The 56,538-nt window shown below is 69.6% G+C and carries 53 protein-coding genes (1 of these 53 only partly in view); 34 read left to right on the top strand and 19 right to left on the bottom strand.

Annotated features, from left to right (window positions below; translation table 11 throughout):
• Both Aco03nite_RS34190 and Aco03nite_RS34185 read left to right on the top strand, forming a co-directional pair.
• Positions 1–1,232, top strand: the 3' portion of a protein-coding gene (locus tag Aco03nite_RS34190) for a sensor histidine kinase (protein ID WP_203802811.1). The gene continues 115 nt to the left of window position 1, outside the view; the window shows 1,232 of its 1,347 coding nt (coding positions 116–1,347); the start codon falls outside the window, past its left edge; its stop codon occupies positions 1,230–1,232.
• Complete coding sequence (locus Aco03nite_RS34185; RefSeq protein WP_203802797.1) at positions 1,229–2,788, top strand: fused response regulator/phosphatase; 1,560 nt, start codon at positions 1,229–1,231, stop codon at positions 2,786–2,788. Before Aco03nite_RS34190 ends, Aco03nite_RS34185 begins: the two co-directional genes overlap by 4 nt.
• Here the strand turns inward: Aco03nite_RS34185 and Aco03nite_RS34180 are convergent, their stop codons facing one another.
• Positions 2,789–4,660: a putative glycosyltransferase family protein gene (locus Aco03nite_RS34180; RefSeq protein ID WP_203802795.1), complete on the bottom strand. Its 1,872-nt coding sequence runs from the start codon at positions 4,658–4,660 to the stop codon at positions 2,789–2,791.
• A 265-nt stretch (positions 4,661–4,925) separates the two neighbouring features.
• Between Aco03nite_RS34180 and Aco03nite_RS34175 the strand changes: the two genes are divergently transcribed.
• On the top strand, positions 4,926–5,171 hold the full coding sequence (locus Aco03nite_RS34175) for a hypothetical protein (protein ID WP_203802793.1): 246 nt from the start codon (positions 4,926–4,928) through the stop codon (positions 5,169–5,171).
• A gap of 629 nt (positions 5,172–5,800) precedes the next feature.
• Positions 5,801–6,565, top strand: coding sequence for a hypothetical protein (locus Aco03nite_RS34170; protein WP_239145682.1), 765 nt, complete (start codon positions 5,801–5,803; stop codon positions 6,563–6,565).
• Positions 6,566–6,599: 34 nt separating this feature from the next.
• On the opposite strand, the gene Aco03nite_RS34165 is transcribed toward Aco03nite_RS34170, so the two are convergent.
• Positions 6,600–7,937 carry a serine hydrolase domain-containing protein gene (locus Aco03nite_RS34165; protein ID WP_203802791.1) on the bottom strand — a complete coding sequence of 446 codons (1,338 nt, stop codon included), beginning with the start codon at positions 7,935–7,937 and terminating at the stop codon, positions 6,600–6,602.
• Positions 7,938–8,071: 134 nt separating this feature from the next.
• Positions 8,072–10,135 carry a S9 family peptidase gene (locus Aco03nite_RS34160; RefSeq protein ID WP_203802784.1) on the bottom strand — a complete coding sequence of 688 codons (2,064 nt, stop codon included), beginning with the start codon at positions 10,133–10,135 and terminating at the stop codon, positions 8,072–8,074.
• A 117-nt stretch (positions 10,136–10,252) separates the two neighbouring features.
• On the opposite strand from Aco03nite_RS34160, the gene Aco03nite_RS34155 reads away from it, so the two are divergent.
• Positions 10,253–11,341, top strand: a complete 1,089-nt coding sequence (locus Aco03nite_RS34155) for an FAD-binding oxidoreductase (protein ID WP_203802783.1) — start codon at positions 10,253–10,255, stop codon at positions 11,339–11,341.
• A gap of 69 nt (positions 11,342–11,410) precedes the next feature.
• Here the strand turns inward: Aco03nite_RS34155 and Aco03nite_RS34150 are convergent, their stop codons facing one another.
• The 3 genes from Aco03nite_RS34150 to Aco03nite_RS34140 form a co-directional block, all read right to left on the bottom strand.
• On the bottom strand, positions 11,411–12,025 hold the full coding sequence (locus Aco03nite_RS34150; RefSeq protein ID WP_203802782.1) for a dihydrofolate reductase family protein: 615 nt from the start codon (positions 12,023–12,025) through the stop codon (positions 11,411–11,413).
• A 207-nt stretch (positions 12,026–12,232) separates the two neighbouring features.
• Entirely contained in the window at positions 12,233–12,790 is a 558-nt protein-coding gene (locus Aco03nite_RS34145) for a dihydrofolate reductase family protein (protein WP_203802781.1), read from the bottom strand.
• Positions 12,791–12,822: 32 nt separating this feature from the next.
• Positions 12,823–14,856, bottom strand: coding sequence for a SpoIIE family protein phosphatase (locus tag Aco03nite_RS34140; RefSeq protein WP_239145681.1), 2,034 nt, complete (start codon positions 14,854–14,856; stop codon positions 12,823–12,825).
• A gap of 112 nt (positions 14,857–14,968) precedes the next feature.
• Between Aco03nite_RS34140 and Aco03nite_RS34135 the strand changes: the two genes are divergently transcribed.
• The 3 genes from Aco03nite_RS34135 (at position 14,969) to Aco03nite_RS34125 (ending at position 20,868) form a co-directional block, all read left to right on the top strand.
• Entirely contained in the window at positions 14,969–19,357 is a 4,389-nt protein-coding gene (locus tag Aco03nite_RS34135; protein ID WP_203802774.1) for a HAMP domain-containing protein, read from the top strand.
• Positions 19,358–19,417: 60 nt separating this feature from the next.
• Positions 19,418–19,966, top strand: a complete 549-nt coding sequence (locus Aco03nite_RS34130) for a response regulator (protein WP_203802771.1) — start codon at positions 19,418–19,420, stop codon at positions 19,964–19,966.
• Positions 19,967–20,082: 116 nt separating this feature from the next.
• Positions 20,083–20,868 carry a hypothetical protein gene (locus Aco03nite_RS34125; protein ID WP_203802768.1) on the top strand — a complete coding sequence of 262 codons (786 nt, stop codon included), beginning with the start codon at positions 20,083–20,085 and terminating at the stop codon, positions 20,866–20,868.
• Positions 20,869–20,949: 81 nt separating this feature from the next.
• On the opposite strand, the gene Aco03nite_RS34120 is transcribed toward Aco03nite_RS34125, so the two are convergent.
• Positions 20,950–21,279, bottom strand: a complete 330-nt coding sequence (locus Aco03nite_RS34120) for an STAS domain-containing protein (RefSeq protein ID WP_203802765.1) — start codon at positions 21,277–21,279, stop codon at positions 20,950–20,952.
• A gap of 126 nt (positions 21,280–21,405) precedes the next feature.
• Here Aco03nite_RS34120 and hemL point away from each other — a divergent pair, with 126 nt between their 5' ends.
• The 6 genes from hemL to ccsB are packed head-to-tail and all read left to right on the top strand — an operon-like array spanning position 21,406 to position 27,307.
• Positions 21,406–22,743, top strand: coding sequence for a glutamate-1-semialdehyde 2,1-aminomutase (gene hemL, locus Aco03nite_RS34115; protein WP_203802762.1), 1,338 nt, complete (start codon positions 21,406–21,408; stop codon positions 22,741–22,743).
• On the top strand, positions 22,740–23,402 hold the full coding sequence (locus tag Aco03nite_RS34110; protein ID WP_203802759.1) for a histidine phosphatase family protein: 663 nt from the start codon (positions 22,740–22,742) through the stop codon (positions 23,400–23,402). The genes hemL and Aco03nite_RS34110 overlap by 4 nt, the downstream gene beginning before the upstream one ends.
• A complete protein-coding gene (locus Aco03nite_RS34105) occupies positions 23,402–23,962 on the top strand; it encodes a TlpA disulfide reductase family protein (RefSeq protein WP_203802756.1) in 561 nt (186 codons plus the stop codon). The genes Aco03nite_RS34110 and Aco03nite_RS34105 overlap by 1 nt, the downstream gene beginning before the upstream one ends.
• Positions 23,962–24,756 (top strand): cytochrome c biogenesis CcdA family protein, encoded by a 795-nt coding sequence (locus Aco03nite_RS34100; protein WP_203802753.1) that lies wholly within the window; start codon positions 23,962–23,964, stop codon positions 24,754–24,756. The genes Aco03nite_RS34105 and Aco03nite_RS34100 overlap by 1 nt, the downstream gene beginning before the upstream one ends.
• Complete coding sequence (gene resB / locus Aco03nite_RS34095; RefSeq protein WP_203802750.1) at positions 24,753–26,363, top strand: cytochrome c biogenesis protein ResB; 1,611 nt, start codon at positions 24,753–24,755, stop codon at positions 26,361–26,363. Before Aco03nite_RS34100 ends, resB begins: the two co-directional genes overlap by 4 nt.
• Positions 26,363–27,307 (top strand): c-type cytochrome biogenesis protein CcsB, encoded by a 945-nt coding sequence (ccsB, locus tag Aco03nite_RS34090; protein ID WP_203802747.1) that lies wholly within the window; start codon positions 26,363–26,365, stop codon positions 27,305–27,307. Before resB ends, ccsB begins: the two co-directional genes overlap by 1 nt.
• On the opposite strand, the gene Aco03nite_RS34085 is transcribed toward ccsB, so the two are convergent.
• Positions 27,308–28,150 carry a hypothetical protein gene (locus Aco03nite_RS34085; protein ID WP_239145680.1) on the bottom strand — a complete coding sequence of 281 codons (843 nt, stop codon included), beginning with the start codon at positions 28,148–28,150 and terminating at the stop codon, positions 27,308–27,310.
• Between the two features lie 49 nt (positions 28,151–28,199).
• On the opposite strand from Aco03nite_RS34085, the gene Aco03nite_RS34080 reads away from it, so the two are divergent.
• From Aco03nite_RS34080 to Aco03nite_RS34065, 5 genes are read left to right on the top strand one after another with little or no spacing between them, the layout of a single operon-like run.
• The gene (locus Aco03nite_RS34080; protein WP_203802742.1) at positions 28,200–29,660 is read left to right on the top strand and encodes a menaquinone biosynthesis decarboxylase; all 1,461 of its coding nucleotides are present in this window, start codon (positions 28,200–28,202) and stop codon (positions 29,658–29,660) included.
• On the top strand, positions 29,648–30,550 hold the full coding sequence (mqnP, locus tag Aco03nite_RS34075; protein ID WP_203802845.1) for a menaquinone biosynthesis prenyltransferase MqnP: 903 nt from the start codon (positions 29,648–29,650) through the stop codon (positions 30,548–30,550). Before Aco03nite_RS34080 ends, mqnP begins: the two co-directional genes overlap by 13 nt.
• Before the next feature lie 41 nt (positions 30,551–30,591).
• Positions 30,592–30,789 (top strand): hypothetical protein, encoded by a 198-nt coding sequence (locus Aco03nite_RS34070; protein ID WP_239145679.1) that lies wholly within the window; start codon positions 30,592–30,594, stop codon positions 30,787–30,789.
• Positions 30,765–31,367: a hypothetical protein gene (locus Aco03nite_RS53360; RefSeq protein WP_239145678.1), complete on the top strand. Its 603-nt coding sequence runs from the start codon at positions 30,765–30,767 to the stop codon at positions 31,365–31,367. The genes Aco03nite_RS34070 and Aco03nite_RS53360 overlap by 25 nt, the downstream gene beginning before the upstream one ends.
• A complete protein-coding gene (locus tag Aco03nite_RS34065; RefSeq protein WP_203802726.1) occupies positions 31,301–31,924 on the top strand; it encodes a UbiX family flavin prenyltransferase in 624 nt (207 codons plus the stop codon). The genes Aco03nite_RS53360 and Aco03nite_RS34065 overlap by 67 nt, the downstream gene beginning before the upstream one ends.
• Here the strand turns inward: Aco03nite_RS34065 and Aco03nite_RS34060 are convergent.
• Positions 31,921–32,196, bottom strand: a complete 276-nt coding sequence (locus Aco03nite_RS34060; protein WP_203802697.1) for a BldC family transcriptional regulator — start codon at positions 32,194–32,196, stop codon at positions 31,921–31,923. The two genes, Aco03nite_RS34065 and Aco03nite_RS34060, sit on opposite strands and share 4 nt — an antisense overlap.
• Positions 32,197–32,409: 213 nt before the next feature.
• Here Aco03nite_RS34060 and Aco03nite_RS34055 point away from each other — a divergent pair, with 213 nt between their 5' ends.
• From Aco03nite_RS34055 to Aco03nite_RS34040, 4 genes are read left to right on the top strand one after another with little or no spacing between them, the layout of a single operon-like run.
• The gene (locus Aco03nite_RS34055; protein WP_203802694.1) at positions 32,410–32,859 is read left to right on the top strand and encodes an Lrp/AsnC family transcriptional regulator; all 450 of its coding nucleotides are present in this window, start codon (positions 32,410–32,412) and stop codon (positions 32,857–32,859) included.
• Positions 32,856–33,950, top strand: coding sequence for an L-cysteine desulfhydrase Cds1 (gene cds1 / locus Aco03nite_RS34050; protein ID WP_203802691.1), 1,095 nt, complete (start codon positions 32,856–32,858; stop codon positions 33,948–33,950). The genes Aco03nite_RS34055 and cds1 overlap by 4 nt, the downstream gene beginning before the upstream one ends.
• Positions 33,951–33,974: 24 nt before the next feature.
• Positions 33,975–35,219 (top strand): gluzincin family metallopeptidase, encoded by a 1,245-nt coding sequence (locus Aco03nite_RS34045; protein ID WP_203802688.1) that lies wholly within the window; start codon positions 33,975–33,977, stop codon positions 35,217–35,219.
• 35 nt (positions 35,220–35,254) lie between these two features.
• Positions 35,255–36,550: a hypothetical protein gene (locus tag Aco03nite_RS34040; protein ID WP_203802685.1), complete on the top strand. Its 1,296-nt coding sequence runs from the start codon at positions 35,255–35,257 to the stop codon at positions 36,548–36,550.
• Here Aco03nite_RS34040 and Aco03nite_RS34035 read toward each other — a convergent pair.
• From Aco03nite_RS34035 to Aco03nite_RS34020, 4 genes are all read right to left on the bottom strand, one after another.
• Complete coding sequence (locus Aco03nite_RS34035; RefSeq protein ID WP_203802682.1) at positions 36,534–37,154, bottom strand: putative glycolipid-binding domain-containing protein; 621 nt, start codon at positions 37,152–37,154, stop codon at positions 36,534–36,536. The two genes, Aco03nite_RS34040 and Aco03nite_RS34035, sit on opposite strands and share 17 nt — an antisense overlap.
• Before the next feature lie 511 nt (positions 37,155–37,665).
• Entirely contained in the window at positions 37,666–39,546 is a 1,881-nt protein-coding gene (locus tag Aco03nite_RS34030; RefSeq protein WP_239145677.1) for a DEAD/DEAH box helicase, read from the bottom strand.
• Between the two features lie 277 nt (positions 39,547–39,823).
• Entirely contained in the window at positions 39,824–40,090 is a 267-nt protein-coding gene (locus Aco03nite_RS34025) for a hypothetical protein (protein ID WP_203802655.1), read from the bottom strand.
• 2,623 nt (positions 40,091–42,713) lie between these two features.
• Positions 42,714–44,336, bottom strand: a complete 1,623-nt coding sequence (locus Aco03nite_RS34020) for a C40 family peptidase (protein ID WP_239145676.1) — start codon at positions 44,334–44,336, stop codon at positions 42,714–42,716.
• Positions 44,337–44,536: 200 nt separating this feature from the next.
• On the opposite strand from Aco03nite_RS34020, the gene Aco03nite_RS34015 reads away from it, so the two are divergent.
• From Aco03nite_RS34015 to fliQ, 7 genes are read left to right on the top strand one after another with little or no spacing between them, the layout of a single operon-like run.
• Positions 44,537–45,088, top strand: coding sequence for a hypothetical protein (locus Aco03nite_RS34015; protein WP_203802642.1), 552 nt, complete (start codon positions 44,537–44,539; stop codon positions 45,086–45,088).
• Between the two features lie 22 nt (positions 45,089–45,110).
• Entirely contained in the window at positions 45,111–45,521 is a 411-nt protein-coding gene (locus Aco03nite_RS34010) for a hypothetical protein (RefSeq protein WP_203802638.1), read from the top strand.
• An 11-nt stretch (positions 45,522–45,532) separates the two neighbouring features.
• On the top strand, positions 45,533–45,847 hold the full coding sequence (locus tag Aco03nite_RS34005) for a DUF4229 domain-containing protein (RefSeq protein WP_203802633.1): 315 nt from the start codon (positions 45,533–45,535) through the stop codon (positions 45,845–45,847).
• 58 nt (positions 45,848–45,905) lie between these two features.
• Entirely contained in the window at positions 45,906–46,826 is a 921-nt protein-coding gene (locus Aco03nite_RS34000; RefSeq protein WP_203802629.1) for an ABC transporter substrate-binding protein, read from the top strand.
• Positions 46,760–47,872, top strand: a complete 1,113-nt coding sequence (locus Aco03nite_RS33995; RefSeq protein WP_373872652.1) for a FecCD family ABC transporter permease — start codon at positions 46,760–46,762, stop codon at positions 47,870–47,872. The genes Aco03nite_RS34000 and Aco03nite_RS33995 overlap by 67 nt, the downstream gene beginning before the upstream one ends.
• Complete coding sequence (locus tag Aco03nite_RS33990) at positions 47,869–48,639, top strand: ABC transporter ATP-binding protein (protein WP_203802623.1); 771 nt, start codon at positions 47,869–47,871, stop codon at positions 48,637–48,639. The genes Aco03nite_RS33995 and Aco03nite_RS33990 overlap by 4 nt, the downstream gene beginning before the upstream one ends.
• A gap of 31 nt (positions 48,640–48,670) precedes the next feature.
• Entirely contained in the window at positions 48,671–48,946 is a 276-nt protein-coding gene (gene fliQ, locus Aco03nite_RS33985; RefSeq protein WP_239145675.1) for a flagellar biosynthesis protein FliQ, read from the top strand.
• A gap of 35 nt (positions 48,947–48,981) precedes the next feature.
• On the opposite strand, the gene Aco03nite_RS33980 is transcribed toward fliQ, so the two are convergent.
• The 5 genes from Aco03nite_RS33980 to Aco03nite_RS33960 all read right to left on the bottom strand — a co-directional run bounded on the left by Aco03nite_RS33980 (position 48,982) and on the right by Aco03nite_RS33960 (position 52,670).
• The gene (locus tag Aco03nite_RS33980; protein WP_203802618.1) at positions 48,982–50,148 is read right to left on the bottom strand and encodes a S8 family peptidase; all 1,167 of its coding nucleotides are present in this window, start codon (positions 50,146–50,148) and stop codon (positions 48,982–48,984) included.
• Positions 50,149–50,256: 108 nt separating this feature from the next.
• A complete protein-coding gene (locus Aco03nite_RS33975) occupies positions 50,257–51,018 on the bottom strand; it encodes a VOC family protein (RefSeq protein WP_203802613.1) in 762 nt (253 codons plus the stop codon).
• Between the two features lie 43 nt (positions 51,019–51,061).
• Complete coding sequence (locus tag Aco03nite_RS33970) at positions 51,062–51,649, bottom strand: ATP-binding cassette domain-containing protein (protein ID WP_239145674.1); 588 nt, start codon at positions 51,647–51,649, stop codon at positions 51,062–51,064.
• 3 nt (positions 51,650–51,652) lie between these two features.
• On the bottom strand, positions 51,653–51,973 hold the full coding sequence (locus Aco03nite_RS33965) for a transcriptional regulator (RefSeq protein WP_203802839.1): 321 nt from the start codon (positions 51,971–51,973) through the stop codon (positions 51,653–51,655).
• Between the two features lie 64 nt (positions 51,974–52,037).
• The gene (locus Aco03nite_RS33960; protein WP_203802608.1) at positions 52,038–52,670 is read right to left on the bottom strand and encodes a transporter; all 633 of its coding nucleotides are present in this window, start codon (positions 52,668–52,670) and stop codon (positions 52,038–52,040) included.
• 118 nt (positions 52,671–52,788) lie between these two features.
• Here Aco03nite_RS33960 and Aco03nite_RS33955 point away from each other — a divergent pair, with 118 nt between their 5' ends.
• The 3 genes from Aco03nite_RS33955 to Aco03nite_RS33945 all read left to right on the top strand — a co-directional run bounded on the left by Aco03nite_RS33955 (position 52,789) and on the right by Aco03nite_RS33945 (position 55,160).
• A complete protein-coding gene (locus Aco03nite_RS33955) occupies positions 52,789–53,397 on the top strand; it encodes a hypothetical protein (protein WP_203802605.1) in 609 nt (202 codons plus the stop codon).
• Between the two features lie 142 nt (positions 53,398–53,539).
• On the top strand, positions 53,540–54,256 hold the full coding sequence (locus tag Aco03nite_RS33950) for an SDR family NAD(P)-dependent oxidoreductase (protein ID WP_239145673.1): 717 nt from the start codon (positions 53,540–53,542) through the stop codon (positions 54,254–54,256).
• 505 nt (positions 54,257–54,761) lie between these two features.
• On the top strand, positions 54,762–55,160 hold the full coding sequence (locus Aco03nite_RS33945; RefSeq protein ID WP_239145672.1) for a GNAT family N-acetyltransferase: 399 nt from the start codon (positions 54,762–54,764) through the stop codon (positions 55,158–55,160).
• Position 55,161: 1 nt separating this feature from the next.
• Here Aco03nite_RS33945 and Aco03nite_RS33940 read toward each other — a convergent pair whose 3' ends face one another.
• Positions 55,162–55,479 (bottom strand): hypothetical protein, encoded by a 318-nt coding sequence (locus Aco03nite_RS33940; RefSeq protein ID WP_203802580.1) that lies wholly within the window; start codon positions 55,477–55,479, stop codon positions 55,162–55,164.
• A gap of 368 nt (positions 55,480–55,847) precedes the next feature.
• On the opposite strand from Aco03nite_RS33940, the gene Aco03nite_RS33935 reads away from it, so the two are divergent.
• Positions 55,848–56,538: hypothetical protein (locus Aco03nite_RS33935; protein WP_203802577.1), on the top strand; the 691-nt coding region annotated here is incomplete at its 3' end.

Below are 56,538 nucleotides of genomic sequence, written 5' to 3'. Positions count from 1 at the left end.
CCCGGATGGCGACCGCGCTCAGTGAAGTGGGCCGGGTTCTGCTCGCCGAGAGCGGGGATGCCGACGTCACGTTCGCGGTCGAGCCGAACGGGGTACCTTCGCTGCGGGTAACGATGGCGTACCCGGGGACCGGGCAGGCAAACCGGCTCACGGAGCAGCTGCGGCAGGTCGGCCGGCTGGTCGACACGATGGAGGTCGACGACGATGGTGGGACGGGCACAGTGGTCCGGCTGGCACGGCGGTTGCCGTCCGGTGCACCTCGGCTGACCCCGGATCGCATGGACGAGATCCGCTCCGGGCTGGCCCAGCACGTGCCGGGCACCCCCCTGGACGAGCTGGCGATCCAGAACCAGCAGCTCATCGGCGCACTCGATGAGGTGCGGGCGCAGCGTGACGAACTGGCCCGGCTCAACGCCGAGCTGGAGGAGACCAACCGCGGCGTGATGGCCCTCTACAACCAGCTCTCCGAGGAGCTGGAGGAGACCAACCGAGGTGTGGTCGCGCTCTACGCCGAGCTCGACGAGAAATCGGCGCAGCTGCGGGCGGCCAGCGAGGCCAAGAGCCGGTTCCTGGCCAACGTCAGCCACGAGCTGCGCGCTCCGGTCACCGCCATCATCGGTCTCGGCCGGCTGCTGACCGACTCCGGTTCCGATGACCTCACCTCCGAGCAGAGTCGGCAGGTGGAACTCATCCGTACGTCCGCAAGCGATCTTCTGACCCTGGTCAACGGGTTGCTGGACCTGGCCAAGGCGGAGGCCGGCCGGATCGAGCCGACCTGGGCCGAGGTGGATCTCAAGGCGATGTTCGGGCAGCTGCGCGGCACGCTGCGGCCGCTGGCGACCCGCCCCGAGGTGGACTTCGTGGTGGAGGAGCCGGGCCTGCTCACGTTCCGGTCCGACGAGGTGCTGCTCGCCCAGATCCTGCGCAACCTGCTGACCAACGCGATCAAGTTCACCGAGACCGGTTCGGTACGTCTCAGCGTGCGCCCGGTCGGTGGCGACGCCGAGTTCGTGGTCGCCGACACCGGCTTCGGCATCCCGCCCGAGCTGCATGAACGTGTCTTCGAGGAGTTCTATCAGGTGCCCGGCAGCAGACCGGTCAGCGGCAAGGGCACCGGCCTGGGCCTGCCCTATGCCCGGCGGCTGGCCGGCATCCTCGGCGGCGCCCTGCGGGTCGACTCCACGCCCGGTGAGGGCAGCACCTTCACCCTGCGACTGCCGATCACGTCATGACCGATCCGAGGATTCCGGCGTCGCTGCTCGTCGTCGACGACAGCGCGACGAAACGGTACCTGCTGGTCAGCTGGCTCAGCCGGGCCGGATTCACGGTGTACGAGGCGGAGACCGGCGGCGAGGCCCTGGAGCGCCTGGTCGATCTCGAGGTCGACCTGGTCGTCCTGGACGTGAAGCTGCCGGACATGAACGGGTTCGAGGTCTGCGAGAAGATCAAGACCGATGCGCGGTACGGGGTACTCCCGGTGATCCACGTGTCGGCGCACGCGGTGGACGTCGTCGATCGCGCGCAGGGACTCAACCGCGGCGCCGACGCCTACCTGGTCGAACCGATCGAACCGGATGAGCTGATCGCCACCGTCCAGGCGGTGCTCCGCTACTACCGGGCCCGGCAGCGGGCCGAGCTGCTCGCCCAGCGGATGGTCAAACTGGCCGAGGCCACCCTGGCGATCAACTCGGCGCCGACCCTGCCGGCCCTGCTGGTGGCGGCGGCCGAGGGCGCCTGGGAGATCTTCGGCGGGCCGGTGGCGGTGGTCGCGGAGACCTCCGAGGGCGAGAGCCTGGCCGCCACGGTCGTCGAGGGCAGCACCCCGGCGACGGTCCGCCGCTGGGCCGTTCCCGGACCGCCGGTCACCGTCGGCTCCCTGGTGCGAAGCGACGAACCGTCCGACTGGGACGTCCTCGACTGGCCGGACGGCGAGACGGTCGTGGCGGTCGCGACGGCCCGGCTGCGCGTCGACCGCCCGCCGGTCTACGTGGCCGTGCCGGGCCGCTCCCAGACCCCCGGATTCCCGGTGCTGCGGCAGCTGTCGCAGGCGGTCGGCGCGGCCGTGGAGGCGCAGCGGTCCTACGACGACGAGCACCGGGTCGCGGTCACCCTGCAACGCAGCCTGCTGCAGTCCCGGCTGCCCGAGGTGCCCGGCCTGGACATGGGCGTGCTCTACGAGCCGGCCGGCGCGCAGACCGAGGTGGGCGGCGACTTCTACGAGCTGACCGTGGTCGGCGACCAGCTGCTGGTCGCGATCGGGGACGTGGCCGGCCACTCCCTGCACGCGGCGACGGTGATGGCCGAGATCCGGCACGCGGTCCGCGCCTACGCCATCGAGGGCCACTCGCCCGGCGCCGTCCTGGAACTGGTCAACCGTTTCATGCGGGCCGTGCTGCCGACCGAATCGGCGACGTTGTGCCTGCTCACCCTGGACCCGGCGACCGGCCGGATCCGGATGGCGTCGGCCGGCCACCTGCCCCCGCTGGTGCATGTGGACGGCGAGGTGCGCTTCCTGGAACCGAAGGGCGCCCTGCTCGGCATCGCGGCCCCGCGCCGGGCCGAGGTGGAGTACGTACTGCCCCCGGGCGGCACCCTGATCCTCTACACCGACGGCCTGATCGAACGCCGCGACGCCGACATCGACGAGGGCCTGGTCGCGCTGGCCACCAGTGCCGCCACGGTGGAACCGAACCTGAACGCCTTCTGCCGCCGCCTGCACACCCAGCTGACCGGCCCCGGCGACCAGGCGGACGACATCGCCGTGGTCGCCGTCCGCCGTACGCCCTGATCAGCCGATCAGGCGGGTGCTGCTGAGGGTCTGCGGGGCGTCCGAGACCACCCGCAGGAACGCCGGGTCGACCGGCGGGATCTTGAAGGTCTTCTCCTTCGGCAGCAGTACGTAGGTTTCGGTGGCGCCGGCCGGCAGCGTCTGCGGGCCGGTCCGGATCGTCCAGAACTCGGCGATGGTGACACCGGTGGCGACCGCGAAGTGCGGGGTGACCGGCTCGCCGGAACGGTTGGTCACCTCGACCGTCAGCTCCGTGATGCTCGCGCCCGCGACGATCGGGGTGCCGACCCGCAGGTTCAGCGGCTGCGGGCTGGCCACGGCGATCCCGAAACACACCGCGGCCGGCAGGAACAGCGCGGCGGTGACCGCGGCCCCCACCTTCCGCGAGCGCGGGATCCGGAACGCGTCGGCGAAGTCCGCCCGGGACGTGGTGACCAGGGCGACCAGCCACAACGGCATGGTCAGCAGCCAGTAGCCGTCCTGCGAACGGGTCGACACCATGAAGATCGTCCACGGGAGTACGGCGATCGCCGGGCCCAGCTTCGGCAGGTGCAGGGCGAAAGTGATCAGCAGGGCCACCAGCAGCGCGATCGTGGCCCGGCCGTAGAAGTCCAGAGCCCCACTGCCGCCGATGATGTAGTGGGTGATCCCGACCAGGCCCTGCCCGTGCGGGACGGCGTGCTGCAGCAGCGGCTCGAACACACCCGTCAGCCAGTCGTGCGGTGACTTGATCGCGAACGGGAGACTGCTCACGGCGAACACGGCTAGCGCTGTCCCCCCGTACCGCAGCAGCAGTAGGAAGGTCGCGGTCAGCGACAGCTCACGCAGTCGCAGCACGATCAAACCGATCACCAGGAACAACGCCAGGAACCAGCCCAGCTGATGGATCGAACAGGCCGCGCCGAGAGCCACCGCCCGTCCGATGCCGGGCCAGCCGAGTTTGCCGCCGCGGCCGATCGACGGCCAGTTCCACAGCGCGAAACAGAGGAAGGGCAGGGCGATCACCGAGGGGTACGCGTTGTCGGCGTACGCGGTGAACGTGCCGAGACCGAGAACGCCCAGTGTGGCGATCGGCCGTAGCGGGACCGGGGCCACGAAGAAGACGAACAGGGCCGTCGCCAAGATCGCCAGCCACGCCACCAGCACGATCCCGGTCAGCGACGGGAAGATCCGCTGCACCACCGCGCCGATCTCGACCCCGAGCGGCGGGTAGCCGAAGTCGAAGACGGTCCGGCCGTCCATCAGCTGCGTCGGCAGGCCGGGGTCGATCTGCGGCCACGTCGACGTGTACGGGTTACGTCCCTCCGCCAGCCCCCGCGAGGCGGCGTCCATCAGCATGCCCTCGTCGACGCTCAGCTTCCGGATGCCGCTGATCATCGGCCAGGAGGCGATCGCTTTGATCACGATCGCGGTGCCCAGGACCACAAGATCCAGCTTTGCGAGTACGCGGTGACCACGCGCCGTCAGCGCACCGATCGCCGCGCCCAGCATCGTCAGATAGGCGAACGTGATGATCAGGGCCAGCCAGGGGCGGGTCAGGACATGCGCCTGCCAGATCCCCCGGGTGCTGACGACCAGGCCCATGGTCGCGGCGATCGTGAGCGCCCGATGCAGCCAGAGCACCAGATCCGGGCCGGTCCCCTGATCTTCGTCCTTGTTCGGCCCGCTGTTCTTGTTCGGCCCGCTGTTCTTGTTCGGCCCGCTGTTCTTGTTCGGCCCGTCGTTCTTGTTCGGCCCGCTGTCCTTGTTCGGCCCGCTGTCCTTGTTCGGCCCGCTGTTCGGCCCGTCCTTTTCGCTTGCCTTTTGAGCGCCGAGGTCCAGTCGCTCGGTGACGGCCTGGCTCGCACCGGCCCGCTCAAGATCATGAATCACCGGCGCATCGTACAAGCCGGATCCCGCCTGGTCGTCCCCCGATTTACCATCAGGCGACAACGAGGAGGCATCAACCGGACGAGACGGCGAATCCGACACAGCCAGCACGATAACCCGCACACCGGGTAACCGTCGGCGCCGCAACCGTCATGTCACCGGAAGCACCGCGTCCCGGTCGTCCGCAGGCTTTCCTTTCCGGGCGTCTCTTCCCGGGCTCCTGAGCGGCACGCTCAGCCGAACCCCCGACGGTGCCGATCAGATTCTCATGCCGCGACGTCTGGCCCAGTGGTGCGCCGTGATGACAACGGCGACGCTGCTCGCCGCTTGCGACCCCAGGACGCCGAAGCCCTCGGTCGCCACCCCGACCCCACCCCCGTCGCCATCAGCAACGTCGCTTCCGCCGCTACCACCGGAGTACCTCGAAGCGTGCGGCCTGCCGCCGGGCAGCACGGTCGTGCCCAGTTCCTGCCCCGGAGTGCTGGGCCCGGACAACGTCAGCGTGCCCGGTTGAGCAGCCACACCGAGAGTCGCGGCTACCGGCACATCTCACCGAAGTGCAGGGAAACCCGCCCCTCACCACGTTCCACGCAGAGAGCCCCGACCGAACGATCGACCCAGTAGGCCTGCCCGGCCCCCACAAAGGTCGGCGTCTCAAGGTGAAACCACCGCCCAACCGTGTCCACAAGCAGAAGCTGATCAGCAATCACACGAGTAGCCACCCCACCTCCCGAAAATCACCACTCAGCCCGGGGTGCGTGGAAACGCGAAGCATCTACCAGCCCACGTGCGAAGTCGATCACCGCAGCCGGGTCCAGGGTTATCGACAATCCGACAGCACCGCGCCAAGCAGGCCGGGCTGATGCTGCGAGCAGCCGACTCCTACGGGTCGCCGACCGATATGACGGAAGTTGAGTCGGTCATTCTGGTGGCGGCCGGCTATGGCGCACAGCGGTACCTCACCTACGGTAACTAGACATTCACTTACGGCAATGTCTGGTCGAATGGTGGTGCCGCATGGCGGGAAACACACACAGAGCCAACTGCGCCAATGCCCAGAATCCTGGCTGCGTCTGCTCGGGTTGTGGCGGTGCGCTCCACGGCTGGCAGGGGTGGACTCAACTTGCTTCAGGCGTGCAATCGGTGCGTGACGACAGGCGGCACCAGATCGAAGCCAGAATCGAACGAAGTCGGCGTACCGGAGTGTTGAGTTTCAACACCCGGAACCGGCAGGCACTGGTCGACCTCGTTCGCCTGGACATCACTGATCACCTGTCGGCGACCGGCCCCGAAACTCCGCTCACCGACCAGCAGGTACACCTCGTAGATCTCGCCGATCCGAGATTTACCTCGTCCGACCTCGGACGGCTGTCAGCTCTGGGTAACACGCTCATGGCCGAGACGTGGGAGGAGATTTCCACAGACATCGACAACCACGTGAAGAGTCGGCAGACCGCCCGCGATGTCAAGAAGCACCTGGCTGATCACACGTGGTGCGGGCTGCTCGTGGGACTGATCCGCTGGATCGAGCAGATTGACGCCGCGGTTCAGCTTCTCTCCACGAGGGCCAAACAGTTCGTCAAAGGTCTCTTGATCGAAAACCTGGCAGGGTTGCCCGGAAAGCTGGCCGGGGCCGTTGTCGACATCGTGATCGACAGGGTCTGGTCGGCGTTGGCCAGACTGCTGGAAGCGCATTTCCCTCTGTTCGGAGAAGACACGCTCAGGGTGTTGCGGATGCTCGCTCTCTTCGCCTGCCCCTCGCTGGAGCAGCACCCCGAGGTGTACAGGTACACAGCGAGACCGTTGATGGGAGATGCGTTGGGTGTGGTCTCCGACGAGATCAAGAACCAATTCAGCACGCTGTTCACCGCTTGGTGGCGGCGGCGTGGTCCAGAGGCGCTCGCCTGATCCGGAGGCGGGGGCCGGCTTTCGCCGGCGCGGTTCACGGAGTGCCAGGCGCTCGGAGGTAGGCGCGGAGGCCGATGTGCAGGGCGTCTCGGCCGTCCGGTAGTTGGTGGAACGTTGCCGGGTGCCAGCGTTTGGTGCCGGGCTCTCGGTAGAGCAGCACGTTCTCGGTGGCGGCTGCGACCTCGTACTCGCCTCCGGCGGAGGGCATCACCTCACGTAGTGCGCCGGTGGCGGACCAGCTCAGAACCGGTGTGCCGTTCCGGTTGGCCAGCTCGTTCTGGTAATCGTGTCCGATATAGACACCTGCGTGCCTGGCCAGCTCGAAACGGGGCGGCTCGTCGGGTGGCTGCAACGGGGCGGGCAGGGTGAGGTCCGCTACCTCGGTGAGGATCTCCTGGTACAGCGCCCGGTAGAGATCCCGGGCCGGGCCGCCGTTGGTCAGCAGGACCACTGCCAGGCGGTGGGTCGGGAGCAACCTCAGGAAAGCTGTCTGGCCGATGGTGTCGCCGTCGTGGCCGATCGCGCCGGGGCTCTTGTGGAACCAGGCCAAACCCAGGCCCTCGGTCTCGCCGTCGTGGAACGGGACCTCCACCCGGGTGGTTCGCATCTCGCGGATCAGGTCGGCCGGGATCAGGCCGTCGCCGTCGTTCAGGTGGAAGCGGGCGAACGCCAGCACGTCCCGTGCGGTGGCGGCGATGTTGCCGGCCGGGCCGGTCGAGCGGGGCAGGCCCCACCTGGCGGCCGGCTGGAGGGTGCCGTCCGGCTGGCGTTCGTGGCCCATGGCGGCGCTGTGGAGCAGCGCCTCCTCGGGCAGGGTCACGGTGTGCCGCAGGCCCAGCGGGGTGAACACCAGGTCGCGCATCGCCTCGTCCCACATCTTGCCGGTGACCTGCTCGATGATCCGGCCCAGCAGGCTGAAACCGGCATTGCAGTAGGAGAAGGCCGCCCCGGCGGGCAGGAGCGGGGGCACGTCGGCCAGGCCGTCGGCGAATCGTTCCAGGCAGTCGTCGCCGCGGCCGGTGTCGGTGAACAGGTCGCCGGGGATGCCGCTGGTGTGGGTGAGCAGATGCCGCAGGGTGCCACCCATCGGCAGAGGTTTGTCCAGGTCGAGCCGGCCGTCGGCGACCAGGCGCAGCGCGGCGGTGGTGGTGTAGACCTTGGTGATCGAGCCGATCTGGAAGACCGTGCCGGTGCGGACCGGGTCGCCCGAGCGCACATTCGTCACCCCGGTCGCGGCGTCGATCACGTGCATGTCGTGCGGGCCGCCCGAGGAAGAGCCGTGCAGGATGCCCAGGGAGGCGCCGACCACGCCGAACTCGGCGGCCAGGGTGGACAGTCGGTGTTGCCAGTGTGCGGAATCCAGCTGCGGCATGCCGGAATCCTAGCGATCGTCGATGGATCGAACCTTGCGCCCGCATCCGCCCGGATGCGGGCGCAACGGCCCGGTGTTCCGCCTGCGTCGCTGTCAGATCGCAGAGCCATTCATTGGCGTACGAGATGAAAGGGTTAAGCCGCGCCCATCACGTCCAACGCCCAGGCCAGGTTGAAGGCCTCCTCTTTCCAGGCGTCGTAGCGACCGCTCGGACCGGCGTGACCGGCGCCCATCTCGGTCTTGAGCAGGTAGTTGCCGTCCGGTGCGGTGGCCCGCAGCCGGGCGATCCACTTGGCCGGCTCGTGGTAGAGCACCCGGGTGTCGTTGAGGCTGGTCACCGCGAGGATCTTGGGATAGGCCAGCTTGGCGACGTTCTCGTACGGGCTGTATGACTTCATGTACTCGTAGACCTCGGCCGATTCGAGCGGGTTGCCCCACTCCTCCCACTCGGTGACCGTCAGCGGCAGTGACGGGTCGAGGATCGAGGTCAGCGGGTCGACGAACGGGACCTCGGCCAGGATGCCGGCGAACGCCTCCGGGGCTAGGTTGGCGATCGCGCCCATCAGCAGGCCACCGGCCGAGCCGCCCCGGGCCACCAGGCGGGACGCCGACGTCCAGCGGTTGCGGACCAGCGCCTCGGCGACCGACACGAAGTCGGTGAAGGTGTTCTTCTTGGTGAGCATCTTGCCCTGCTCGTACCACTGCCGGCCCATCTCGCCGCCGCCGCGCACGTGCGCGATCGCGAAGACGACACCACGGTCCAGCAGGGACAGGCGGGCGATCGAGAAGTACGGGTCGATCGAGTGCTCGTAGGAGCCGTAGCCGTAGAGCAGCGCCGGCGCCGACCCGTCCCGCTGGACACCCTTGCGGGCCACGATCGAGATCGGGATCCGGGTGCCGTCCTCGGCGGTGGCCCACTCGCGGAACTGCTCGTAGTCCTCCGCCCGGTAGCCGCCCAGCACCGGCTTCTGCTTGCGCAGCGTCATCACCCGGGTGTTCAGGTCCATGTCGTAGACCGAGTCGGGGGAGACCAGCGAGGTGTACGAAAGCCGGACCGACGCCGTGTCGTACTCCGGGTTGCCGCCCAGGCCGACGCTGTAGATCGGCTCCGGGAACTCGACGTCGTGCGCGGCGGTGCTGCCGTCGATGAGCACCCGCAGACCGGTCAGCCCGTCCTTGCGCAGCGAGACCACCAGGTGGCGGGCGAACGCGTCCACCGACTCCAGGCGGATGCCGGGCTGGTGCGGGATCATCTCGACCCACTCGCCCGGATTGTCCACCGAGGTCCAGGAGAGCGCGAAGTCCTCGGCCTCGTGGTTGTGCAGGATCAGGAACCGGTGGCCGTGGTGCTCCACCGAGTACTCCACACCCTGACGGCGCTCGGCGATCAGCGTCGGCTCGGCGGTCGGCTGATCCGCCGGAATCACCAGAACCTCTGACGTGATCTTGCTCTGCACGTCGATGACCAGGAACTTCTCACTGCGGGTCAACTCGATGCCGACCCAGAAGCGCTCGTCCGGCTCCTCCAGGATCATCGTGTTCTCGTTGGTGCCGACGGTGTGCCGCCACACCCGGTCGGGGCGCCACGCCTCGTCGACGGTGATGTAGAAGAGCGTGCTGTTGTCCGCCGACCAGGCGCTGCCGTAGAAGACGTCGGTCACCTCGTCGGCCAGCACCTCGCCGGTCACCAGGTTCTTCACCCGCAGGGTGAACCGCTCGTCGCCGTCGAAGTCGGTCGAGTAGGCCAGCCAGTTGCCGTCCGGGCTCACGTCGAACGTGCCGAGCGCGAAGAAATCCTTGCCCTCGGCCAGCACGTTGCCGTCGAGGAGCACCTGCTCACCGGGCTTCTCGGCGTCCATCGGCGGTGTCGTGTCGCCGGGGGCGGCCGGGACGCGGCAGGAGATCCCGTACTGCTTGCCCTCCTCGGTCCTGGTGTAGTACCAGAAGTCACCCTTGCGGCTCGGGACCGACAGGTCGGTCTCCTGGGTGCGCGCCTTGATCTCCTGGAAGACGGTCTCGCGCAGGCCCTCCAGGTGCGCGGTCGCCTGATCCGTCCAGGCGTTCTCCGCCTCGAGGTGGGCGATGGTCGCCGGGTCGTCCTTGGTCATCAGCCAGGCGAACTCGTCGGTGACCGTGTCGCCGTGGAAAGTGCGCTCGGTGGGCTCCTGGCGAGCGCTGGGTGGGCCTTCAATCGTCACCGGAAACACGTTACCGCCCCCTTTTCGGAGACACACGAACCTCGGTCATTCGAACATGTGTACGATGTGCCAGAGTGGACGATCTTTCATCTCTTGCGTCGCTAGGGGGCTACTGGCGTGAGCGGTTCGGTTCTTGCTGAGCTCGTCCGGATCTGTGGTCCGGACGGCGTCCGTGCGGCTGCACCCGGTCATGTCGCGGTGCCGTCCACCCCACGGGCGGTCGCTGCGCTCCTCCACCTCGCCGCCGGTCACGGTCTGGCGGTCCGCGCCAGGGGTTCCGGCAGCAAATTCCACTGGGGTACGGGTGGGAAGGCCCACCCCGATTTCCTGGTGATCGACACCGCGCGTCTCGACGGACTGTGGGCGCACGACGGCGCCACCGCTGTCGTCGGCGCCGGCACCACGGTGGCCGCCGCGCAGGCCGCCCTCCAGCGGCACGGCAAACGCCTCACCCTGGATCCGCCGTCCCCCGGCGCGACCATCGGCGGGGTCCTCGCCATGAACGAGGCGGGTCCGCTGCGCCACCAGTTCGGCCCACCCGCCGGGCAGGCGATCCGGGTCGATCTCGTCGACCCGTCCGGCCGGTCGACCGCGGTCGAGGGCTGGGAGGGCGCCGACGGGGTGATCACGTCGGCGCTGCTGCCGGTCGAGGCGCTGCCCGAGGCCCGCCGCTGGGTGGTCCGGCCGGTCACCACCCTGACCGAGACCGGTGAGGTGATCAACGACGTGGTGGCGCAGGAGTTCGCCCTCAGCGGGGTGGAGATGGACCTGCCCGGCGCCGCCGGCGGTGCTCTGGCGCTGCTGCTGGAGGGCCCGGCCGCCTGGGTGACGGCCAGTGCCGGCCGGCTGGCCCGTCAGCTCGGGCCGCGGGCCCTGATCCGGGACACCGCGCCGGCCTGGTGGGGGCGCTATCCGTTCGGCCCGTCCGATGTGGTGCTACGGCTCCGGGTCCGGTCCCGTGACCTGCACGCGATGGGTTTTGTGCTGCGCGACGCGGTCGGCACCGCGGTCGCGGTGCGGGGCTCGGCGGGCGCCGGCGTGGTGCACGCGGTCCTGCCCGCCGGGCTCAGCGCGCCGCGCATCGGCGACATCGTCATCGGCCTGAAACAGGTGCTGATGGCCCGCGGCGGTCAGGTGATGGTGCTGATCGCACCACCCGACCTGGCGGACCAGATCGAGATGGCCCGCCCACGAGATCTCTTCTGACCGGCCCAGGCCGGTCGATCGCCGGGATCCGGGTGGCGGTTTCGGTGGTTGGGTGGCGGCCGGGCCGGGTCAGCCGATCACCGGGATTCGGGCTGCGGTCTCGGCGGCCAGGTGGCGGCCGAGCCGGGCCACGTCGCCCACCGCGTATGTCAGATAGGCGAACTGGCCGACCGCCCGGGCGCCGGTCAGGATCAGGTCCTCGACCAGGATCCGGCGGCGCAGGACCGGGATGCCCTCGCCCAGGATGGTCGGGGCGATGCCGAGGATGATCTCGTCGAGCAGGCCCTCGGCCACGAACTGGCTGACCAGGTTGCCGCCACCGGCCAGCCACACGTTCTTGCCCTGCGCGGCGACCAGCATCGCCTCGTGCACGCGCCGGACGTCGCCACTGATCATGAAGACGTTGGCGTCCTCGACCGGCGGCAGGTCACGGTGGGTGAAGACCCAGCACGGTACGTCGCCGTACATGTCGTGCCAGTTCTCCGGCTCCTCCAGCAGGTTGTCGTGTTCGAGGACCCACTCGTAGGTGGTGGCGCCCATGGCGAACGCGCCGACGCCCTCGAAGAACTCACCGAACGGGTTCTCGGTGCCTTCGTCGACCTCGAAGAGCCAGTCCAGCGAGTTCCTCTCGTCGGCGATGAAGCCGTCGATGCTGGTGGCGGTGTAGTACTGCGTTTTCGCCATGACCAACACGATGCCACGACCGAGCCGACAAAAAGGGCAGATCGATCAGGAAGATCGTGGCCGGGGTGTCGGTGGCGGGCTGGGCGTTGCCGCACCCAGCCCGCCACCGCCACCGGTCTCCAGAGGCGGGGGCCCAACACCGTACTCCACGATCCGGTACCGTCGCATCGGCTCTCACATCTCGGATCGATCGAGCATCGAAGCTGGTCAGGCCGGTGAGCGGACGTCGTAGGTCAGGTAGGCGAAGGGGCCGAGCGGTCGCGCGCTCGTCAACGTCAGACGTGACGACGGGATGCGCCGCGGCAGCACCGGCGCGCCGGCCCCCAGCGCGACCGGGGCCACCCCCAGGATCACCTCGTCGAGCAGTCCCGCGTCGTCGAACTGACCGACCAGGTCACCACCACCGGTCAGCCACACGTTCCGCCCGGCGGCCGCCCGGGTCATCGCGGCGTGCACGGGTGCGACGTCCCCACGTACGAAATGAAGGTTGGCCCCTGGCACTTTCGGCAGCTCCCGATGCGTGAAGATCCAGGCCGGGATGTCGCCGTAGGGCTCCAGCCAGGCGGACGGGCGCTCCAGAGCCCTCTCGTGCGCGAGGACCCACTCGTAGGTGGTGGCGCCCATGGCGAACGCGCCGACCCCGGAGAAGAACTCCCCGAACGGGCTCTCGCCCCGGTCCTCCACCTCGAAGAGCCAGTCCAGCGAGTTGTCCTGGTCGGCGATGTAGCCGTCGAACGAGGTCGCGGTGTAGTACTGCGTCTTCATCCCCCGACCCTGGCAGTCGGGTGCGACATTTTTCAGGCGTCGTTGCGCAGCACCAGGATCGCGATGTCGTCGCGGGGCTCCTCGACCGAGAAGTTGATCGTGGTGGAGCGCAGCCGGGCCGCCATCACGTCGGCCGGATAGCCGGCCAGCGGCGCCGCGGCCTCCCGCAGCCGGGCCGAACCGAACAGCTCACGGCCACGGCGGCGCTCGGTCACCCCGTCGGTGTAGAAGATCAGCGAGTCGCCGGAGCCCAGGGTGACCGAAACGTCCGGTGAGGTGATCGTCTCCAGGAGGCCGAGCGCGGTGCCGCCCTCACCGACGAACGAGGTCTTGCCGTCGGCCCGGACCAGCACCGCCCGGTCGTGCCCGGCCAGGTGCAGGCAGACCTCCAGCGAGCCGCCCGGGAGCTTGGTCACCGAGGCCATCGCGAGCGTGCAGTACCGTCCGCCGCCGCGCTGCACCAGGGTCCGGTTGACCCGCCAGAGGATCTCGTTCAGTTCCTTGCCGTCGTCGACCAGGATGCGGATCACGTCGCGCACCAGACCGGTCACGGTGGCCGCCTGGACGCCCTTGCCGGAGACGTCGCCGACGACGACCAGCCACTGCTCGTCGCCGGACGGGACCACGTCGTAGAAGTCGCCGCCCACCTCGGAGCCGGTCGGGACGTATTCCGCGGCGAAGCCGATGCCCTCGACCCGGGGCAGCGCCGGCGGCAGCAGCGACGCCTGCAGGGTCCGGGCGACGGTGCGCCGCTCGTCGTGGATGCGCGCGTTGTCTATCGCCAGGGCGGCCCGCCGCGCCACGTCCTCCAGCACGGCCACCTCGTCGGCGTCGTGCCGGTGTTTCGGGTGCCGGCCGACGGCCAGGGTGCCGAGCCGGGCGCCCCGGGCCACCAGCGGCAGCGCGTAACCCTCCAGCGGCGAACCGAACATCACCTGGGTGCCGAGCCGGGACGCCTCCTCCAGCCGGCCCAGCAGCGACTCCGGGCCGGGCTCGGCGAGCGTCGCGTGCAGCTGGGCCAGCGACGACTCGTCGGCGTGGGTGGCGGCGGCCAGCTGCAGCCGCCCCCACGAATCGGTGGTGTGCACCGCGCACCACTGGCCCAGCCGCGGCACCACCAGCTGCGGGATCAGGGCCATCGTCAGGTTCACGTCGAGGGACTGGGCGAGCAGCTCGCTGGCCTCGGCGAGGAAGGTGATCCAGGTCTGCCGGCGGATGTCGGCGCGGCGCAACCGGTCGTTCTCCAGGTGCAGGGTGAAGCGCTCGGCGACCAGCGTGGTCAGCGCCAGCGCGTAACCCTCGGGGGCGGCGTCCAGCTCCAGCTCGCCGGAGTAGGGCCGCTGCACGTTCAGCGTGACCCGGATGGTGTCGGCGTTGTCGCGGGGCGCCCGGCCGTACCGCGCCAGCAGCTGACGGCCCATGCCCTCGCCGCGGTCCAGCCGGATCACACCGCCGGCCGCGCCGGTCAGCCGGGCCAGCCGGGACAGCAGATCGGCCGCCAGGTCGGCCAGGCCCTCCTCGGAGTGCCGGTCGGAGCCGCTGTGCAGCAGGCCGGTGAGCGCGCCCAGGCTCGGCGTCTCGGCGGCGCTGGGCAGCCGGACCGGGCCGGACTCGGCCCGCGAGTCGAGCCGGAACCAGACGCCCTTGCCGTCGCCCTCGTGCACGGTGCCCCAGCGGCTGGCGAAGTGGTCGACCAGCAGCAGGCCCCGGCCACGCTCGGCGACCTCGCCGATCTCCGAGCTCTCGTTGCGCGGGCCGACGGTGAGCTGCTCGACCGGGCCGGCCGCGAAGTCGGTGACGGTGACGGTGAGCCCGCCGGTGTCGGCCGAGACCTCTATCTCCAGCTCGGTGTTGGCGTGCACCACCGCATTGGTGGACAGCTCGGTGGTGAGCAGGAGGGCCTCGTTGAGCAGGACGAACAGCCCGGTCTCCTCCAGGACGGAACGCACGAGTGCGCGGGCCGCCGCCGGGGTACGACGATCATTGGGCAACCTGGTCCGGCGCACGAGTGCTTCGGACGGAGCACCCGACGGGATGCTCGCCCTGGTTCCGACCTCGGCTGGCACCCATGCATCCTCCCCCGTCGAAGGGTGGATGCACAAAGTCGTCTCTCGCATTGACCCGGTCGGGCGAGAGAGGATAGGTAGCCCCGGCCGTTGAACAGCGAGTGAGGACACCATGACTGCGGCTAAAGAAGCCGACGAGACCGTTCTGCTCGGCGAGCTCGCCGAAGCACTGCGGCGTGTCCGGCGTGGTGACCTCAAAGTGCGTCTGAACAGGCGGGACGGCACCGCCGGGGCGGTCGCCGAGGCGTTCAACGAGGTGGTCTCGCTCCAGGAGCGGCAGAACCAGGAGCTGCGCCGGATAAGCCGGATAGTGGGCCGGGACGGCCGTCTCACCGAGCGCCTGGACGAGGAGGGCCTGGACGGGTCCTGGGAGGACAGCGTCCGGTCGGTGAACTCGCTGATCGACGATCTGGCCAGGCCGACCACCGAGATCTCCCGGGTCATCGAGGCGGTGGCTCAGGGCGACCTGTCGCAGCACATGGCGCTGCAGATGGACGAGCGGCCGCTGCGAGGTGAATTCTTGCGGATCGGCCGGACGGTGAACACGATGGTCGATCAGCTGTCCTCGTTCGCCGACGAGGTGACCCGGGTGGCCCGCGAGGTGGGCACCGAGGGCGAGCTGGGCGGCCAGGCCGACGTGCGCGGGGTGGCCGGCACCTGGAAGGACCTCACCGACTCGGTGAACACGATGGCGTCGAACCTGACGCACCAGGTGCGGTCGATCTCCCAGGTGGCGACCGCGGTGGCCCGGGGCGACCTGTCGCAGAAGATCACCGTGTCGGCGCGCGGCGAGGTGGCCGAGCTGTCCGACACCATGAACGGGCTGACCGACACCCTGCGGCTCTTCGCCGAGCAGGTGACCCGGGTGGCCCGCGAGGTGGGCACCGAGGGCAAGCTCGGCGGCCAGGCCGACGTGCCGAACGTGGCCGGCACCTGGAAGGACCTCACCGACTCGGTGAACTCGATGGCGTCGAACCTGACCAGTCAGGTCCGCAACATCGCCCAGGTCTCCACGGCGGTGGCCAAGGGTGACCTGTCGCAGAAGATCACGGTGGCCGCGCAGGGCGAGATCCTGGAGCTGAAGGACACCGTCAACACGATGGTGGATCAGCTGTCGTCGTTCGCCGACGAGGTGACCCGGGTGGCCCGTGAGGTGGGCACCGAGGGCAAGCTCGGTGGTCAGGCCCAGGTCCGTGGAGTCTCCGGCACCTGGCGTGACCTGACCGAGAATGTGAATCAGCTGGCCGCCAACCTGACCGGCCAGGTCCGCAACATCGCCCAGGTCTCGACCGCTGTGGCGAAGGGTGACCTGTCGCAGAAGATCACCGTCGACGCCCGCGGCGAGATCCTGGAACTGAAGAACACCGTCAACACCATGGTGGACCAGCTGTCGTCGTTCGCCGACGAGGTGACCCGGGTGGCGCGCGAGGTCGGCTCGGAGGGCAAACTCGGCGGACAGGCCCAGGTCAAGGGCATTTCTGGTACGTGGCGCGACCTCACCGACAACGTCAACTACATGGCGTCGAACCTGACCAGTCAGGTCCGCAACATCGCCTCGGTCACCACCGCGGTGGCCAAGGGCGACCTCGGCCAGAAGATCACGGTCGATGCCCGGGGCGAGATCCTGGAGCTGAAGTCGACGGTCAACACCATGGTGGATCAGCTGTCGTCGTTCGCCGACGAGGTGACCCGGGTGGCCCGTGAGGTGGGCACCGAGGGCAAGCTGGGTGGTCAGGCGCAGGTGCGCGGGGTGGCCGGCACGTGGCGCGACCTGACCGACAACGTGAACTCGATGGCGTCCAACCTGACCGGCCAGGTCCGCAACATCGCCCAGGTCTCCACGGCGGTGGCCAAGGGTGACCTGTCGCAGAAGATCACGGTCGACGCCCAGGGCGAGATCCTGGAGCTGAAGAACACCGTCAACACCATGGTGGACCAGCTGTCGTCGTTCGCCGACGAGGTCACCCGGGTGGCCCGGGAGGTCGGCTCGGAGGGCAAGCTCGGTGGTCAGGCGCAGGTGCGCGGGGTCGCGGGCACGTGGCGCGACCTGACCGACAACGTCAACTACATGGCGTCCAACCTGACCGCCCAGGTCCGCAACATCGCCTCGGTCACCACCGCGGTGGCCAAGGGCGACCTCGGCCAGAAGATCACGGTCGACGCCCGCGGCGAGATCCTGGAGCTGAAGAACACCGTCAATACGATGGTGGATCAGCTGTCGTCGTTCGGTGACGAGGTGACCCGGGTGGCCCGCGAGGTGGGTTCCGAGGGCCGGCTGGGTGGTCAGGCGCAGGTGCGCGGGGTGGCCGGCACGTGGCGCGACCTGACCGACAACGTCAACCAGCTCGCCTCCACGCTGACCATCCAGCTGCGTGCCATCGCCGAGGTGTCCACCGCGGTGACCCGGGGTGATCTGACCCAGAGCGTGGCGGTCGAGGCGCAGGGCGAGGTGGCGGAGCTCAAGGACAACATCAACCGGATGATCGTCACGCTCCGGGACACCACCAAGACCAACGCGGAGCAGGGCTGGCTCGACTCGAACCTGGCCCGCATCGGCGGCCTGCTGCAGGGCCAGCGGGACGTCGGCGAGGTCTGCCGCATGATCATGACCGAGGTGACGCCGCTGGTGGACGCCCAGCTCGGCGCGTTCTTCCTGGTCGACAACGAGGAGGCGGTCACCCGGCTGCGACTGGCCGCGGCGTACGGCTACGTCGCCCGCGATCACGAGGTCACCTTCGGACCGGGCGAGGGGCTGGTCGGCCAGGCCGCGGTGTCCCGGCGCACGATCCGGGTCCGGGCCACCCACGACGGGATACTGACCATGCGGTCCGGGCTGCTCGGCATGCCGCCGAACGACCTGGTGGTGCTGCCGGTCCTGTTCGAGGGCGAGATGCTCGGCGTGATCGAGTTCGCGTCGGTGGCCGCCTTCAACGGGCTGCACCTGACGTTCCTGGAGCGGCTGGTCGCGACCATCGGGGTGGCTCTCAACACCATCCAGGCCAACCGGCGTACCGAGGAACTCCTCTCGCAGTCGCAGCGGCTGGCCCGGGAGATGCAGGACCAGTCGGCCGAGCTGCAGCGCACCAACGCCGAGCTGGAGGACAAGGCCAAGCTGCTGAGCGAGCAGAAGGCGAACATCGAGCTGAAGAACCGGGAGATCGAACTGGCCCGGCTCGGCCTGGAGGAGAAGGCCCAGCAGCTCTCCCGGGCCAACACCTACAAGTCGGAGTTCCTGGCCAACATGAGCCACGAACTGCGTACGCCGCTGAATTCGCTCCTGCTCCTGGCCCGTCTGCTCGCCGACAACACCGAACAGAACCTGTCGAGCAAGCAGATCGAGTTCGCACGGACCATCCACAGTGCCGGTTCCGACCTGCTCTCGCTGATCGACGACATCCTCGACCTCTCCAAGATCGAAGCGGGCCGGATGGACGTCGAGACCGACGTGGTCGACTTCGACGGCATCCGCAGCTACGTCGAGCAGGCGTTCTCCCCGCAGGCCGAGGACAAGGGCCTGCAGCTTCGGGTCGACCTGGCGCCGGAGCTGCCGGACTCGCTGGTCACCGACCCGCAGCGGCTCCAGCAGATCCTGCGCAACCTGCTGTCGAACGCGGTCAAGTTCACCGACAGCGGCTCGGTCACGCTGAGCATCTTCTCGGCCGCGCTGGACGCCGGGATCGACGCGCCGCCGTCGTTGCACTCCGCCTCACGGGTGGTGGCGTTCGCGGTCAGCGACACCGGCATCGGCATCTCGGACGAGAAACTGGCGATCATCTTCGAGCCGTTCCAGCAGGCCGACGGCACCACCACCCGCAAGTACGGCGGCACCGGGCTGGGCCTGTCGATCAGCCGGGAGTTCGCCGCGCTGCTCGGCGGCACGATCTCGGTCTCCTCGCTGCCGGGGGAGGGCTCGACCTTCACCCTGTTCATGCCGGAGGCGCTCACCGCCGACGCGATCCCGATGCCGGTGCTGCCCGCGGTGCCGGCCAAGGCGATCTCGGTCCGGCCGGCCAACTCGATGGCGTCCCTGGGGCTGCCGTTGATGGAGATGCCGCCGCGGGTCGAGGAGAAGCCGCCGGTGAGCCCGGCCGGGCGGAAACTGGAGGGTGTGACGGTGCTGATCGTCGACGACGACGTCCGGAACGTCTTCGCCCTGACCAGCGCGCTCGAGATGCATGGACTGCACGTGCTGTACTCGGACAACGGGGTGGACGGCGTACGGATCCTGGCCGAACACCCCGAGATCGACATCGTGCTGATGGACGCGATGATGCCCGATCAGGACGGATACGAGACGACCCGGGGAATTCGGCGCAATCAGCGGTTCCAGGACCTACCGGTAGTCTTCCTGACGGCGAAGGCGATGCCCGGGGACCGGGAGTCGGCCCTCGCGGCCGGTGCGAGTGACTACATCACGAAACCGGTCGATCTGGACGAGTTGATCGAGCTGATGGACCGCTGGGTGAACGCGGAGGGGACCGGAGCGCCGGATCACGGGTGAGACCGGCGGTTGCGGGGTAGCGCCATGGGAGGTAACTACCGGTGGGTGAGGTGAGCGCGGGTGGGTGAGCGTGCCAAGGCGCTACTGGTCGACGACCGGAAGGACAACCTGCTGGCCCTGGAGGCGATCCTCCAAGGGCTGCCGGTGACCGCGGTCGCCGTGGAGAGTGGCGAGGCTGCCCTCAAGCAGCTGCTCACCGACGACTTCGCGGTGATCCTGCTGGACGCGCACATGCCCAACATGGACGGTTTCGAGACGGCCAGCCACATCAAGCGGCGGGAGCGGACCCGGCACGTGCCGATCCTGTTCCTGACCGCGGCCGACCGGGACGCCCAGCTGGCCCTGCGGGGGTACGCGGTCGGTGCCGTCGACTACCTCACCAAACCGTTCGACCCGTGGGTGCTGCGCGCCAAAGTCTCCGTCTTCGTCGAGCTGTGGATGAAGAATCAGCAGCTCAAGGCGCAGGCCGAGATCTCCAAGGAGCGCGAGGCACAGTGGCAGCGGCTGACCGGGACGGTCGACGAGGCCGCCCGGGTGCTGCGGGCCGGTGGCGAGACGGCCGCCGCCGAGGCCCTGGGCCTGCTGGAGAAGGCCCGCTGGGGCGACTGATCCCCGGGGTCCGTTTTTCGGGCGGGCCCAAGTGTGACCTGGCTCACTGTGGACAACTTTGCCAGGCGACCGCGCCACTACCGGGACGTGATCTTCCCGAGTAGGAGCTGCGCGCGATGACGATGGTCGAGGGGGAACTGCGCGCGGCACTGCGCGCGGAGGCGGCGAAGCACCGCCCGGACCGCGAGGCGATGCTCGACCGGATCACCCGGACCGCGGTGCGCAGCCGCCGCGGGAAGGAGCCGTCCCCCCGGCTGCGGATGACCGGCGCCGCCGTCGCGGTGGCGGCGGTGCTCGGTGGTGGCGGGTTCGCCCAGTGGGCCCTGGCCGGTGGCGGTGACCCGGCCCCGGTGCCGACGCCGGTGGTCACGGTGGATCCCTCCCCGAGCGGTCGCCCGACACCGGAAAAGGCCGCACCCAGCGGTACGCCCGGTGCCTCCGCGAGCAGGACGCCGAAGAACAGGCAGTCCAGTCGCCCGCCGACCTCGGAATCCCCGGCCGCCGGGAACTCCAGCGCACCGGCCGATCCCGCGGTTCAGGGCCCGCTCTGGTCCGACGGTTCGGTCGTCCCGGGCGGGGACACCCAGGCCGGCAGCGTGGTGACGGTGAAGACCACCGAGCGGGTGGATGCCCTGGAGGTGACGATCCGGCTCGCGCGTACCGACGGCCTGGTCTCCCGCGGTGGCAGCCAGCAGGTGCCCGGCGCGAGCGTGACCAGCACGGTCGTCGAGGAGGCGGACGCGATCGTCTTCCGGTTCGTGCTCTCCTCCGCCGACCACCTGGAACCGGGGACCTACACCTTCGCTGCGCGGTACACCCATGCCGCGGGCGGGCGGGACGCGAACGGCGACTCGTACCGGGCGACGGCGGCCGGTGTGACGGTCAGCGGTGACTTCGGCTGACGCTGAAGCTGCCGCCGACGCTGGCGACGGTGCTGGCGACTGCGCTGAAGAAAAAGTTATCCACAGGCCTGTCCACAGGGGTCAGCTGTGGCTGCTGATCATCAGCGCGGACCGCAATCCGGTGATGTCGAGCACACGCATCAGGAAGTCGCCGACGTTCGACAGGGCCAGCACGACCTGTGCGTGCTGCGCTTTACGGCTCAGCACCACCAGGGTGCCCAGGCCCTGCGAGTCACAGAAATTGACCCCGGACATGTCCAGCACGATGCGATGGGGCTGGTCATCGCCGAGAATCTCGTTGACCACGACGGACAGCTCGTTGACCGTGAGCACGTCGATCTCCCCGGCGAGCTGGATCACCACCTCGTCGGGTGCACGCTGAACCGCGATGGACAGCTCGGGTCGCTCCACGCAGCTCAGCCTATCCTCTTCGGGGCGAATCAGCCCGTCCGGCGCGGTCAGACCGAGTGCGCGACGACCATGATCCTTTTGATGTGAAGAACCCTCTCGCAATACTCGTTCCATGGCGCTGACAGAATGGGGACTGCTGTGACCACGACATATCCCACCGAGGGACTTCCGTACCCGGAGGACGCCCCGGTCTCCCAGGCCCTGTTCGACCGCGCCCAGGCCATCGTGCCGGGCGGGGTCAATTCACCTGTGCGGGCGTTCCGCGCGGTGGGCGGCACGCCCCGGTTCATGGCCTCGGGCACCGGCCCGTGGCTCACCGACGTGGACGGGCGGCGTTACGTCGACCTGGTCTGCTCCTGGGGCCCGCTGATCCACGGCCACGCCCACCCCGAGATCATCGACGCGGTGCAGAAGGCGGCGGCCCTCGGCACCAGCTTCGGCACCCCCACCGCCGGTGAGGTCGACCTGGCCGAGGAGATCGTCAGGCGTACCCCGATCGACGAGGTCCGGCTGGTCAACTCGGGCACCGAGGCGACCATGACCGCGATCCGGCTGGCCCGGGGATTCACCGGCCGGTCCAAGATCGTGAAGTTCGCCGGCTGCTACCACGGGCACGTGGACGCGCTGCTGGCCGCGGCCGGTTCCGGCGTGGCCACGCTCGGCCTGCCCGACTCGCCCGGCGTGACCGGGGCGGCGGCCGGCGAGACCATCGTCCTGCCGTACAACGACGTCGCCGCCGTTGAATCGATCTTCGCCGCCGAGGGCGATCAGATCGCCGCGATCATCACCGAGGCCGCCCCGGGGAACATGGGTGTGGTCACCCCGCGTGACGGCTTCAACCAGGCCCTGGCCGAGATCGCCCACCGGCACGGCGCGCTGCTCGTCGTCGACGAGGTGATGACCGGTTTCCGGGTCTCCGCGGGCGGCTGGGCCGGGCTGCACCCGGTCGACGCCGACCTGTTCACGTTCGGCAAGGTGATGGGCGGTGGCCTGCCCGCCGCGGCGTTCGGCGGCCGCCGGGAGATCATGTCCCGGCTCGCCCCGGCCGGCCCGGTCTACCAGGCCGGCACCCTGTCCGGTAACCCGCTGGCCTGCGCGGCCGGCCTGGCCTCGCTGCGTCTCGCCGACGAGGCCGCCTACAAACGTCTGGACGAGCTGGCCGGTGTCATCAGCGGCCTCTGCTCGGACGCCCTGAGCGCCGCCGGTGTGCCGCACCGGCTCCAGTTCGCCGGAAACATGTTCTCGATCTTCTTCACCGAGGACGAGGTCGTCGATTACGACTCCGCGAAGACGCAGAACGCGGCCGCGTTCAAGGCGTTCTTCCACACGATGCTGGCCAACGGGGTCTACCTGCCGCCGAGCGCCTTCGAGTCGTGGTTCGTGTCGACGGCGATCGACGACGCAGCACTGAACGTGATCGCCGCCGCGGCACCGCTCGCGGCCCGAGCCGCAGCGGGGGCATGACCTTGAGCGAACCGACCAAGACCACGGTGCACGTGCTGCGACACGGCGAGGTCTTCAACCCGGGCAAGATCCTGTACGGGCGGCTGCCCGACTTCCACCTCTCCGAGCTGGGCCACCAGATGGCCAAGGCGGCCGCCGAGGTGCTGGCCGGCCGGGACATCACGCACCTGGTGTCCAGCCCGCTGGAGCGCGCGCAGGAGACCGCGGCCCCGTTCGCCGCGGAGTTCAAGCTGGACATCACCACCGACGTGCGGCTGATCGAGAGCGCCAACTACTTCGAGGGCAAGAAGGTCTCGGTCGGCGACGGCGCGTTCAGCAACCCCCGGCACTGGTGGGTGCTGCGGGATCCGATCACCCCGTCCTGGGGCGAGGCCTACCTGGTGATCGCCCAGCGGATGTTCGAGGCGGTGCAGGCGGCCCGGGTCGCGGCCGAGGGGCACGAGGCGGTCTGCGTCTCGCACCAACTGCCGGTCTGGACACTCCGGCGCTACATCGAGGGCAAGCGGCTCTGGCACGATCCGCGTAAGCGGGAGTGCGGGCTGGCCAGCCTCACCTCGTTCCGCTTCGAGGGGGCCAAGGTGGTCGGTGTCGACTACTCGGAGCCCGCCGCGCACCTGGTCGCGATGTCCGCGACAGCCAAGACAGCCAAGGGGGCCTGATGCGCCGCCTCGCCGCCGTCGCCATCGCGGCGGTCACCACCGCCGGAGTCCTGAGCGGCTGCGGCGGCGAGGAGAACTGGGCCAAGAAGTGCGCCACCACCAGCCTGGTGGTGGAGTGCGCCCCGGCGGACCGGCCGCTGGTCACCGACGTCACCGGGGAGTTGCTCGGCGGCGGCACCTACGACCTGGCGAACGACCGGGGCAAGGTGGTCGTGGTCAACTTCTGGGGCTCCTGGTGCGCGCCGTGCCGGGCCGAGGCCGACGACCTGGAGAACACCTACCAGGCGACGAAGGACTCCGGTGTCACGTTCGTCGGGGTGAACACCCGCGACACGAAGGACGCGGCGAAGGCGTTCGAGAAGGCCTACCGGGTCACCTACGACAGCATCTTCGACGTGCAGAGTGAGGTCGGCGTGAAGTTCGACGTCACCCAGAACGCCATCCCGAATACCCTGGTGCTGGACCGGCAGGGCCGGATCGCCGCCGCCATCCGCAAGTCGACCACCGAGGGCGAGCTGAAACCCCTGGTCGAGAAGATCGCGGCGGAGGCGACCGGCTGATGACCCCGTTCGAGGGCGCGGTGACCAGCGGGCCGATGCTGCTGGCGATCGGCGCCGCCCTGCTCGCCGGGCTGGTCAGCATCCTGTCCCCGTGCGTGCTCCCGCTGCTGCCAGGCTACCTGTCGTACGTGACCGGCCTGGCCGGTTCCGACATGGAGACCGTGATGGGGCGCGGGGAGACCACCACCGTCACCCTCACCCGGAAACTCACCCTCAAGGGCAAGGTCCTGCTCGGCAGCCTGCTCTTCGTGCTCGGCTTCTCGGCCGTCTTCACGCTGATGGTGACGATGTTCGCGAACGTCTTCCTGCAGCTCTCGGCCAACCAGAGCGTGCTGAACACCATCGGCGGCGTGCTGATCATCGTGCTCGGCCTGATGTACCTCGGCTGGATCCCCGGGCTTCAGCGGGAGGCCCGGATCACCAAGCTGCCCTCGGCCGGGCTGCTCGGCGCCCCGGTCCTCGGTGCGGTCTTCGCGATCTCCTGGACCCCGTGCATCGGCCCGACCCTCGGCGCGATCAACACGCTCGCGGTGACGACCGGGGAGGCCGACCGGGCGGCGATCCTGGCGATCGCCTTCAGCCTCGGGCTGGGCCTGCCGTTTGTGCTCTTCGGGCTCTTCTTCCGCCGGATGCTCGGCGTCTTCACGGCGATCCGACGGAACAGCCAGTGGGTCACCCGGATCGGTGGCGGCCTGCTCATCCTGGTCGGCCTGGCACTGGTCACCGGCGCCTGGAACGACTTCCTGATCTTCCTGCTGACCACATTCGACTTCAATGCGGGGACGCTGCTGTGACAGTCGTCGAGGACCGGCCGGCCACCGCCGAGGCGCCCCGGCCGAAACGACCGAACCGGCTCTGGGCGCTGCTGCGCAACTCGTGGCGCCAGCTGACCAGCATGCGTACCGCGCTGGTCCTGCTCTTCCTGCTCGCGGTCGCGGCGGTGCCCGGCTCGATCTTCCCGCAGCGGGGGGTGAACCGGGAGCGGGTCGCCGAGTACTTCACGAACAACCCGAAGCTGGCCCCGGCGCTGGACCGGTTCTTCGCCTTCGACGTCTACGCCTCGCCCTGGTTCGCGGCGATCTACCTGCTGCTCTTCACGTCACTCGTCGGATGTGTGCTGCCCCGGGTGCGGGAGCACGCGCGCGCTCTGACGGCCGTACCGCCGCAGGCACCCAAGCGGATGGAACGCCTACCGCACCACGAGAGCGGAATCCGGCGCCCGGAGGATCCCGCGGCCGCGGCCGCGGAGATCGCGAAGACGCTGCGCCGCAACCGTTGGCGGACCCGGGCCCGGGAAACCCCGGAGGGCTGGACGGTCTCGGCCGAGAAGGGCTTCCTGAAGGAGACCGGCAACCTCTTCTTCCACATCGCCATGCTCGGGGTGCTGATCGGGGTCGGTTTCGGCCACTGGTACGGCTGGCACGCCAACCGTCTCCTGGTCGAGGGCCAGGACCAGGGCTTCTGCAGCGCTCTGCCACAGTTCGACGAGTCGGTGCTCGGCCCCCGGGTGGAGGCCGGTGACCTGCCGGTCTTCTGCATGCGGATGACCGATTTCGAGTCCACCTTCCAGACCACCGGGCAACCGAAGTCGTTCGAGGCGAGTGTCGATGTGAGCGAGGAGGGCGGCGACTACCGCCAGCGGCGGTTCACCGTCAACGACCCGCTGCGGCTCGACGGCGCCACCATCAACCTGATCGGCCAGGGGTACGCCCCGGTCCTGCGCTTCACCGACCGGTTCGGTGCCCAGCAGACCGCGACGGTGCCGTTCCTGCCCACCGACCTGATGATGACCAGTGAGGGTGTCGTTCAGTTCCCGGACGTCAACGTCGACCCGAACGGCGAACGTGACCCGAAGCTGCAGATGGGCTTCGAGGGGGTCTTCCTGCCGACCGGTGGCACCGATGGCAGCGCCCTCTCCCAGTTCCCGGCCGAGGACAATCCGGTGCTGTACCTCTCCGCCTACCGCGGTGACCTGGGCCTGGACTCCGGCAAACCCGGTTCGGTGTACGCCCTGAACCGCGAGAAGATCGCCGACGGTGATCTCCAGAAGATCAGCGGCGAGCGGCCCTACGTGCTGCGCCCGGGCGAGAAGTGGACCCTGGACGACGGGACCACACTGGAGTTCGTCGGCACCCAGCGGTTCGCCACACTGTCCATCCGGCACGACCCGACCAAGGTGTCATTGCTGATCGGTTCGATCGTCGGGCTGATCGGGCTGATGCTGTCGCTCTACGTGCACCGGCGCCGCGTCTGGTTCCGGGTTCTCCCCGCTCTCCCCGCCGACGGTGAACCGGCGGGCGGTAGCGTGATCGAGTCCGGTGGCCTTCCACGCACCGACTATCCAGGGTTCGGCGATGAGTTCGCGGCGCTCACCCGGCAGATACAAGAAGGGAAACGCTGATGGCGGAGTTGTCCAATCAGCTGATGGCACTGACCGTGCTGGCCTACCTGGCCGCCATGGTCTGCTACGCCGGGGAGTACGCGTTCGGCAAACGCAGTCACATCGGCAAGGCCGCCAACCGGCAGCTGGTCGGGGCCGGAGCGCCTCTTGAAGAGATCCCGGAACCGCCGGCGAAGCGGTCCAAGGGCGACCTGATCGGCCTGATCGCGGTCGGGCTGAACATCCTCGGTCTCGCCCTGCACCTGGGCACCACGGTCACGCGCGGCATCGCGGCCGACCGGATGCCCTGGGGCAACATGTACGAGTACATCCTGTCCACCGCGCTGATCGGCTCCGCGGTCTGGGTGGGTGTGCTGATCCGCAAGCCGGCCGTCCGGCACCTGGGCCTGTTCGCCAGCCTGACCCTGGTGGTGCTGCTGGGCGCGGCCGCGCTGGTCGCCTACACCCCGGTCGGCCCGCTGGTGCCCGCCCTGGAGTCGTACTGGTACGTCTTCCACGTCTCCACGATCATCATCTCGTCCGGGATCTTCCTGGTCGGTGTGGTGCCGGCGCTGACGTTCCTGATCAAGGACGGCTGGGACGCCGGCAAGCGCACCTTCCCGTTCACCCTGGGCCGCCACATCGGTGACGCCGGGGTGCTGGAGCGACTGACCTTCCGCCTGCACGCGTTCGCGTTCCCGCTGTTCACGTTCGGTGCGCTGATCGCCGGGCCGCTGTGGGCCGAGGCGTCCTGGGGCCGCTACTGGGGCTGGGACCCGAAGGAGGTGTGGGCGTTCATCTCCTGGATCGTCTACGCCGCCTACCTGCACGCCCGGGCCACCCCGAGTGTGAAGCGGACCACCGCCACCTGGATCGCGATCGTCGGTTTCGTGACGATGCTGATGAACCTGTTCGGCGTGAACCTGTTCTTCGAGGGCCTGCACTCGTACGCCAACGCCGGCTGATCAATCGGCGCAGTTCGCGGTGGACCAGGTGTCGTACCGGGTCTGCCAGTCCAGACAGAAACCGCCCCGCTTCTGCTGTTCGCCGGGGGCCGTTCCGGTCAGGGTCGCGACGTCGTCGCGCCAGTACCGGGCCGGGCCCCCGCCGGCCGGCCGCAGCCGCACGTTGTCCACGGTCACCTTCGGCATGTCCAGCCGGGTCGGCCGGGTGGCGTCCACGTGCACCTCGACGTACTGCTCGATCTGTGCCGTCGCGCCGATCGGCAGCCGCTGCTGGGTGAGCAGGTTCCACCTGTTGTTCCACCAGAGCCAGGCCCGCCACAGCCCGGTACGGTCCCCGCTGATGTCCAGCCACACCTGGTCGCCGGGGCGTACCGCGTACTGGTCGTAGAACTGCCAGCGGTTGGTGTTGGTGTTGAACGTGTAGACGTGCTGGCGGCCGGGGGAGGCCCAGCCGGTCTCCGCCCAGCCCGCTTCCAGCCAGGCGACCCGGCCGGCGCCCATCTCCTTCTTCGCCATGAACCGGGCGACCAGGAAGTCGTAGGTCTGCGCCCGGACCCCGCCCTTGACCACCGAGAACCGGCCGGACACCCCACCCCACTCGCCGGCCGTCCCGGCGCCGAGATGGTGGTAGCCGCTCGGGGTGACGGCGACCTTCGCGGACTCCACCGGCGGGGCCGCCCGGCAGGCTCCCGGGCTGGCCGGGCTCGCGGCGGAAGCCGGCGCCGTGGTGGACGCCTTCCCCGGTTCGCATTCGGGCAACTGGGTCTCCGGGGCCGCTGTCGCCGGAGCTCCGGCGGCCAGAACGGTCACCAGGCACCAATGGGTCACGTTCCGCAGCTTCATGAACCCCCCAACGCCGTCGGCGGATCAGCAGTGACGGAGACTGGGGGTCATGGCGCCGCGTGGATTCCCCTATGCCGATCTGCAGAGCTTCATCGCCGCCCTCGAGGCCGCGGGTGAGCTGCGTCGAGTGAAAGTGCCGGTGGATCCGACGCTGGAGATCAGCGAGATCGTGACCCGGACGGTGCGGGCCGGTGGTCCGGCGCTGCTCTTCGAGAAGCCGACCCGGGGCGAGATGCCGCTGGTGATCAACCTGTTCGGCACCGAGAAGCGGATGGCGATGGCGCTCGGCGTCGACCACCTGGACGAGATCGGCGCCCGCATCGGCGACCTGGCGAAACCGGAGCTGCCGGTCGGCTGGTCCGGCATCCGGGAGGGCATCGGCAAGGTGCTCCAGCTCAAGTCCCTGCCGCCGAAGAAGGTCAAGACCGCGGAGTGCCAGGAGGTCGTGCTCAAGGGCGACGACGTCGACCTCGGCCTGCTGCCCGGCCTGCAGGTCTGGCCCGGTGACGGCGGCATCTTCCACAACTTCGGGCTGACCCACACCAAGCACCCGGAGACCGGCAAGCGCAACCTCGGCCTCTACCGGCTGCAGCAGCACTCGAAGAACACGCTGGGCATGCACTGGCAGATCCACAAGGACTCGACCGCGCACCACGCGGTGGCCGAGCGCCTGGGCCAGCGGCTGCCGGTCGCCATCGCGATCGGTGCCGACCCGGTGGTGGCCTACTCGGCCAGCGCGCCGCTGCCCGGCGACATCGACGAGTACCTGTTCGCCGGCTTCCTCAAGGGCGAGCGGATCGAGATGGTGGACTGCCTGACCGTGCCGCTGCAGGTGCCCGCGTCGTCGCAGATCGTGCTGGAGGGCTACCTGGAGCCGGGGGAGCGCCTGCCGGAGGGCCCGTTCGGTGACCACACCGGCTTCTACACCCCGGTCGAGCCGTTCCCGGTGCTGCACATCGAGACGATGACGATGCGCAAGAAGCCGATCTACCACTCGATCGTCACGTCCCAGCCGCCGCAGGAGGACCACGGGCTGGGCAAGGCCACCGAGCGCATCTTCCAGCCGCTGCTCAAGATCCTGATCCCGGACATCGTCGACTACGACATGCCGGCCGCCGGGGTCTTCCACAACTGCCTGATCGTGTCGATCCGCAAGCGCTATCCGAAACACGCGCAGAAGGTGATGAACGCGGTCTGGGGCGCGCACCTGATGTCGCTGACCAAGCTGATCGTGGTGGTCGACGAGGACTGTGACGTGCACGACTACCACGAGGTCGCGTTCCGGGCGTTCGGCAACGTCGACTACTCCCGTGACCTGCTGCTCACCGAGGGGCCGGTGGACCACCTGGACCACTCCTCCTACCAGCAGTTCTGGGGTGGGAAGGCGGGGGTCGACGCCACCCGTAAGCTGCCCAGCGAGGGCTACACGCGGGAGTGGCCGGAGTCGATGAAGATGTCTCCCGAGGTGGTCGGCCTGGTGGACAAGCGGTGGAAGGAATACGGGCTGTGACAGCGCTCGACGAGAAGCCCGGCAAGGTCAAGGCGTTCCTGCGGCTGGTGATGATCGAGCACTCGATCTTCGCGTTGCCGTTCGCCTACCTGTCGTCGCTGGTCGCGATCCGGTCCATCGACGACAGCGTCGGCGAGCACTGGCTGGACCTCGTGCTGGTCACGATCGCGATGGTGTCCGGGCGTACCTTCGCGATGGCCGCCAACCGGATCCTGGACCGGAAGATCGACGCCCTCAACCCGCGGACGAAGAACCGGGAGCTGGTCACCGGCGCGGTCAGTGTGCGCACCGCGTGGACCGGGGCCCTGGTCTCGCTGGCGATCCTGATCATCGCGGCCGGGCTGCTCAACCCGCTCTGCCTGGTGCTCTCGCCGCTCGCCGTGATCCCGCTGGTGGTCTATCCGTACGCCAAGCGCTTCACGAACTTCCCGCACTACGTGCTCGCGCTGGCCCAGGCGGTGGCCCCGGTCGGCGCCTGGCTGGCGATCACCGGCACGTTCCAGGGCTCGTGGCCGGCCTGGGTGCTGGGTGTCGCGGTCGGTCTCTGGATCGGCGGGTTCGACATCATCTACGCCTGCCAGGACGTCGAGGTGGACCGGGAGATCGGGGTGCACTCCACCCCGGCCCGGTTCGGCGTGCGGACCGCCCTGCGCATCTCCAGCGTCACCCACGTGCTGACCTTCGGCTTCTACGTCTGGTTCGGCCAGCTGGTGGGGCTGAGCTGGCTGTGGTGGGCGGGACTGGTGCTGACCGCCGGGGCGCTGATCTACCAGCACGTGGTGGTGACCGAGAACGATCTGTCCAAGGTCAACCGGGCGTTCTTCACCGCCAACGGCTTCGTCGCGATCGCGCTGTTCGTCTTCGCCGTACTGGACCTGATCTTTTTCTAGAAACGTGTAACCCGATCGGCCTCGATCTCCGTCTGACGCGCGTGAGCGATAGTGAGGCCGAGTTCCGCGAGTTCGCCGCGGCGCGGATGGAGGCGTTCCGGGGGCTCGCGTACCTCACCTGTGGCGACTGCCGACTGGCTGAGGACGCGGTACTCTCGGCCATGCCGGCCAAGCAGCGGGCGGTGCTGGTGCTGCGCTCCTGGAGGGGCTCAGCGTGCAGCAGACCGCGGCCGCGCTGAAGTGCCCGGAAGGCACCGTCAAGGTCTACACGTCGCGCGGTCTCGACGCGCTCCGCCAGATCCTCGGCCTGAGCGGGCCGAGCGGGAGGCCCGTCATGTCGCTGCCTGATCTGCTGAACGAGGCCGAGACCGGCGCGCCGCCGCCCCGGTACGGGGTCGAGGACGTGCTCCCCGACGGTCCGGCTCCTTCGCCGAGCGTCTCCGGCGTGGCCTTCGCGTTCCACGGCTACCGGACCGGCGGGTACGAGATCGCCGAGGCCTTCGAGGTGTCCCGGGACCGGACCACCGCCCGGATCCACCGGGCCGGGCGACGGCGGTTGCGGGAGGTCGCTGCTCGGCAACCGTTATCTGTACGTCAGCGGGTCGGATCTGCCGCCTGCCGAGATCCGGAAGATCTTCGACTCGACGGTGGTGGCGGCGGACCTGGAGAGCGACGACGGCTGGTATCCGCTGGAAGAGGCGTTCCCCACGTCGGCCGGGTTCACGCCGAAGTAGCGGCACACTTGACCACATGCGTGAACCATGGATCGTCGGTGTCTCCGGGGCGTCCGGCACCCCGTACGCGAAAGCGGTCCTGACCGGCCTTTTTGACGCCGGTGAGGCGGTCGACCTGGTGATCTCCCGGGCGGCCCGGCTCACCCTGCTGGACGAGACCGGTGCGACGGTCCGGGACGCGCACTGGAAGGACGACGTGTCGGCCTGGCTCGGCCGTGATCTCGGCGATCTGGCCTACTGGCCCGCCAACGACCTCGCCGCGGGTCCGAGTAGTGGTTCCTACCCGGCCCGCGGCATGGTGGTGGTTCCGGCCAGTACGGCAGCGTGCGCCGGAATAGCCATCGGTTTGTCGAAAGACCTGTTGCAGCGGTCAGCCGAAGTGAATCTGAAAGAAAGACGTCGCACGGTGGTCGTGCCCCGGGAAACCCCGGTCACCCGTAGTCATCTGGAACACCTCATCGCCTTGCACGATGCCGGTGCCGTGGTGCTGCCGGCCAGCCCCGGATTTTATGGTTCCGGAGCCGGCGCGACCGCACAACAACTGGTCGACTTCGTGGCCGGTAAGGTGCTCGACGCGTTGGGCGTACCCCACACGCTTTTTCGCAGATGGACCGGTGAATTGGGCGAGAGGAACGGCTAACGGAGTCCGTTGGGCGGGCCGTAACCCGACCCCGGATTGGTCGGCCCGTTGTTCCTCGGCTTGTTCGCGGCGTCATCCTCGCGCATTTCCTCGATGACACCATCGCCTTCGAGTAGTGCGCGAACTTCGGATTCACGGAATCGGCGGTGTCCACCCGGAGTGCGGATGCTGCCGATACGGCCTGCGGCGGCCCATCGCGTGACCGTCTTGGGGTCGACGCGGAACAAAGCGGCCACCTCGCCCGGTGTCAGCAGACGATCTCCAGTGTCCACAACCCCCTCCTCGGTTCGGTTATCTGGAGCGGCCGGTGGTCACGGAGAGTGTCGGCATGCTCGATCGGGACGTAAAGCCATTAGAGCACCGCCCCCGAACCAAGTCCGTGAAATGCGGAAAAAGCCCCGATTGCGACAGTGGTCATTATCCTGCCTCCCATTCGTCGCTACCGGGCGTGAAGGTGGGAGCGCCACCCGATTAGGGTTTCAAGCATGGACTCCATCGACCTCCGGCTGATCGACCTGCTACGAGAGAACGCCCGGTCGTCGTACGCCGAACTGGCCCGCAAGGTCGGGCTCTCCGCCCCCGCCGTGCACGAGCGGGTCGGTAAGCTCGAAGCCGCCGGGACCATCCGGGGATACCGGGCCGACGTCGACCACGAAGCGGTCGGGCTCGGTGTCACCGCGTTGATCGGCATCATCGAGGACTCCGGTGCCGACACCGACGACGTGCTCGCCGCCGTGCGGGCCATGCCCGAGGTGGAGAGTTGCTATTTCATGGCCGGCGTCGAGTCCTACCAGCTGACCGTGCGGGTGGGCACGATCGCGGAGTTGGAGCAGCTGATCGTGCGGATCAACCGGGCCCCCGGGGTGGCCTCGACCCGGACCGCGATCGCGCTCTCCACCAAGTGGGAGAACCGGCCGCAGCCGGGGCAGGCATGATCACCGACTTCGGGCGCACCGAGCGCGTCACCCGGGACTGGGCCCGCACCGCCATCGGCCAGGTCGAGGCCGACGCCAACCGGTCCGCCGACACCCACCTGCTGCCGTTCCCGCTGCCCGCCGAGTGGGGTGTCGACCTGTACCTCAAGGACGAGTCCTCGCACCCCACCGGCTCCCTCAAGCACCGGCTGGCCCGGTCGCTGTTCCTCTACGCGCTCTGCAACGGCTGGATCGGCCCGAGCACCACGGTCGTCGAGGCGTCGTCCGGATCCACGGCGGTCAGCGAGGCGTACTTCGCGCGGATGCTGGGCCTGCCGTTCATCGCGGTGATGCCGGCCGCCACGTCGCCGGAGAAGATCTCGCTGATCGAGTTCCAGGGCGGCCGATGTCACCTGGTGCCGGACGCGACCCAGGTGGTGCCGGAGGCGCGACGGCTCGCGGCCGAGCTCGGCGGGCACTTCATGGACCAGTTCACCTACGCCGAGCGGGCCACCGACTGGCGTGGCAACAACAACATCGCCGAGTCGATCCACCACCAGATGAGCCGGGAGCGGCATCCCGTACCGGCGTGGATCGTGATGGGCGCCGGGACCGGCGGGACCAGCGCGACCATCGGCCGGTACGCCCGGTACCAGCGTCTGGACACCAAGGTCTGCGTTGTCGACCCCGAGGGGTCCGCGTTCTGGCAGGCTTATCTCGCCGGCGACTGGACGGTCGCGACCGGCACCGGCTCCCGCATCGAGGGCATCGGCCGGCCCCGCGTCGAGCCGTCCTTCCAGCCCTCGGTGGTGGACCGGATGATCCACGTGCCGGACGCCGCCTCACTGGCCGCCATGCGGGCCGGCTCGGCCGTGCTGGGCCGGCGACTCGGCGGGTCGACCGGCACCAACCTGTGGGGATCGTTCCGGCTGATCGCCGAGATGCTCGCCGCCGGGCGGACCGGATCGGTGATCACGCTGATCTGTGACGGCGGCGAACGGTACGCCGACACCTACTACTCGGACGAGTGGGTGGAGGCCCAGGGGCTCGATCTCACGAACCCGGCGGGCGTCATCCGCGATTTCCTCGACAACGGTGGATGGCCTGGATAGAAGGTCGTGGTTAGATCCTCCACCATGGGGGTTCGAGCACGAGCATTGTGGATCAGCGGGCTGGCGGTCGCGGTGGGGGCCGGAGCCTTCCTGTTGCGGCCGTCGACGCCCGCAGCCGCCCCGGCCGTGGCTTTGTCCGTCCCGCCACCCGCGTCGGCTACCCCGCTGGAAAAAGTCCGATTCATTCTGGAAAAGCAGGAAAAGGCGCTCGTCGACGGCGATGAGAAGGCCTGGCTCGCCCCGGTCGACGCCAAACTCCAGGGCCGTTACCGGGCGATCTTCCGGAATCTGCGGGCACTCGACCTGACCCAGGCGGAGCTGGAGTTCGACGATCAGCCGGACATGACCGGCACCACGATGGTGGTCCGGATCCGGCTCAGCTACTGCTTCGACGGCGTCGAGTGCATGCTCAGCCAGACCGCGGATCACGGCAGCGCGCCCGACGTCGTCCACAAGCTCACCTGGACCGTGCGGGACGGCGCGTACCAGCTCACCGGGATCGCCGACTCCGGCATCGCCAACGGCCTGGAGCCGGCGCCCTGGGAGGACAAGGCCCTGAGCATCGTCCGGGGCCCGCGGGTGACCCTGGCCGCGCCGGCGTCGACGGCCGGGCAGCTGGACCGCTTCCTCCCGCTCGCCGAGAAGGCCGCGGTCGTCGCCGACCGGTACGCCGGGAAGCTGGGCAATCCGCAGCCCCGGTACCGGATCTATCTGGCCGACAAGAAGAGCTGGAACAGCTGGTACAGCAAGGCCGACCCGGGGAAGCTGACCGCCGCCTACCACCTGCTGATCGGCTGGACCGGGAGTGACACCGTCGTCCACACCGAGCTGGTCCGGCCCGGGACGGACGCCGAGATCACCGCGCTGCTCCAGCACGAGCTGACGCACGGTGTGACGCTGAACGGCAACAAGGACCAGAGCGGCGGGCCGTTGTGGCTGGTCGAGGGCATCGCCGAGTACATCGGCAACCTGCCGCGCCAGCCGAAGGCCACCGACAGCCGCTACTTCGTCCGCGGCCCACGGACGATCGCGGTGGCGCCGGTCGCCGACGACGCGGACTCGGCGACCGTCAGCAACCTCTATGCCACCGGGCACTTCGCCGTCGGGTGCATGGCCGCGAAATACGGCGAGCCGAAGATGCTCGACTTCGTCGCCCGGGTGGTGCGAAAGGGACAGGGATTGGATCCGGCCGCCCGCGCCGCGTTCGGCAAACCGTTCAAAACCGTCGATAAAGCTTGTGTGAGCTGGATCAAGCAGCAAATCGGATAGTGAGCCGGATCGGCCGCGTGGTTAGATTCCCGATCATGGATGAGAGCCCGCCGCGGAAGAAGCCGTTGGTGCCGGTTGCCGGTCTGGTGATCGCGGTGCTGACCGCCAGTGTCGTCGGGCTCTGGCCGGACGGTGCGGAGGCGGCCGTCGCGACCCCGGTCGCCTCGGTGTCCGCCCCGGCTCCGGAGCCGTCCCGGGCACTCACCCCGTTCGAGCAGGTGAGCAGCCAGGTCGACGCCCAGAAGCTGGCGCTGCTCAAGGGCGACGAGGCGGGCTGGCTCGCCCCGATCGACAAGAAGCTGCAGCCGCGCTACCGGACGATCTTCAAGAACCTGCGGGCGCTCGACCTCACCTCCGCCGACATGGGCATCGACGGCGAGCTGACCGAGAAGGGCGCCACGCTGACCGGCAAGGTCGGGCTCACCTACTGCTTCAGCGGCGTCGCCTGCCCCGCCTACCGGCTGGACCCCACCGGCGGGGCGCCGAAGATCATCCACAAGATCACCTGGACGTCCCGCGGCGGCTCCTGGGTGATCACCAGGATGGCCGACTCCGGGGTCAGCAACTACCTGCAGCCGGCCCCGTGGGAGAACACCGCGCTGACCGTCGCCGCGGGCGAGCGGGTCATCGTGGCCGGCCCCAAGTCGCAGGCCGCCAACGTCAAACGGGTCCTGCCGCTCGCCGAGAAGGCCGCCGCCGTCGCCGACCGTTACGCCGCGCAACTGAACAATCCGCGGGCCAAATACCGGATCTACTTGGCCGACAACAAGATGTGGAAGAGCTGGTACGCCGGAGCGGCACCACCCTGGTCGGTCGCCTATCACCTGCAACTCAACAACACCGGCAGCGACATCGTGGTGAAAGCGAGCAAGGTGATGCCGGAGGGAAACCGTTACATCACCGAGGTCATCCAGCACGAACTCGGCCATTCCGTCACCCTCGACGGCAACCACAATCGCGACGCCGAGAAAGACCAGTGGCTGACCGAGGGCGTCGCCGAATACATCGGTTACCAGCCCGGCAAACCGCAGAACGGCTACAGCGGCGACGCGCTGCGGTTCGTCCGCTCCCGGGGCCGTGCGGTGAAGACCATCGCGGTTCCGTCGCTCACCGAGAAATCCGACGACCTTGCCGTCACCAGGCTCTACGCCACCGGCCACTTCGCGGTCGCCTGCATGGCCGAGAAGTACGGTGAACCGAAGATGCTGAACTTCGTCCAAATGGTGCTGCACAGCGGAGTGGAACGGGACGCGGCATCCCAGGCCGTCTATGGAAAACCCTTCGCCGCCGTCGACAAGGCGTGCGTGAGCTGGATCAAGCAGAAGCTGTGACCCGCCGCGCCAGCCCCGGATAATCGACCACAAAACCGTCGGCGTCGTACTCCAGATCGGCGCTGAAGGTCTCACTCGCGAACCGGACCCGATCGCCGCCCAGCGGGGTGTAGATCTGATCCCCCTGCACCACCTCCAGGCTCGGCACCAGAACCAGCGCGACACTGATCCGATGCGACACCCCGGGCTCGGCGCCCCGCAGCCCCAGCCGCCTGATCGGTAGCGCGGTGAACAGCGCCGACCCGGCCAGATCCACGTCGAACGCCCCGTACAACAGATCAGGATCGGCACAGCCCGGCTGCCCGGCGCGCGCATGCCCCGCTTCCACCAGGGCCGCGTCCAGATCACCCTGCTCCGAACCGGTCACCCGCCAGCGGCCCGCGGCCAGCTCCAGCCGCACCGTCCGGGTCCAGCCGGCGCCCTCGGTGGAGACCTCGGCGCGCGCGGTCACCCCGCCAGGATCGGTCAGCACCTGATAGCGACAGACGAACGGAACCGGCGCGGCGGTCAGCATCGTGCCGCGAACAAAACCGTCCCCGGAAAGAACATGCTCCGCCCCGGGAACGTCGTCACGCTCCCAGAACAACGCGGTCGCCAGCGCCATGCCGGTAACGTACCCGCTCCCGTAGGTCCTTTCACTTCTTTCACTTCTTTCACTGCAAAGATCAAATTCCCTTTTCCGGTACGAGTGGGCAGAGTCCAGTGGCGGCCCCGCAAGGCAGGACGCCACCCCGGACCGACCCGCGACCGCCGGGCCCGGGAGCGGTGGTCACCCCGCCCCGTGGCCACCGGGCGCCGTCCCCGCCCGTCGACGTGATGGCCATGCGCCGCCACCGTCCGCCGAGATGGATGCCGTGCGCCGTCTCCGCCCCCGAGGTGGATGCCATGCGCTGCCACCGTCCGTCGCGCCCCGCCCTGTGGTCACCTCGGACGGGCGGCGCTCTTGTCACGCGTACGCGGAAAGCGGCGTTCTTCTTGCGTCGTCGGCTTGGGTTTTTGCGTGGGGAAGTCGGTGTGTTTTCGGTGGAACGGGCGAAGCCCCGGCCCGCTGTCTCGCGGGTCGGGGCTTCGCCTTCGACTGGTGTTGCTGCGTGCTTACGTCTCCGTGCTGTGGATCAGTAGCTGCGGGCCGGGCGGGAGGTGCCGTGACGGCCGCTCGGGCCCTCGCGACGGTCGCCGCCGCCGAACGAACGCTGGCCGCCGCCGGCGCTGTGGCCGTCCCGGCGCTGGCCGGTCGGGCGGTCACCGAAGGAACGCTGCGGACGGTCGCCGAACGAGCGCTGCGGGCGGTCACCGAACGAGCGGTCACCCTGGCCCTGCGGCCGGTCGCCCTGAGGGCGGTCGCCGTAGGAACCCTGCGGACGGTCACCGTACGAACGGTCGCCCTGCGGGCGGTCGCCGTAGGAACGCTGCGGCCGGTCGCTGTACGAACCCTGCGGGCGGTCGCCGTAGGAGCGCTGCGGCCGGTCGCCGAACGAGCGGTCGCCCTGGGGACGGTCGCCGTAGCCACCCTGCGGGCGGTCACCGTACGAACCCTGCGGGCGGTCGCCGTAGGAACGCTGCGGGCGGTCGCCGAACGAACGCTCGTTGCGGTCGCCGTAGCCACGCTGGGGCCGGTCACCGTACGAACGCTGCGGGCGGTCGCCACGGGGACGGTCGCCGAAGCGGCCACGGCCACCGGAACGCTCACGACGAGGCTCCGGCTCCTCCACCACCGGGATACCACTGGGCTCACGCGCACCGGTGACCTCGGCCAGCTTCTCGTCGCCGAGACGGACGCGGAACTCGCCCGGGTTGACGCCGGCCTTGGACATCATCGCCTGGGTGGTGCGGCGCTGCTTCGGCAGAACCAGCGTCACGACCGAGCCGGACTCGCCGGCCCGTGCCGTACGACCGGCGCGGTGCAGGTAGTCCTTCGGGTCCTTCGGCGGGTCCACGTGCATGACCAGAGAGATGCCGTCGACGTGGATGCCGCGCGCCGCCACGTCCGTCGCGACCAGGACGTTCGTCCGGCCTTCCTTGAACTCGGCGAGCGTGCGGGTGCGGACCCGCTGCGTCTTGCCACCGTGCAGGGCACCGGCCCGGACACCGACCGCGGCGAGCTGCTCGACCAGCCGGTCGACGCCCATCTGGGTGCGGGCGAAGACGATGGTCTTGCCGTCCCGGTTCGCGATCCACGAGGTGATCGGGAACTTGTCGGCCGGCGGGATCAGCAGCATGTGGTGTTCCATGGTGGACACGCTGGCCTCGGCCGGAGCCGTGGAGTGCGTCACCGGGTCGGTCATGAACCGCTTGACCAGGGTGTCGACGTCACCGTCCAGAGTGGCCGAGAACAGCAGGCGCTGCGCGGTCGCCGGAGTCTTGGACAGCAGGTCGGTGACCTCGGGCAGGAAGCCCATGTCGGCCATCTGGTCGGCCTCGTCGAGAACGGTGACCTCGACGTCGTCGAGGCGGCAGGCGCCCCGCTCGATCAGGTCGCCGAGACGACCCGGAGTGGCGACGATCACCTCGACGCCGCGGCGCAGCGCGTCCATCTGGCGGTCGTAGGGAACCCCGCCGACCGCGGTCTTCAGGAAGACGCCGACGGCCCGGCCGACCGGCATCAGCGAGTCGGCGACCTGCATCGCCAGCTCACGGGTCGGAACCAGGATCAGAGCCTTCGGGTAGTGCGGGCGAGCCCGGCCACCCTTGGAGACACGAGCCAGCACCGGCAGGCCGAAGGCGAGCGTCTTGCCCGAACCGGTCTGGCCGCGGCCCAGGACATCCCGGCCGGCCAGCGCGTCCGGCACGGTCGCGGCCTGGATCTCGAACGGGGTGGTGATGCCCTCACGGCTCAGCACGCGGACGATCTCGGCCGGGAGACCGAGGTCGGCGAAGCTGGGGGCCGCGGGAGTGTCGGACGTCTCGGTGACGGCCGTCTCAGGGGCTTCGATGTCGGGGGTGTTGCCGTTGTCGATGACGGACGGGAACGTGCTGGAATCAGCGAAAGTGGTCAAGAGAACCTCTCTACGGGGGCGCATGCTCGCGAATGGCCCGCCGCGGTCACAGTCGACCGCCCGCTGAAATGCCCGCAAGAACGCCCGTGGCGTGCACCCGGGGGGCACGCCGCGTCAATAACTACCATCAGTGTACGGGTCAACGTCGAGACCGCCGCCCGCATTCCATCCGGGTAGTGGGCTCGCTCACCCCGGAGCGCAACCTCGCCAGCTTAAATGGCGGAGGCCCCGACGAGCAAAACGCCGAGGCCCCGACCGACTGACGGACGTCCGACAGTTACGTCAGACCGCCCAGGAAATCAGTGAAGGCGTCACCCGCTGTGAAGACGAAGATCAGACTCACAGTGACGAGCAACCCCAGCACCACCAGCATCGCGACAACCACCTTCAGGTTGCTGCGGCGCTGTTCGGTCGGCGCGTCGTACCAGCCCTGCGCCAGGATGTGCCCGGTCAGCGACCCCGAGTTCTCCACCGGGTCGATGTTGACCGGCATCGTCGTCTCGATCGCCGGGTAGCCACCGGTGCTGTAGACCGTGCCACCCACCTGACCACGCTGCTGCGGCACTCCACCCGACGTGGGATTGACCGGGGTGGTGGGAGCCTGGGACGGATATGCGGTTCCGCCCGCGCCCGCGCCTGCTCCCGAGGACGGGTACTGCGTCCCGAGGTAGGGCGTGCCGGAAGGAGTCTGAGACGGGTACGGCGACCCGGATGGGAAGGGATTTCCGGCAGAGACCGGCTGGGTCATCTCGATGTTCTCCGGCGACGACGGGAAGCCCCGATAAGGCGTTCCGCGAGGGGCGCTCTGTGGGGCCGGTGGCAAGCCTGCCGAGGCAGCGCTGGGCGGCAGGGTATAGCTGGGCAGCCCGTTCCCGCCACCCCCGATCATCTGCGGAGGCGGAACCACACCCGGCCCTGGCGGCACCGGACTGGGCCCAGGCCCCGGCGGAACCGGACTCGGACCCGGGCCGGGCGGCACCGGGCTGGGCCCCGGACCAGGCGGAATCGGGTTCGGTCCGGGCCCCGGCGGAATCGGGCTCGGTCCCGGTGCGGGCGGCACCGGGCTCGGCCCGGGCCCCGGTGGAACCGGACTCGGCCCCGGACCGGGCGGCGCGGGATTGGGCCCGGGCCCCGGCGTCGGCGTCGGCGGAATGGGAGACGGCCCCGGCGCCGGCGGAGCCGGAACAGGGACGGGCGAAGGCGTCGGGATCGGAGCCGGCGGCTTACCGGGCTCCGGCTGCGAAGGCCGAGGATCGGTCGGCTTGGGCGGCGCGGGTCGCGACGGCGTGGGAAGCGGCTCCCCGGGCCCGGGCTGAGGCTCAGAAGGCGAGGGCTGCCCAGGCTTGGGCCCACCCGGCGCGGGCGCATCCGGCGCGGGCGCACCCGGCACGGGCACACCCGGTTTGGGCGCACTCGGTTTGGGCGAGGAGGGCTCAGACGTCTGAGGTGCGGCTTCGCTGGCCTTGGACGCACCCGACTGGGGAGCGGCAGACTGTGGGACGCCGGCCTTTCCGTTGCTGGAGCCGCCGGTGTCACCGAGGCTCTGCGGCCGGTCCGGGCGAGGCGACGAGCCGTAGACGGTCGGCTGCCCACCGGTCCGGGCAGCGGGAACCGCACCACCGGAAGGTTTGGCCACCCCGGGCACCGAGGCCCGAGCCGCACCAGAGCCGGGCACAGCCGAAATAGGCCGGGACGACCCACCACCGGACACCGCCGAACCCGGCCCGGCAGCCCCGGAAACAGGCGCTGCCGAAACCGGCTGCGCGGTGCCCACTGAGGCAGGCCCAGAGACCGGCGCTGCCGAAACCGGTTGTGCGGTGCCCACGGAAGCAGATCCGGAGACCGGAACCGCCGAGACGGGCGCTGCCGAAACCGGTTGTGCGGAGCCGACCGTGGGACCGGATGAGGGGGAACCAGCGACCGGGGCCGCCGAGACTGGTCGCGCTGAACCGACCGCCGCGGAACCCGCAGCAGGTGAAGCGGAGACCGGCTTGGCGGATCCCGCGGCGGAAGAGCCGGACACGGGGGCCGCCGAGACCGGCTTGGCAGAACCGGCGGCCGGAGAGCTGGAGCCCGGAGCTGCCGAAACCGGGGCCGCCGACGTCGGGATCCCGGAGACCGGCTTGGCGGAGCCGACCACGGGCGCGGCCGAGACGGGCTTCACCCCGTCAGCTGAGGCCGGCGTGGAGGTCGCCTTGCCGTAGACGGTGGGCACCGGCGCTCCGGAAGTGGGCGCGGAACTACCGCCCGGAGAGGCCGAAACCGGAGCCGCGGTGACCGGGGCAGAGGAAACCGGGGCTGCCGAGACCGGGGCAGAGGAAACCGGGGCTGCCGAGACCGGCTTGGCGGAACCGGCGGCCGGAGAGCTGGAGACCGGAGCGGCCGAGACCGGGCTGCCGGAGACCGAGGCGGAGGAAACGGGGGCCGCGGAGACCTGGGCGGAGGAAACCGGGGCTGCTGACACGGGGGCCGTGGAGGCGGGGGTGTCGGAGGCCGGAGAGTCGTCGGGCGTGGGCTTGTCGGCCTCGGAGTTTTTCGGTGCGGCGCCGGCGGTATCGGCAGGCTTGGAGGCGGGCACATCAGAAACGGGTGCGGCAGCCTCAGCGCCGGTGGTCTTTGTGTCAGCGGCAGAGCCGGCGTCAGCGGCCTTGGGCGCGGACGCGCCGGAAACGGGTGCGGCTGTTTCAGCGCTGGCGGGTTTTGCGCCAGTGTCGGAACTGCCAGCGGCGTCGGCGTTCTTGGATGCGGGCGCGCCGGGAACGGGCGCGGCGGCGTCTGAGGCGGTGGCCTTGGCGGTGGGCACGGCTGTGCCGTTGGCGGCTGCCGGGGCTGCGGCTGCTGACGAGGTGGGTGGGGTGGGAGGGGTGCCGCCCCACAGGGCGCCCGGTGCGGGTGGGGGCGGTGGTGCGTACCCCTCGGTGTCGTCTGCGGGCGGCCGCGCAGCGGGCGGCGTCTCGATGTCGCCGTCCCTGGTCGCGTGCTGCTCGTCCATGGGTCCTCCCGACCACCGCTGCCGACGCTCGGACGTCGGGCGCTGACCTTAACCGTGCCACATCAGCCGGTGTGAACACACCCGGCATCAGCGTCACCTGTCGCGCTACGACAGTCCGATACGCAACTCGCCCTTTCGGGGCAATTTTTAGGGTGCGTATTACCCGATTACCGGACTAATCTTCACTCGACGCGCTAGCGGACGAAGCGGACTTCGATGCCGTTCCGGACGCTGAGCCGGATGCCGAGGACGCGCCGGACGCCGATGAACCGGTGGATTTCGAGGCCGATGTGGACGCTGCCGCCGATGTCGGGTCGGCGGTCGGCTCCGGTTGCAGCGACCGGGACGCCGAAGCCGACGGCGAGGGCGACGGTGACGGCGCGGTGGAGGTCGACGGCGACGGGGATGTCGAGGGTGAGGACGACGGCGACTGCGAGGGCGAGGACGACGGCGACTTGGAACTCGACGGCGAGGACGACGGCGACTTGGAGCTCGACGGGGACGTCGACGGCGAGCCGGACGGCGACGGCGACGACGACGGCTTGCCGGTCTTCGACGGTGAGGACGACGGCGACGGCTTGGTCGTGGCCGGCACCGGCTCGTCGGGGTCGGGGGAGCCCAGGTCGGGCGTCTCGGTCTCGCCCTCGATCGATCCATAGACCCGGGTGGCCGCGAACAGGCGGGTCCACCGGACCGGCGTGAGCCGCACGTTGAGGCCGGTCCGTGGGGCCTCGACCATCATGCCCTCACCCGCGTACATCGCGACGTGGTGAATGCCGGTCCAGCTGCTGGAGGAGCTGAAGAACAGCAGGTCGCCGGGGAGCAGCGAATAGCGCGAGACGGTCCGGTCCCGGGTCTGGTAGTACTGGTCGCGGGAGACCCGGACGAGCGGGTACCCGACCCCGCGATAGGCGGCGTACATCAGGCCGGAGCAGTCGTAGGCGTCCGGACCCTCTTCGGACCACACGTACGGATCGCCGCGCTGCGACAGGGCGAACTGGAGCGCCCGGACGGCCCGCGGGTCGGCGCCCCGCCCGGCGTCCGACCCGGCCAGGATGTCCTGCCCGGCCTGCTGGTCGGCGGCGGTCGCGGTGCTCTCGGCGGCGGTGATCTCGTCGCGGTGGTCGTCCTCGTACTTCTTCTGTGCCGCCTGCTTCGCGGTCAGATCGGTGTTGAGGGCGGTCCACTGGGCGAGCAGGCTGGTGTAGCGGTTGTTGGCGGCGACGTGGTCGCTGCCGGCGACCCGGACGGCGTCCTCGGCGGCGAGCACCCGGCGGGCGCTGGCCTCGTAGGGCGCGGTGTCGCCGCGCTGGACCCGGGCGAGCGCGTCCAGCTCGAGCAGACCGGTGTCGAGGGAGCCGGGCGGCAGCGCCGCGGCCAGCTGCATGGTCTCGGCGGCGGCGGCTTTCACCTGCTCGCGGGCCTGGGCGAGGGCCAGCTGGGTCTCGCTGACCCGCTGCGACGCGGTGGTGAGCTGGGTCTGGGCGAGATCGCGGTCCTGGCCGACGCGGATCAACTGGTCGCCGAGGGCGGCGATCTCGGCACGGCCCTTCTCCACTTTCTGGATCACCGGGCTGGCGATGACGCCGGGGACGGTCAGGGTCGACGTCGCCGGGCTGGTGGCGGGGGTGGCCGGGCTGCCGGGCAGGACCAGCTCACCGGTCTGGACCGGGCGTGACCCCGAGTTCGGAACGGTGGCGATGCCGACCGCGATGCCCGGGTCGGCCATCGCCGGAACGGGCTGGAAGAGGGCGGCGATCGCCGCTGCCACGGCCGCCGACAGGGCGAGGTGGCGCATGCGATGCGGTGTGCGGTGCCGCGATCCCTTGGCCATGAGCTCCCCGTCCGCGGCGGTTCGGACCGCCGCTAGTCGTCCCTAAAGGTTCATACCGCAAGCGCCGTACCGATGTCGATTGAATCAAGGTGAAAGCACGCTGAGAATTATTCGCTTCAACGGTGCCGCAGGCCACTCGAGGGAGGCGACGTACCCTCGTGCCTATGGATGCTGGGTTGAAGCGTGAGCTGGAAGCGAAGGTCTACGCGGGTGAGCGACTGACCCGTGCGGACGGCGTCGCGCTGTACGCCGCCGACGACCTCGCCTGGCTCGGCCGCCTGGCCCATCACAAGCGCACGCAGCTGACCGGCGACCGGGTGACCTTCGGACCAGCCGGGCCCGCGGAGGAAACCGCCGGGCCGCAGGACTGGCTCGATCACGTACTGAAGGTGAAAGAAACCCCACGGGTCACCGGCGCCGCCCCGGCCGAGCTGCTGAAGATCTTCGCGGTGACCCGTCTGCTGCTCGACGTTCCGCGCCTGTCGTGCCGATGGGATGTCTACGGGCTGCCGATCGCCCAGCTCGCGTTGAACTTCGGTGCCGACGACCTGAGCGCCGAGGAGCTTCCGGAGGACCGGGACGAGCTGCTGCACCTGATCTGGGACGCCGGTTTCCAGCCGGTCGAGCGGGACGCTCGTTATCAGGTGGTAGAGGAGCACGAGAAGGCGACGTCGCTGGCGGAGCGGCGGAGCGAGCCCCAGAAGATCTGGGCCTGAGACCCCACGGACGGTGACGTCGATGCCTCAGCTGAACAAAGACGCGACGGGCCGGCTGGCGACCTTCGGCGACCTGCTGGGTTCGGCGTTCGCCGGGCTGGCGGCCGGCTCGGCGGTGCTGCTGGTCTTCGAGACGGTGATGTGGCTGACCGGGCTCGGCGAGTTCGGCGAGTCCAACGGCTGGCTGATCCTGATCCTGCCGGTGTGGTTGTTCGTCGAGGAGTTCCGGGCCGAGGGCTTCGGCGCACACCGGATCATGGTGAGTGTGCTGGCCGCCGGTTTCGGAGTCGCGATGGGGATGTCGGTGGCCGGTGTGGTGGCCGGGGTCGCTCCGGCGTTGGTCAGCGGCGGCTCCGGCGCCCTGACCGGTACGGTCGTGTACTGCCTGATCTGGTTCTACGGCCTGCGGTGGCTCAGCCATCGGTCGGGCTGAGGGAGAAACGAATGAAGCCCGCCGTCAAGTACACGCTCGGCCGTCTCGGACTGTTCCTGGTCGTCTTCCTGGCGCTGTTCCTGACACCGCTGAACATCCTGGTCAAGGCGATGGTCGCGTTCGTCGCCGGGTCCGGCCTCTCGTTCATCCTGCTGCGCGGCTGGCGGGACGAGATGGCCGAGCAACTCGGTGAGATCTCGGCCCGCCGGTCGGCGGAGAAGGACCGGCTCCGGTCGGCGCTCGCCGGCGACGAGGTGGCCGCCGCCGAGGGTGACCGGGTGGCCGCGGCCGACATCGTCGAGCAGCCGAGACGCGCCGACGTCTGAGGCGCTCGCGGGCGGTGACCACGGCGGTCCGGTCGGCGCCGAGACCGACAGGAGGACGATGAAACGCCTGCTCACTGCCGCTGCCGCGGCTATCGCACTGGTCCTGACCGGATGTGCGGGCAACGAGCCCGATCCGGTCGTCACCCCGTCGGGCGGCGGGCTGGCGTACCCGGTCACGGTCGGCACGGTGACCCTCGCCGCCCAGCCGTCGAAGATCGTCTCGCTGAGCCCGACGGCCACCGAGATGCTCTTCGCGATCGGCGCCGGTCCGCAGGTGACCGCGGTCGACGACCAGTCCACGTTCCCGGCCGACGCGCCGAAGACCGACCTGTCCGGCTTCAAACCGAACGCCGAGGCGATCGCGGCGAAGGACCCGGACCTGGTGGTGGTCTCCGGGGATGCCGACGGCATCGTGGCCCAGCTCGGCAAGCTGTCGATTCCGGTCTTCGTGTCGCCCGCCGCGGCCGATCTCGACGAGACCTACCAGGGCATCACCGACCTGGGCATGCTCACCGGGCACCGGTCCGAGGCCGGTGCGCTGACCGAGCGGATGGCCGCCGACATCGACCGGATCGTCAAGGCGGTGCCGGCCCGGAGCACGCCGCTGACCTACTACTACGAGCTGGGGCCGGACCTCTACTCGGCGACCTCGAAGACGTTCATCGGGTCGGTCTTCGGCCTCTTCGGCATGACCAACGTGGCGGACGCCGCCGATCCGGACGGCAAGCTCGGCGGGTACCCGCAGCTCTCCCAGGAGTCACTGGTCCAGTCGAATCCGGACACGATCTTCCTGGCCGACACCAGGTGCTGCCAGCAGTCGGCCGGCACGGTGAAGGCGCGGGCCGGCTGGGCGTCGGTGACGGCGGTGGCCAAGGGGCAGATCTACCCGCTCGACGACGACATCGCCTCGCGCTGGGGCCCCCGTACCGTCGATCTGGTCCAGGTGGTCGCGGACGCGGTGGCCAAGGTTCCCGCGTGACCCGACGCCGGCCGGCCGGTTTGCGACCGGCCTGGCTGGCGGCCGGCGTCGCGGCGGTCCTGGGTTCGGCGGTCCTGGGTTCGGCGTTCGGCGCGGTTCCGCTGCCGGCCGGCGGGGTCGCGGTGGAGATGTTCAACCTGGTTCCCGGCGTACGCCTGGACAGCGCCCTGTCCGAGCGCGAGATCGACATCCTGATGCAGCTCCGCCTGCCCCGTGTCGTGCTGGGCCTGCTCGTCGGCGCGCTGCTGGCCCTGGCCGGCGCCGCCTACCAGGGCGCGTTCCGCAATCCGCTGGCCGACCCGCACCTGCTCGGGGTGGCCAGCGGCGCGGGCCTGGGGGTGACCGCGGTCATCGTGCTGCGCGCCGGCGACGGGATGACCGAGCTGCCGATCGGGGTGCCGGCGGCCGCGTTCGCCGGAGCGATCGGCGCGGTGGCCCTGACCTGGATGCTCGGCGCCGCCGGTGGGCGGGACCGGTCACCGGCCACGCTGATCCTGGCCGGGGTGGCGGTGTCGGCGTTCCTGTCCGCGGCGCAGACGTTCCTGCTGCAGCGGCACGTCGAATCGTTGCGCGAGGTGTATTCGTGGCTGCTCGGCCGACTGTCCACGGCCGGGTGGCACGACGTGCTGGTGGTCCTGCCGTACGCGCTGATCACGGGTTTGATCGTGCTGTCGCAGCGACGCCAGCTGGACGTGCTGACCGTCGGTGACGCCGAGGCGGCGAGTCTGGGCCTGCACCCGCAGCGCAGCCGGTACCTGCTGATCGTCGCGGCCTCGCTCGGCACCGCCGCGGCGGTCAGCGTCTCCGGGCTGATCGGTTTTGTCGGGATCATCGTGCCGCACACCCTCCGACTGCTGGCCGGGCCGGGCAACCGGGCGCTGCTGCCGCTGTCGGTGCTGTTCGGGGCGGCCTTCCTGGCGCTGACCGACCTGCTGGCCCGGACCGCCGGCGGCGACGCGGAGATCCCGATCGGGGTGGTCACCGCGTTCCTCGGCGCGCCGTTCTTCATCCTGGTGTTGCGGACGAGCCGGACGGGACAGGCGTGAGCGCGATCGCGGTCGACGGGCTGACCGTGCGGCTGGACGGGACGCTCATCGTCGACGGTGTCGACCTGGACGTGGCCGACGGCGAGTGGGTGACGGTCATCGGGCCGAACGGGGCCGGCAAGTCCACCGCGCTGCGGGCGATCGCCGGGCTGCTCCCGGCGGACGGGACGATCCGGTGGCACGGCCGCCCGATCAGTGCGATGAACCGGCGGGAACGGGCCCGGACGGTCGCCGTCGTGCTGCAGTCCCCGGTGATCCCGCCCGCGGTCCGGGTCTTCGACTACGTGCTGCTCGGTCGTACCCCGTACATCAGGCCTCTGGGTCGTGAATCGGCGGCCGACCTGGCGGCGGCCGACGAAGCCCTCGCCGCGCTCGACCTGACGCCGTTCGCCGTGCGCCGCCTGGACACGCTCTCCGGCGGTGAGCGGCAGCGGGTCTTCCTGGCCCGCGCGCTCGCCCAGGGTGCCCGGATCCTGCTGCTCGACGAGCCGACCAGCGCTCTCGACATCGGCCACCAGCAGGAGGTCCTGGAGCTGGTCGACGGGCTGCGTGCGGACCGCGGGCTGACCGTGCTGGCGACCATGCACGACCTGACCACCGCCGGGGAGTACGCCGACCGGATGGTCCTGCTGGCCGGCGGCCGGGTGGTCGCCGCCGGAACCCCGGCCGAGGTGCTGACCGAGGCGAACCTGGCCACGTACTACCGGGTCAAGGTCCGGATCGTCCCCGGCGACCACGGCCCTCTGGTGGTGGCGATCCGCGGCTAAGGGAAACCGGCGAGCGTCCGAAGAGAGAGTCATGGCCATGTCGGACGCCACGGTTATCGAGATCGCCTTCATGTCGATGACGGTGGCCGCGAAGCTGGCGGCGCCGGTCCTGCTGACCGCGCTGGGCGTGGGTTTTGTCATCTCGCTGTTCCAGTCGGTGACCCAGATCCAGGAGGCCACGCTCTCCTTCGTGCCGAAAGCGGTGGCGATCGGCGGGGTGCTGTTGTTGACCGGCAACTGGATGCTCCGCGAGATGATGACCTTCACGGTTCAGCTGTACGAGAAGATCCCGACGCTGCTGTCGTAGAGAGGCCGCCCCCGGCAGGGACGGCCTCTCCGTTCTCACAGGGTGTAGAGCAGGCGGTTCGGTGAGCCGGAGCCGGCGCTGGTGACCACGCCGGTGGTGGCGTTGTTCACGATCGCCGCGTTGACCGTGGCCACCGAGGCGCCCGGGTTGGCGGCCAGGTAGAGCGCGACCGCCCCGGCCACGTGCGGCGCCGAGAACGAGGTGCCGCTGCCGGTGTAGGTGGCCGAGGTGCCGGTGTTCCACGCCGAGGTGATCGAGACGCCGGGGGCGAACAGGTCGAGCACCGAGCCGTAGTTCGACCAGGATGCCTTGGCGTCGGTGGTGCCGGTGGCGCCGACGGTCAGCGCCTCGGTGACGCGGGCCGGGGAGGTGCTGCTCGCGTTCACCCCCGAGTTGCCCGCCGCGATCGTGAACGGGATCCCCGCCGTGATCGCCCGCCGGACCGCGGCGTCCAGGGTGGTGCTGGCGCCGCCGCCGAGGCTCAGGTTGCCGACCGAGCGTCCGGGGGTCGCGTTGGCGGTCACCCAGTCGATGCCGGCGATGACTCCGGCGGTGGTGCCCGATCCGTTGTTGTCCAGAACCCGGACACCGACGACGTTCGCGCTCTTGGCGACCCCGTAGGTGCTGCCGACCGCCACGCCCGCCACGAAGGTGCCGTGCCCGTTGCCGTCCTGGGCCACGTTGTCGTTGTCCACGGCGTCGTAGCCGTACGACGCCCGCCCGCCGAACTGGGTGTGCCCCACGGTGATGCCGGTGTCCACCACGTAGACCGTGACGCCGCTGCTCGCGCCGTAGGTGTAGGTGGTGCTCAGCGGCAGCGCCCGCTGGTCGATCCGGTCCAGTCCCCACGGCGCGTTGCTCTGGGTGTCGGCGATCCGGACGACCTGGTCCGCCTCGACCGAGGCCACCGCCGGGTCGGCGGCGAGCCGGGCCGCCTGCTTCGCGGTCAGTTTCGCGCTCCAGCCCTCGACGGCGTGGCCGAAGACCCGGGAGACGGTGCCGCCGTACCGCTTGGTGATCTTGTCGGCGAGCGGGCGGTCGACGTCGGTCTTCAGCGTGACGACGTAGGAGCCGGCGACGGCGGTGGCGCTGTCGGCGTAGTGGACCTCGCCGGTCGCCGGTGAGGCGAACGCGGGTGTGGTCAGGGAGAGGGCGAGTCCGGTGCCGACGAGGACGGCGGCACTCCGGGAGACGGGTCGCATCAAGGGTTCCTCCATGGTCCCGGCGTCCGATCTGGACGCTTGCCGAGAACGCTAGGGAGTAAACTTTGATTGACGATCAACGATTCTTCACGGTGTGGACAACGACTTCTATCGATGTTTGTGCAGTATTGCGAACGTCCCGCCCTGCGGATCGGCCAGAACCGCGAACCGGGCGCCGGGAATGTTCGCCGGCGGGCGGACGAGCCGGCCGCCCAGCCCGAGCGCGTGACCGACCGCACCGTCACAGTCGCCGACCGCGAAATGGACCTGCCAGTGTGCCGGCAGATCGTCCGGCCAGTCGCCGCCGGCCATCAACTGGATACCCGCGACCGGGGCCTGGTTCAATTCGGCGAGCAGGTACGGCAGGCCGTCGATCCGGGTGCTGCGGAACTGCCAGCCGAACACCGCGTGGTAGAAGTTGGCCGCACCCTCCAGATCGCGGGTGTTCAGCTCGCTCCAGGTCAGAGCGCCCGGGATGTTCACCACCTCGGCGCCGCGCATCGTCCCCGGCTCCCAGACGCTGAACGGCGCGCCGGCCGGATCCAGGAACGCCGCCATCCGGCCCTGATCGCCCACGTCGAACGGCGGCACCAGCACCTTGCCGTACGCCGCCTCGACCCGGGCCGCCACCGCGTCGGCGTCGGACGCCGCGAAATACGTGCTCCAGGCGGTGACCTGGCCCTCCCCGAAGAGCGGGCCCGCGCCGGCCGCGGGCAGCCCGTTCAACAGGAACGTGGTGTAACCACCCAGATCGTCACCGGAGATCTCGGCGGTCCAGCCGAACATGGCGGTGTAGAAACGGATCGCGTCATCGAGGTCGGCGGTCGCCAGATCTATCCAGTTGGGCACGCCGGGCGATGCAACGTTCATGTTCGGATGGTCGCACCCGAACGCCAGCGCCCGGCCCGAACTGTCAACGTTCTATCCGAACCGGCGACCCTCGTCCCGCCGATACGCCCAGGTCGCGAGTAGTCCGAAAAGGATCGTTCAGCCCAACAGGGTGAGGGCCGAAGGGAGATCGAACGGGTAGTCGCGCCTCCACGTCCAGTCCCGTCGTCGGCTCGTCCAGGAAGACGATCTCCGGGTTGCCGGCGAACGCCAGAGCCACCGCCAGACGGCGCTTCTGCCCGCCGGAGAGGCCGCCGGTTTGTTTGTGGGACAGGTCGGGCAGGCCGAAACGCTCCAGCAGGTCGGCTCTTTTCATCGGGGACGGGAAGTGTGCACGTACGAAATCAACGACCTCGCCGACGCGCAGCGAGGCGGGCAGACCCGTCTCCTGCGGTGCCACCCCCAGCGTGCGCCGGGACCGTGGATCGCGGGGGTCGTCGCCGCATAACTCGACCCGGCCCGCGGACGGCCGGCGACTGCCGGTGAGCAGACCTCTTGCCCGCGCCGTGCGGGCCGAGCAGGCCGACGACCTCCCCGGCCCGCACCTCGAGATCGACCGCCTCCACGGCGATGGCGTCACCGAAACGCTTGGTGATCCGCTCCGCCAGGGCATGGATCATGACTCGCCGCCTCCCGGTTCGATCATGGTTTTCAGCGTGCTCACGTACTCCTCGAACGCCAGCCGCCCCTTCGCCGTCAGATGCGTGAGGGTGGCCGGGGTACGCCCGCGGTGGGTCTTGGCGACCTCGACGTAGCCGGCGTCCTCGAGTTTGCGCAGGTGCACCGAGAGGTTGCCCGGGGTCATCCGCAAGATCTCCTGAAGCCGCGGAAACGCGATCCGGTCCCCGGGACCGAGCTGGGACAACGCCACCACGACCCGCAGTCGTGCCTGGGCGTGGATCACCGGGTCCAGCTCCGGCAGTTCGCCCTCCACCATCGTCACCGCTCCACCGCCACTTCTCTGGGCCGGGACCGTGCCGCCCGGTGCTCTCCCGGCCTCGTCATCGGCGCTGCAGCCATCCGACCAGGCCGGCGACCAGCAGGCCGCCGCCGCCGGCCACCGCCACCACCAGTGCGTGCCAGCCCGGCCCACAGATGACACCGGCGATGTTGGTCAGGCTGATCCAGGCGCCCAGCACGAACATGTCCCGGTCGTCCCAGACCGCGGCGCCCGCCAGGTAGAGGACGCCGACCAGGGCGACCATGCCGCCGCCCCAGAGCAGGCTCAGCGCGGAGTCCGGCAGGCCGTCGCTGACCCGGCTGAAAATGATCGCCAGGGCGGTGAAGCCGGCGGACCAGGAGATCCCGTACATCATTCCCTGGCGGCTGGACGGGCCCTCGATGTGCCGAGCCGATCGGCCGCCGACGATGCCGGTGAAGATCCCGGCCGCGGCCAGCAGGACGGTCAGGGCGGTCAGTGGCACCCACTCCGGCATGGACACCAGGATGCGGCCGTCCGGACCGTAGCGCAGAAAGGACAGTCCGAAACTGATCAGCCAGGTGAGGCCCCATGGCCAGTACATCAATCGGGGATCGGGCGTCACCTGCCGCCGGGTGTTGGTGCGTTCGTCCTCGATGAGGCGGAGCGCCTGCACCGGGTCGTCGAATGTCGATTCGTGCTCCGTCGATGCCATGCGTCTACTTTAAAACACAAAGTCAAAGAACTTTGTGCCATAAAGTTGATGGGGATACCGCCACCCCGGGACGAACAGGGGATACGGGATTGGAAGTGACCTGGGCCACTCTGGATTGATGACGTGGCGGGTTCGATGGAGCGCGGCGGCCGTGGTCGCCTGCCTCGCCCTGCTGCCGCCCCTCCGGGACGCGCCCGGGATCGTCGCGGCGCTCGTCGTGCTGGGTCTGGCGGGCGCGATCCTGGTGGGGGCGTCCGGGTTCGGCGAGGTGACGCTGCGATGCGCGGGCGCACCGGTGTTCGTGGCGGGATCCGGGATCCGGCTGTGGGAGTACGCCCGCTATCCGATGCCCGGCGCCTGGACGCCCGAGGTGCCCTGGGCCTGCCTGGCCGCTGCCGTCGCCGGGCTGCTGACGGTCGCCTTCGGTGGAGGATTCCAGCTCGCTGGCCCGGCCGGGGCGTTCGGCCTGCTGGCAGCCACCACACTGGTCGCCACCGGGACGACGCTGTTCGGAATCGGCAGCTGGGAGTACGACGTGCTCCGCACCCTGGCCGCGGCCGGCGCTTCCTCGGCTCTGGCTCCGTGCCTTCCGCTGGCACCGCGCCTTCCGCTGGGAACGTCGTTCCTTCCTGTCGCACCGCCCCCTCCTCGGGGGAGGCCGCCCTCTCGCCGGAGCCGGTTTCCCTCCGTCCCGCGAGTCAGCCTCGGCTCCGGCCGGAGCGCGTGACTCGTCGGGACGGTGGAGTCCGCAGAACATCGCCGTCTGGGTCGGGCTCGTCGGCGGCGTGGTGGGGATCGCCAAGGAGATCATCGGGGTGGTCGTCTCGCTGGCCGGGTGAGACGGAACCCAGGGGATCTAGGGTGTGGAGGTGGGGAGAGTCGCGCTGGTCACGGGGTCGGTTTCGGGGATCGGGGCGGCTACCGCCCGGCGGCTGGCCGCGGACGGGATGACCGTCGCCGTGCATTCGCGGTCCAGTAGGGAAGCCGGGGAAGCGCTGGCCGAGGAGATCGGTGGTTCCTACCATCAGGCGGATCTCGGGGATGACGATGCGGCGTCGGGGCTGGTCCCGGCGGTGCTCGACCGGCATGGGCGACTTGATGTGCTGGTCAACAACGCGGGGATCAGTTGGCCGGTTCCGCATGCCGAACTCGACGGGCTCACCGCTGGGGATTGGCGGCGGCTCCTTGATGTGAACCTGATCGCGCCCTGGTTGTTATGTACCGCGGCGTTGCCTGCTCTGCGCGAGTCCGGCGGGTGCGTCGTCAACGTGACGAGTCATGCGGGGGTGCGGCCGAAGGGGAGTTCGATCGCCTACGCCGCGAGCAAAGCCGCACTCAACCACGTGACGAAACTGCTGGCCGCCGCCCTCGGGCCGGACGTCCGGGTGAACGCGGTAGCTCCCGGCCTGGTCGACACCCCGATGACCGCCGACTGGACCGCGACCCAGGAGCTCTGGCGAACCACCAGCCCGATGCGCCGAGCCGCCCAGCCGTCCGACGTAGCCGACCTGATCGCGATGTTGATCAGCCACTCCTACTTGACCGGCGAGGTCATCCTCCTCGACGGAGGCCTCAACCTGCGCTGATCCGGCGTCAACGGCGGAGTCGCCGCCACGCTTACCGCGCAACCGCAACACCCAACCTGGCAAAAGAGCGGCGAGCGAGTTCGTTGATTGTTGGCGGCCGTAACGGTGTTCGTGGTGATCGTGGTCTGCCGGGCAACGGTGGCACCCGGCCTGGCACGTCGTTGGCTCGTTCAGGGAGACGATCTCCGGCTTGCCGGCGAACGCCAGCGCCACCGCAGGGTGGGGGAGCGGGGTTGTCGAGTGTTGGCGGCGGTAACGATGTCTGCCGTGCCTGCGGCGCTCGTGCTCGTGGGGCCTGGCGATTTTGCCTGGTCTGCCTGGCAGCGGTGGCATCCGGCCTGGCGAAGGGCAGGGTGAATGGGACCGTCGCGCAACGGTGGGTCGGGATCGTTGACGGAGTCGCGGAGGTGCGGGGGAGAGCGGGCGGTGGCTGGAAAATGGGGAGAGCCCGGCGGGCTGCCGATCCTAGGCTGGCGCCATGGGTGACTTGATCTTGCGGGCTGCGGTGGAGGCGGAACTGCCGGCTGTGCTGGAGTTCTGGCGGGTGGCTGCGGAGAACGACAGCCGGCCTGTGGATACGGATGATGCGATCCGGGCTTTGTATCGACGGGATCCGGCGGCGTTGATTCTGGCTGTGGACGGTTCGGAGATCGTCGGCACGATCATTGCCGGGTGGGACGGGTGGCGCTGTCACCTCTATCGGCTGGCGGTGGCGCCGCAGCGTAGGCGTGCGGGCATCGGTGGGCGGCTGGTCGCGGCGGCCGAAGAGCGATTCAGATCCTTCGGCGGTACGCGGGTGGACGCCATGGTCCTCGACGGCAACACGGTGGCGCACGGAATCTGGGCGGCGCGCGGCTACCACCCGCAGGGCGAGTGGTCCCGCTGGGTGAAACCGCTGGGCTGACTCAGGGCAGTCGGGCCCGTTCGTCGAGATCGTGAGCGGGCGGGCCGGTGAAACCCGTCGTCCGGTACGCAAGATTCAGGGTGTCGAAGCGGTAGAACCCGTCATCCGACCATCGGGAACTGAACCGGTAGTTGACGCGCCACCGCATCCACCGGCCCGGGGGCAGTTGGACGGTTTCCCGGCGGTACCAGCGGGCCGGATTTCCGCCGGAAGCCGGGACCAGCCTCACATGCAAGGAGCCGCCGGATTCGTGCAACCAATCCTGCTCGGGATCACCTGTGATCGAGACCCGAGGCGCAAAATCCTGCCACTCGCGCATGTCGATCTCGTGCAGGAGAAGGCCACGCAGGAGAGAACCGTGCGGGAGAGGCCCGCCCGGGAGAGAGCCCCGCGAAAGAGGGCCGTCCGGGATAGGGCCGTCCGGGATAGGGCCGTCCGGGATAGGGCCGTGCGAAAGAGGGCCGTCCGGGATAGCGCCGTGCGGGATAAGGCCGTGCGAAAGAGAGCCGTGCGGGAGAGGACCGTGCAGGTCGGGCAGGGGGAAGACGGTCGGTAGCGAGTTTCGGCGGGTGGATGCCGGGGCGCCCCGTGACTGTTTTGTCCACGAGACCCGCACCCACTGGGCGATCACGTCCGGCATGGAAATGGACTTTACCGGCGGGTTCGGGGCCACGATCATTCATCGGCATGAGGGATCGGGAGCTGCGGCAGGCCCTGGCGGAGAATCCGGCGCTTCCGGTCTGGCTGGTGGAGCGCCTGATCGCGGAGGCCGACGACGACCTCGCACTCTGCCTGGCGGAACGGGACGATCTGGACAGTGCGCAGGTCCGGACGTTGGCGGGACGCTCCGACGAAGTCGCGACGGTGCTCGCTCGGCGCGGGTTGCTGAATGCGGATGACGTGGATCCGGTGACCCGGCCGTACGCCGCAATGGTGTTGATCGAAGAGGGACGTGGCCGCGACGAGTGGGCCGTCGCCTTCGCCCGCGATCCGGATGTGAAGCGCAGAGTGACGCTGGCGGCCTGCCCTCAGCTGCCGGATGAGGCGAATCTGCTGCTGGTGGCGGGCGACGACGCCGAGGTGGTGACCGAGTTGGCGTTCTTCACCACGGACAGTGACCTGCTCACGCGGCTGGCCGGCCACCCGGACGCGGACGTCCGCGCGGCTGTCGCATCAAACCCAGCCACGCCACCGACAACGCTCGCGAATTTGGTGACAGCGCATTGGCGCGGGAAAGAAGTGCCGCCGACAGACTTGGTGACGACGCATTGGCGCGGGGAAGAAGCGCCGCCGACGGGCTTAATGGCGACGGATCGGCGTGGGGAAGAAGTGCCACCGCCAAGCCTGGCACCGCCAAGCCTGGCACCGCCAAGCCTGG

Origin of the sequence: Actinoplanes couchii (assembly GCF_016862075.1) — a bacterium.
Lineage (GTDB): Bacteria > Actinomycetota > Actinomycetes > Mycobacteriales > Micromonosporaceae > Actinoplanes > Actinoplanes couchii.
The sequence above is the reverse complement of the archived record's forward strand: the minus strand, read 5'-3'. Positions and strand labels throughout refer to the sequence as shown.

Coding starts and splice junctions, on each gene's coding strand:
- Aco03nite_RS33960 (WP_203802608.1), bottom strand. CDS start 52,670: ATGGCATCGACGGAGCACGAATCGACATTCGACGACCCGGTGCAGGCG.
- Aco03nite_RS34150 (WP_203802782.1), bottom strand. CDS start 12,025: ATGGCGAAAACGCAGTACTACACCGCCACCAGCATCGACGGCTTCATC.
- Aco03nite_RS34105 (WP_203802756.1), top strand. CDS start 23,402: ATGCGCCGCCTCGCCGCCGTCGCCATCGCGGCGGTCACCACCGCCGGA.
- Aco03nite_RS34125 (WP_203802768.1), top strand. CDS start 20,083: ATGACGATGGTCGAGGGGGAACTGCGCGCGGCACTGCGCGCGGAGGCG.
- Aco03nite_RS34035 (WP_203802682.1), bottom strand. CDS start 37,154: ATGGCGCTGGCGACCGCGTTGTTCTGGGAGCGTGACGACGTTCCCGGG.
- Aco03nite_RS34175 (WP_203802793.1), top strand. CDS start 4,926: ATGCCGCGACGTCTGGCCCAGTGGTGCGCCGTGATGACAACGGCGACG.
- Aco03nite_RS34040 (WP_203802685.1), top strand. CDS start 35,255: ATGGATGAGAGCCCGCCGCGGAAGAAGCCGTTGGTGCCGGTTGCCGGT.
- Aco03nite_RS34100 (WP_203802753.1), top strand. CDS start 23,962: ATGACCCCGTTCGAGGGCGCGGTGACCAGCGGGCCGATGCTGCTGGCG.
- cds1 (WP_203802691.1), top strand. CDS start 32,856: ATGATCACCGACTTCGGGCGCACCGAGCGCGTCACCCGGGACTGGGCC.
- Aco03nite_RS34000 (WP_203802629.1), top strand. CDS start 45,906: ATGAAACGCCTGCTCACTGCCGCTGCCGCGGCTATCGCACTGGTCCTG.
- hemL (WP_203802762.1), top strand. CDS start 21,406: ATGGGGACTGCTGTGACCACGACATATCCCACCGAGGGACTTCCGTAC.
- Aco03nite_RS34165 (WP_203802791.1), bottom strand. CDS start 7,937: ATGCCGCAGCTGGATTCCGCACACTGGCAACACCGACTGTCCACCCTG.
- Aco03nite_RS34005 (WP_203802633.1), top strand. CDS start 45,533: ATGAAGCCCGCCGTCAAGTACACGCTCGGCCGTCTCGGACTGTTCCTG.
- Aco03nite_RS33955 (WP_203802605.1), top strand. CDS start 52,789: ATGACGTGGCGGGTTCGATGGAGCGCGGCGGCCGTGGTCGCCTGCCTC.
- Aco03nite_RS34135 (WP_203802774.1), top strand. CDS start 14,969: ATGACTGCGGCTAAAGAAGCCGACGAGACCGTTCTGCTCGGCGAGCTC.
- Aco03nite_RS34110 (WP_203802759.1), top strand. CDS start 22,740: ATGACCTTGAGCGAACCGACCAAGACCACGGTGCACGTGCTGCGACAC.
- Aco03nite_RS33970 (WP_239145674.1), bottom strand. CDS start 51,649: ATGCCCTGGCGGAGCGGATCACCAAGCGTTTCGGTGACGCCATCGCCG.
- Aco03nite_RS34080 (WP_203802742.1), top strand. CDS start 28,200: ATGGCGCCGCGTGGATTCCCCTATGCCGATCTGCAGAGCTTCATCGCC.
- Aco03nite_RS33980 (WP_203802618.1), bottom strand. CDS start 50,148: ATGCGACCCGTCTCCCGGAGTGCCGCCGTCCTCGTCGGCACCGGACTC.
- Aco03nite_RS34085 (WP_239145680.1), bottom strand. CDS start 28,150: ATGAAGCTGCGGAACGTGACCCATTGGTGCCTGGTGACCGTTCTGGCC.
- Aco03nite_RS34045 (WP_203802688.1), top strand. CDS start 33,975: ATGGGGGTTCGAGCACGAGCATTGTGGATCAGCGGGCTGGCGGTCGCG.
- ccsB (WP_203802747.1), top strand. CDS start 26,363: ATGGCGGAGTTGTCCAATCAGCTGATGGCACTGACCGTGCTGGCCTAC.
- Aco03nite_RS34020 (WP_239145676.1), bottom strand. CDS start 44,336: ATGCGCCACCTCGCCCTGTCGGCGGCCGTGGCAGCGGCGATCGCCGCC.
- fliQ (WP_239145675.1), top strand. CDS start 48,671: ATGGCCATGTCGGACGCCACGGTTATCGAGATCGCCTTCATGTCGATG.
- Aco03nite_RS33940 (WP_203802580.1), bottom strand. CDS start 55,479: ATGCGCGAGTGGCAGGATTTTGCGCCTCGGGTCTCGATCACAGGTGAT.
- Aco03nite_RS34015 (WP_203802642.1), top strand. CDS start 44,537: ATGGATGCTGGGTTGAAGCGTGAGCTGGAAGCGAAGGTCTACGCGGGT.
- Aco03nite_RS33965 (WP_203802839.1), bottom strand. CDS start 51,973: ATGGTGGAGGGCGAACTGCCGGAGCTGGACCCGGTGATCCACGCCCAG.
- Aco03nite_RS34065 (WP_203802726.1), top strand. CDS start 31,301: ATGCGTGAACCATGGATCGTCGGTGTCTCCGGGGCGTCCGGCACCCCG.
- Aco03nite_RS34185 (WP_203802797.1), top strand. CDS start 1,229: ATGACCGATCCGAGGATTCCGGCGTCGCTGCTCGTCGTCGACGACAGC.
- Aco03nite_RS34055 (WP_203802694.1), top strand. CDS start 32,410: ATGGACTCCATCGACCTCCGGCTGATCGACCTGCTACGAGAGAACGCC.
- Aco03nite_RS33975 (WP_203802613.1), bottom strand. CDS start 51,018: ATGAACGTTGCATCGCCCGGCGTGCCCAACTGGATAGATCTGGCGACC.
- Aco03nite_RS34010 (WP_203802638.1), top strand. CDS start 45,111: ATGCCTCAGCTGAACAAAGACGCGACGGGCCGGCTGGCGACCTTCGGC.
- Aco03nite_RS34145 (WP_203802781.1), bottom strand. CDS start 12,790: ATGAAGACGCAGTACTACACCGCGACCTCGTTCGACGGCTACATCGCC.